The organism is Calyptranema fuscum S582 (genome assembly GCF_055793305.1).
Window position 1 is genome coordinate 57672 of sequence record NZ_JBSLYH010000003.1, and the last position, 57671, is coordinate 115342.

50 protein-coding genes and 1 pseudogene (1 of these 51 only partly in view) are annotated in these 57671 nt (G+C 48.5%); 30 read left to right on the forward strand and 21 right to left on the reverse strand.

All coding sequences use genetic code 11. The features are described 5' to 3' along the window. Positions 1-417: 417 nt before the first annotated feature. The gene (gene rlmD, locus ACR6Z4_RS03170; RefSeq protein ID WP_479715768.1) at positions 418-1950 is read left to right on the forward strand and encodes a 23S rRNA (uracil(1939)-C(5))-methyltransferase RlmD; all 1533 of its coding nucleotides are present in this window, start codon (positions 418-420) and stop codon (positions 1948-1950) included. On the opposite strand, the gene ACR6Z4_RS03175 is transcribed toward rlmD, so the two are convergent. Then, a complete protein-coding gene (locus tag ACR6Z4_RS03175; RefSeq protein WP_479715769.1) occupies positions 1947-2558 on the reverse strand; it encodes an ATP-binding protein in 612 nt (203 codons plus the stop codon). The two genes, rlmD and ACR6Z4_RS03175, sit on opposite strands and share 4 nt — an antisense overlap. Positions 2559-3860: 1302 nt before the next feature. Between ACR6Z4_RS03175 and ACR6Z4_RS03180 the strand changes: the two genes are divergently transcribed. The 9 genes from ACR6Z4_RS03180 to ACR6Z4_RS03220 all read left to right on the forward strand — a co-directional run bounded on the left by ACR6Z4_RS03180 (position 3861) and on the right by ACR6Z4_RS03220 (position 22149). Next, on the forward strand, positions 3861-4892 hold the full coding sequence (locus ACR6Z4_RS03180; RefSeq protein WP_479715770.1) for a hemerythrin domain-containing protein: 1032 nt from the start codon (positions 3861-3863) through the stop codon (positions 4890-4892). 260 nt (positions 4893-5152) lie between these two features. Next, positions 5153-6685, forward strand: coding sequence for an FAD-dependent oxidoreductase (locus ACR6Z4_RS03185; protein ID WP_479715771.1), 1533 nt, complete (start codon positions 5153-5155; stop codon positions 6683-6685). 405 nt (positions 6686-7090) lie between these two features. Next, on the forward strand, positions 7091-8578 hold the full coding sequence (locus tag ACR6Z4_RS03190; RefSeq protein WP_479715772.1) for an AAA-like domain-containing protein: 1488 nt from the start codon (positions 7091-7093) through the stop codon (positions 8576-8578). Positions 8579-8915: 337 nt separating this feature from the next. Further along, positions 8916-10778 carry a lipoxygenase family protein gene (locus ACR6Z4_RS03195; protein ID WP_479715773.1) on the forward strand — a complete coding sequence of 621 codons (1863 nt, stop codon included), beginning with the start codon at positions 8916-8918 and terminating at the stop codon, positions 10776-10778. A 76-nt stretch (positions 10779-10854) separates the two neighbouring features. Further along, on the forward strand, positions 10855-12690 hold the full coding sequence (locus ACR6Z4_RS03200) for a lipoxygenase family protein (protein ID WP_479715774.1): 1836 nt from the start codon (positions 10855-10857) through the stop codon (positions 12688-12690). 437 nt (positions 12691-13127) lie between these two features. Continuing rightward, complete coding sequence (locus tag ACR6Z4_RS03205; RefSeq protein WP_479715775.1) at positions 13128-19430, forward strand: AAA family ATPase; 6303 nt, start codon at positions 13128-13130, stop codon at positions 19428-19430. A 323-nt stretch (positions 19431-19753) separates the two neighbouring features. Continuing rightward, a complete protein-coding gene (locus ACR6Z4_RS03210) occupies positions 19754-21367 on the forward strand; it encodes an NAD(P)/FAD-dependent oxidoreductase (protein WP_479715776.1) in 1614 nt (537 codons plus the stop codon). Between the two features lie 138 nt (positions 21368-21505). Beyond that, complete coding sequence (locus ACR6Z4_RS03215) at positions 21506-21799, forward strand: nucleotidyltransferase family protein (protein ID WP_479715777.1); 294 nt, start codon at positions 21506-21508, stop codon at positions 21797-21799. Further along, positions 21796-22149, forward strand: coding sequence for a HepT-like ribonuclease domain-containing protein (locus tag ACR6Z4_RS03220; protein WP_479715778.1), 354 nt, complete (start codon positions 21796-21798; stop codon positions 22147-22149). Before ACR6Z4_RS03215 ends, ACR6Z4_RS03220 begins: the two co-directional genes overlap by 4 nt. 36 nt (positions 22150-22185) lie before the next feature. Here the strand turns inward: ACR6Z4_RS03220 and ACR6Z4_RS03225 are convergent, their stop codons facing one another. From ACR6Z4_RS03225 to ACR6Z4_RS03245, 5 genes are read right to left on the reverse strand one after another with little or no spacing between them, the layout of a single operon-like run. Further along, positions 22186-22329: a hypothetical protein gene (locus tag ACR6Z4_RS03225; protein WP_479715779.1), complete on the reverse strand. Its 144-nt coding sequence runs from the start codon at positions 22327-22329 to the stop codon at positions 22186-22188. Further along, complete coding sequence (locus tag ACR6Z4_RS03230) at positions 22295-22426, reverse strand: hypothetical protein (RefSeq protein ID WP_479715780.1); 132 nt, start codon at positions 22424-22426, stop codon at positions 22295-22297. Before ACR6Z4_RS03230 ends, ACR6Z4_RS03225 begins: the two co-directional genes overlap by 35 nt. 21 nt (positions 22427-22447) lie before the next feature. Then, positions 22448-22804: a HepT-like ribonuclease domain-containing protein gene (locus ACR6Z4_RS03235; protein ID WP_479715781.1), complete on the reverse strand. Its 357-nt coding sequence runs from the start codon at positions 22802-22804 to the stop codon at positions 22448-22450. Beyond that, positions 22785-23117, reverse strand: coding sequence for a nucleotidyltransferase family protein (locus ACR6Z4_RS03240; RefSeq protein ID WP_479715782.1), 333 nt, complete (start codon positions 23115-23117; stop codon positions 22785-22787). Before ACR6Z4_RS03240 ends, ACR6Z4_RS03235 begins: the two co-directional genes overlap by 20 nt. Beyond that, entirely contained in the window at positions 23110-23277 is a 168-nt protein-coding gene (locus ACR6Z4_RS03245) for a hypothetical protein (protein WP_479715783.1), read from the reverse strand. Before ACR6Z4_RS03245 ends, ACR6Z4_RS03240 begins: the two co-directional genes overlap by 8 nt. A 344-nt stretch (positions 23278-23621) precedes the next feature. Between ACR6Z4_RS03245 and ACR6Z4_RS03250 the strand changes: the two genes are divergently transcribed. The 5 genes and pseudogenes from ACR6Z4_RS03250 to uvrB all read left to right on the forward strand — a co-directional run bounded on the left by ACR6Z4_RS03250 (position 23622) and on the right by uvrB (position 27410). Then, positions 23622-23762, forward strand: coding sequence for a hypothetical protein (locus ACR6Z4_RS03250; protein ID WP_479715784.1), 141 nt, complete (start codon positions 23622-23624; stop codon positions 23760-23762). A gap of 267 nt (positions 23763-24029) precedes the next feature. Next, the gene (locus ACR6Z4_RS03255) at positions 24030-24707 is read left to right on the forward strand and encodes a Uma2 family endonuclease (RefSeq protein ID WP_479715785.1); all 678 of its coding nucleotides are present in this window, start codon (positions 24030-24032) and stop codon (positions 24705-24707) included. A 195-nt stretch (positions 24708-24902) separates the two neighbouring features. Further along, positions 24903-25016, forward strand: a pseudogene (locus ACR6Z4_RS03260) (type II toxin-antitoxin system HicA family toxin); the annotation flags it as partial. A gap of 2 nt (positions 25017-25018) precedes the next feature. Then, positions 25019-25231, forward strand: coding sequence for a type II toxin-antitoxin system HicB family antitoxin (locus ACR6Z4_RS03265; RefSeq protein WP_479715955.1), 213 nt, complete (start codon positions 25019-25021; stop codon positions 25229-25231). Between the two features lie 181 nt (positions 25232-25412). After that, positions 25413-27410 (forward strand): excinuclease ABC subunit UvrB, encoded by a 1998-nt coding sequence (uvrB, locus tag ACR6Z4_RS03270; RefSeq protein ID WP_479715786.1) that lies wholly within the window; start codon positions 25413-25415, stop codon positions 27408-27410. Positions 27411-27444: 34 nt separating this feature from the next. Here the strand turns inward: uvrB and ACR6Z4_RS03275 are convergent, their stop codons facing one another. Next, entirely contained in the window at positions 27445-28140 is a 696-nt protein-coding gene (locus ACR6Z4_RS03275; RefSeq protein ID WP_479715787.1) for a Uma2 family endonuclease, read from the reverse strand. A 1203-nt stretch (positions 28141-29343) separates the two neighbouring features. On the opposite strand from ACR6Z4_RS03275, the gene ACR6Z4_RS03280 reads away from it, so the two are divergent. Then, positions 29344-29877 carry a TM2 domain-containing protein gene (locus tag ACR6Z4_RS03280; RefSeq protein WP_479715788.1) on the forward strand — a complete coding sequence of 178 codons (534 nt, stop codon included), beginning with the start codon at positions 29344-29346 and terminating at the stop codon, positions 29875-29877. Positions 29878-30040: 163 nt separating this feature from the next. Here the strand turns inward: ACR6Z4_RS03280 and ACR6Z4_RS03285 are convergent, their stop codons facing one another. The 5 genes from ACR6Z4_RS03285 to ACR6Z4_RS03305 all read right to left on the reverse strand — a co-directional run bounded on the left by ACR6Z4_RS03285 (position 30041) and on the right by ACR6Z4_RS03305 (position 33373). Further along, positions 30041-30595, reverse strand: a complete 555-nt coding sequence (locus ACR6Z4_RS03285) for a hypothetical protein (protein WP_479715789.1) — start codon at positions 30593-30595, stop codon at positions 30041-30043. Beyond that, positions 30576-30893 carry a DUF6464 family protein gene (locus ACR6Z4_RS03290; protein WP_479715790.1) on the reverse strand — a complete coding sequence of 106 codons (318 nt, stop codon included), beginning with the start codon at positions 30891-30893 and terminating at the stop codon, positions 30576-30578. Before ACR6Z4_RS03290 ends, ACR6Z4_RS03285 begins: the two co-directional genes overlap by 20 nt. Positions 30894-30931: 38 nt before the next feature. Continuing rightward, positions 30932-32008, reverse strand: coding sequence for a heat-inducible transcriptional repressor HrcA (gene hrcA / locus ACR6Z4_RS03295; RefSeq protein ID WP_479715956.1), 1077 nt, complete (start codon positions 32006-32008; stop codon positions 30932-30934). A 153-nt stretch (positions 32009-32161) separates the two neighbouring features. Then, positions 32162-32527, reverse strand: a complete 366-nt coding sequence (locus ACR6Z4_RS03300) for a rhodanese-like domain-containing protein (RefSeq protein WP_479715791.1) — start codon at positions 32525-32527, stop codon at positions 32162-32164. A 327-nt stretch (positions 32528-32854) separates the two neighbouring features. Beyond that, complete coding sequence (locus tag ACR6Z4_RS03305) at positions 32855-33373, reverse strand: DUF1643 domain-containing protein (RefSeq protein WP_479715792.1); 519 nt, start codon at positions 33371-33373, stop codon at positions 32855-32857. A gap of 325 nt (positions 33374-33698) precedes the next feature. On the opposite strand from ACR6Z4_RS03305, the gene ACR6Z4_RS03310 reads away from it, so the two are divergent. Both ACR6Z4_RS03310 and ACR6Z4_RS03315 read left to right on the forward strand, forming a co-directional pair. After that, the gene (locus ACR6Z4_RS03310; protein ID WP_479715793.1) at positions 33699-34649 is read left to right on the forward strand and encodes a DUF4349 domain-containing protein; all 951 of its coding nucleotides are present in this window, start codon (positions 33699-33701) and stop codon (positions 34647-34649) included. Positions 34650-34656: 7 nt separating this feature from the next. Beyond that, positions 34657-35082, forward strand: coding sequence for a GNAT family N-acetyltransferase (locus tag ACR6Z4_RS03315; protein WP_479715794.1), 426 nt, complete (start codon positions 34657-34659; stop codon positions 35080-35082). A gap of 95 nt (positions 35083-35177) precedes the next feature. On the opposite strand, the gene ACR6Z4_RS03320 is transcribed toward ACR6Z4_RS03315, so the two are convergent. Beyond that, positions 35178-36149: a diguanylate cyclase domain-containing protein gene (locus ACR6Z4_RS03320; RefSeq protein ID WP_479715795.1), complete on the reverse strand. Its 972-nt coding sequence runs from the start codon at positions 36147-36149 to the stop codon at positions 35178-35180. Beyond that, positions 36146-37027, reverse strand: a complete 882-nt coding sequence (locus ACR6Z4_RS03325) for a response regulator (protein WP_479715796.1) — start codon at positions 37025-37027, stop codon at positions 36146-36148. The genes ACR6Z4_RS03320 and ACR6Z4_RS03325 overlap by 4 nt, the downstream gene beginning before the upstream one ends. A 584-nt stretch (positions 37028-37611) precedes the next feature. On the opposite strand from ACR6Z4_RS03325, the gene rpsO reads away from it, so the two are divergent. Both rpsO and ACR6Z4_RS03335 read left to right on the forward strand, forming a co-directional pair. Continuing rightward, positions 37612-37881: a 30S ribosomal protein S15 gene (rpsO, locus tag ACR6Z4_RS03330; RefSeq protein WP_479715797.1), complete on the forward strand. Its 270-nt coding sequence runs from the start codon at positions 37612-37614 to the stop codon at positions 37879-37881. A 10-nt stretch (positions 37882-37891) separates the two neighbouring features. Next, the gene (locus tag ACR6Z4_RS03335; RefSeq protein ID WP_479715798.1) at positions 37892-38377 is read left to right on the forward strand and encodes a photosystem II biosynthesis protein; all 486 of its coding nucleotides are present in this window, start codon (positions 37892-37894) and stop codon (positions 38375-38377) included. Between the two features lie 350 nt (positions 38378-38727). Here the strand turns inward: ACR6Z4_RS03335 and ACR6Z4_RS03340 are convergent, their stop codons facing one another. Further along, the gene (locus tag ACR6Z4_RS03340) at positions 38728-38892 is read right to left on the reverse strand and encodes a hypothetical protein (RefSeq protein ID WP_479715799.1); all 165 of its coding nucleotides are present in this window, start codon (positions 38890-38892) and stop codon (positions 38728-38730) included. Between the two features lie 137 nt (positions 38893-39029). On the opposite strand from ACR6Z4_RS03340, the gene ACR6Z4_RS03345 reads away from it, so the two are divergent. The 3 genes from ACR6Z4_RS03345 (at position 39030) to ACR6Z4_RS03355 (ending at position 43516) form a co-directional block, all read left to right on the forward strand. Continuing rightward, entirely contained in the window at positions 39030-39146 is a 117-nt protein-coding gene (locus ACR6Z4_RS03345; protein ID WP_479715800.1) for a photosystem II reaction center protein I, read from the forward strand. 106 nt (positions 39147-39252) lie between these two features. Next, positions 39253-42591 (forward strand): DUF3769 domain-containing protein, encoded by a 3339-nt coding sequence (locus ACR6Z4_RS03350; protein ID WP_479715801.1) that lies wholly within the window; start codon positions 39253-39255, stop codon positions 42589-42591. A gap of 115 nt (positions 42592-42706) precedes the next feature. Continuing rightward, on the forward strand, positions 42707-43516 hold the full coding sequence (locus tag ACR6Z4_RS03355) for a hypothetical protein (RefSeq protein WP_479715802.1): 810 nt from the start codon (positions 42707-42709) through the stop codon (positions 43514-43516). A gap of 219 nt (positions 43517-43735) precedes the next feature. On the opposite strand, the gene ACR6Z4_RS03360 is transcribed toward ACR6Z4_RS03355, so the two are convergent. Together ACR6Z4_RS03360 and ACR6Z4_RS03365 are read right to left on the reverse strand one after the other, a co-directional pair. Then, the gene (locus ACR6Z4_RS03360) at positions 43736-44272 is read right to left on the reverse strand and encodes a phycobiliprotein lyase (protein ID WP_479715803.1); all 537 of its coding nucleotides are present in this window, start codon (positions 44270-44272) and stop codon (positions 43736-43738) included. A 246-nt stretch (positions 44273-44518) separates the two neighbouring features. Next, on the reverse strand, positions 44519-45394 hold the full coding sequence (locus tag ACR6Z4_RS03365) for a branched-chain amino acid ABC transporter permease (RefSeq protein ID WP_479715804.1): 876 nt from the start codon (positions 45392-45394) through the stop codon (positions 44519-44521). Between the two features lie 877 nt (positions 45395-46271). On the opposite strand from ACR6Z4_RS03365, the gene ACR6Z4_RS03370 reads away from it, so the two are divergent. Beyond that, positions 46272-46694, forward strand: coding sequence for a hypothetical protein (locus ACR6Z4_RS03370; protein WP_479715805.1), 423 nt, complete (start codon positions 46272-46274; stop codon positions 46692-46694). A 96-nt stretch (positions 46695-46790) separates the two neighbouring features. Further along, a complete protein-coding gene (locus ACR6Z4_RS03375) occupies positions 46791-48812 on the forward strand; it encodes a tetratricopeptide repeat protein (protein ID WP_479715806.1) in 2022 nt (673 codons plus the stop codon). Positions 48813-48823: 11 nt separating this feature from the next. Here ACR6Z4_RS03375 and ACR6Z4_RS03380 read toward each other — a convergent pair whose 3' ends face one another. The 3 genes from ACR6Z4_RS03380 to ACR6Z4_RS03390 form a co-directional block, all read right to left on the reverse strand. Then, on the reverse strand, positions 48824-49225 hold the full coding sequence (locus ACR6Z4_RS03380) for a helix-turn-helix domain-containing protein (protein ID WP_479715807.1): 402 nt from the start codon (positions 49223-49225) through the stop codon (positions 48824-48826). After that, positions 49209-49508 (reverse strand): type II toxin-antitoxin system HigB family toxin, encoded by a 300-nt coding sequence (locus tag ACR6Z4_RS03385; RefSeq protein WP_479715808.1) that lies wholly within the window; start codon positions 49506-49508, stop codon positions 49209-49211. Before ACR6Z4_RS03385 ends, ACR6Z4_RS03380 begins: the two co-directional genes overlap by 17 nt. Before the next feature lie 100 nt (positions 49509-49608). Beyond that, entirely contained in the window at positions 49609-50526 is a 918-nt protein-coding gene (locus tag ACR6Z4_RS03390; protein WP_479715809.1) for a Uma2 family endonuclease, read from the reverse strand. A gap of 156 nt (positions 50527-50682) precedes the next feature. On the opposite strand from ACR6Z4_RS03390, the gene arfB reads away from it, so the two are divergent. From arfB to ACR6Z4_RS03410, 4 genes are all read left to right on the forward strand, one after another. Then, positions 50683-51108, forward strand: coding sequence for an alternative ribosome rescue aminoacyl-tRNA hydrolase ArfB (gene arfB / locus ACR6Z4_RS03395; RefSeq protein WP_479715810.1), 426 nt, complete (start codon positions 50683-50685; stop codon positions 51106-51108). A gap of 333 nt (positions 51109-51441) precedes the next feature. Continuing rightward, positions 51442-52713: an ergothioneine biosynthesis protein EgtB gene (gene egtB, locus ACR6Z4_RS03400; RefSeq protein ID WP_479715811.1), complete on the forward strand. Its 1272-nt coding sequence runs from the start codon at positions 51442-51444 to the stop codon at positions 52711-52713. A gap of 316 nt (positions 52714-53029) precedes the next feature. Beyond that, the gene (gene egtD / locus ACR6Z4_RS03405; protein ID WP_479715812.1) at positions 53030-54031 is read left to right on the forward strand and encodes an L-histidine N(alpha)-methyltransferase; all 1002 of its coding nucleotides are present in this window, start codon (positions 53030-53032) and stop codon (positions 54029-54031) included. Between the two features lie 869 nt (positions 54032-54900). Beyond that, positions 54901-55494, forward strand: a complete 594-nt coding sequence (locus ACR6Z4_RS03410) for a rhomboid family intramembrane serine protease (RefSeq protein WP_479715813.1) — start codon at positions 54901-54903, stop codon at positions 55492-55494. 189 nt (positions 55495-55683) lie between these two features. Here ACR6Z4_RS03410 and ACR6Z4_RS03415 read toward each other — a convergent pair whose 3' ends face one another. Further along, entirely contained in the window at positions 55684-56523 is an 840-nt protein-coding gene (locus ACR6Z4_RS03415) for a serine/threonine protein kinase (RefSeq protein ID WP_479715814.1), read from the reverse strand. 684 nt (positions 56524-57207) lie between these two features. On the opposite strand from ACR6Z4_RS03415, the gene ACR6Z4_RS03420 reads away from it, so the two are divergent. Next, positions 57208-57671, forward strand: the 5' portion of a protein-coding gene (locus ACR6Z4_RS03420) for a hypothetical protein (protein WP_479715815.1). The gene runs 178 nt beyond the window's last position; 464 of the gene's 642 nt are visible here — the first part of the coding sequence; its start codon is at positions 57208-57210; its stop codon lies beyond the right edge, outside the window.

Below are 57671 nucleotides of genomic sequence, written 5' to 3' on the forward strand. Positions count from 1 at the left end.
TACCCGTAACTTAAGGTTCAATACCATTATTTAAATATTAGGCAGTGAGGAGTTTCTGTCGCTTCCTCCGCTTTATTGCTACCAACGGGAACTTAAAAGATCCATCAGAGCGGTCAGAGGTAGTAGATGTCTAAAAATCCGGTTAGCTCCATCATTTAACAAAAAGGTCAAGCTGCGTTCTAAGCACCCTGGGTTTTCATGCAACCTGGGGTTTTTTGTTGACTTTTTAGTTAGAGCGCTTCGCACCTGGATACATTAAGGTTGTTGAGAGAGAGCCGCGCTCCGCGCGGCTCTCTCTCAACAACTTATACGTCACGCTATTGAGAATTGCCATGGTTCTGGATGACGACCGACTAAGTTCCAGCAGTCTCAAAAGGGATCAGGGATAATAGTTGAGCTGTATCGAGCGTGACTACCGTGTCTTCTATTTCGTCTGAATCAACCGAGCCGTCTGCCAAGTTATGGCAACAGGGCGAGTTAATCGAACTGACTATCTCTGATCTAAACCATAGTGGAGAAGGGGTTGGGCGCTATGAAGGGCGTGTTGTATTTGTTCCAGATACAGTAGTCGGCGATCGCCTGTTAGTTCGACTCGTCCGGGTCAAGCGTCAGTATGCCTATGGCAAGTTGCATGAGATTTTAGAGCGATCGCCCCATCGCATTCGCCCCAGTTGCTTTGTGGCAGACAAATGTGGTGGGTGCCAATGGCAGCATGTCAGCTATGCGTTTCAACTGGAGACCAAACGGAATCTGGTGATTCAAGACCTGGAGCGGATTGGCAAATTTGACCAGATTACGGTTGACCCGATGTTAGCCAATGCTGAACCGTTGGGCTATCGCAACAAGGCAACCTACCCGTTGAAGCGATCGAGCAATAAAGAACACAAGTCGGGGCTAAAGGGTCAGGGTGCAGGTGCAAAACTACCGATACCTAAACCGTCTAACTCGGACAACGACGCGTTTGCAGAACCAGCCACTGAAAAACTTGAGGTGTCGGTTTTGGCAGGATACTACCAGAAAGGGAGCCACCAGCTGATTAACCTGAACCAATGTCCGATTCAAGACGTGCGGTTGAATCCATTATTGGCAGAGGTAAAGCAAGATATTCAACGTCGAGGTTGGAGTATCTATGATGAAACCTTGCATCGGGGTAAGTTGCGCCATTTAGGCTTACGGATTGGGCGACACACGGGTGAAATGTTGTTGACATTAGTCTCCACCCACGAACAATTGTTAGAGCTAGAAGACCAAGCTCAGATCTGGTTAGATCGGTATCCCGGTCTGGTCGGGGTGATGGTGAATGTCAATAGCGATCGCACCAATGCGATTTTTGGTAAAGAAACGTATTGTATTGCCGGACGGGATTATCTGGTCGAAGAATTTGCCGGATTGCCATTTCGTGTGAATGCAACCACATTTTTTCAAGTCAATACAGAGCAAGCCGAAGCCCTGTTGCAGGTAATCATTGAGCAATTAAACCTAAAGGGAACCGAAGTTCTATTAGATGCGTATTGTGGCATTGGCACATTGACATTGCCGTTGGCACAACACGTCAAGTCGGCGATCGCCTTAGAAATTCAAGCGGAAGCGGTCGAACAAGCACGACTCAATGCCCATTTAAACGACATTACCAATGTCGAGTTTCACACCGGCGATGTAGAAACGTTATTGTTTACCTTAGAAATGCAACCCGATATCGTTGTCTTAGATCCACCGCGTAAGGGATGCAGCTCGATTGTGCTGGAAACGTTACTCAAACTTAAACCTCAGCAAATCGTCTATGTCAGTTGCAATCCTTCGACCCTGGCACGCGATCTAAAAATTCTCTGCGAAGCAGGAGACTACAGGTTGCGACGCGTTCAACCGGCTGACTTTTTCCCGCAAACCGCCCATGTAGAGTGTGCGGCATTTTTAGAACTTTCTGAGGATGCAACGGCGCGATCGAATTAGACGGTTTGATCAAACACCAACACTAAACAATCGCGAGAGTTTCCGGTACGGGTATAGCTGATGTGACGGGTCAAATTTTTCATCAGCCATAACCCCCGCCCGCCCTCTTCGCCATTGGGAGATTGCGATATCTCTTGCAGCTTGGCATCCAGGTCAAACGGGGCACCCTGATCCCAAATGCGAATCTCAATGCGATCGCCCAAAAGTTGCACATCTAGATCAATCGGTTCACTCGCCGATTTTCCGGCATGGGCATGGCGTATCGCATTCGTAAACCCTTCCGTCAATGCCAACCGACACCGCAACCATACTTTCAACGGCATCGCTGAATCTTTGAATTGGGTAAACCATGCCAAGACCTGTTCAACCTCGGCTACGTCAGTTTGAACCTGCAAATGCGTGGGCGAACCAGATAATGTCAGCGAATCGGAGGGACATTCCATCCGTTTGCAAGCCAGCTGTTGGGCAATCTCTAAGCTGTGAGCCTGAACTCGTTTGAGATCTTCTGGAGTGGCAGCAGATATAAGGCTTGCGTGATTGAAGCAGGTAGCGTTGATCATAGTAAACGGCATCGGTAGAAACGGTTTGAAGCAGTCGATCGTCATCATTAACCATCAACCCGTAGACCCTGAGGCACTTACGGCAAGCAGTTCAGGATTTTGCGTCCAGGTTTCAGGTTGGATGTAGTGCTTAGTCTCCATCTTAAGCAGCACTTGTGAAAAAGCCAGGAAGATTTTGCAATACTATCGCATTAAAAACCCACGAGATGTTTCTGTCGCGACGTAAAGCGTCATGTCAAAGCATGGTCGAGCTAAAGATCATAAATTAGCCCCAGCGCTTCGCATCTGAATGGATTATTACAGACGCCTATTTAGCAACACCCGTCACCCTGGTTTAGTTCTACACATGGGCGGATGAACCATTTTGAAATCTTGCTCTTCAGATAGAGTTCTGTTGGAGTTACAACATCTAAGCTTGAATGTAGTTGAGTGATGAGTCCTACCGAAACCCGATGCTGGACGGTTAAATCAATCTTGCAACCTTTCTAGCAACGGTGTTGGAACTGAAGCTTAGTGCAACAGTGTTGCGGCTGGCACAATAGTTTCAGCTCGAATCATGTGTGGTTAGCACTCTGATTGACAGACACATCTTATGACATAGGTGGTTGGGTTGAATCCGGCAAAACCTGACGTTAGCATAGCTTCTGTTGGGTTTCATTCTACTCAACCCAACCTGCGAAAAATCAAGTGTTTCAGGAGCTTTGTCGGTCAAGCAGTGCTAAGACCAGAGGGGTTGTTTTAAAAGTTATTTTTTCGGGTGCGAAGCGCACGAAAAAATAATCCTCTTAGCGAGTTTTAAAACACGCCTCAGGAGGTGGGGAGTTGGTCCTGACAGGGATTTCATCATTTCAATAGTACCGTTGGGGTGGCGTCAAATCATGCTTGACGGATGATATACCATGCATCACGCGGTATATCACCCATCCGCACCCATCAATCATTTATTGAACCCGTGACGAAGGTAATGCCATCAGCATTTTCAGTAGCATAAGCCCTATGTTTTATATTGCGAACTGCGCTCAGCGTACTTCTCAAACACAAACAGGGTTGATTGTCGAACTGGCTGATGCGTGCCATCAACGGGCTTGTGCGCCTGCAAAGATTTGACTCAGCCATCATACGGCTTGAGCGCTACCCCATGTCTGCAAAGGACTGCCTGCGCATTCATCCGGCAGGACTAAACATTGCCAGTTTTGAGCACTCGTGCGACACCGAAGGGTTCACATGGGGAATTATGTCTCGACGCAGCAATACTAACCCTGTCAACACGATTCCAATCAGCTTGGATTGTGATTTTACGGTGACTGTAATTCATATTCAGTTACTTTGTTACTTGAAAAGGAGAACATCATGGTTTCAACATTGACTGATGCCAAACGATCTGCGATCGCTGAAAAGCTGGCGGATATCCGCGCGATCCAAAACTTGATTGTGGCGAACGAGCAACAGTTCCTTCAAGAATGCAATCAAGCTGACATCCGCGATCGCCTCGAAGATATGCTGGAAGACGATCAAAAGAACTTGGGTGTGATTGAAACCACCATCACCCAGTATGGCATTCAGGCTAAGCCTAAAGATAAAGTGCGTCATTTGGTTGAGCAAATTCAATCTCAAATGAAAAGCTCTGACTTGACCCTTTATGAAAAACTGGCTCAGCACGAACTACTTAAGCATGGACAGGTAATGTCCGGTTTGGTAGTACACAAAGCTTCCCAGATCGTGGGTGCAGATGTAGAAGAAGCGCTCACCCCACTGCATACCGTCAACTTTGAAAATCGTGCCCATCAGGAGCGACTGAAAGGCATGGTGGAATATCTGGGTGCGTATGAGTTAACTGGCGAAGCACCTGATCAGGGCGTCTGGGGACGGGTACAAGATGCGATCGCAGCGATGACCGGGGTGATTGGCAGCACCGTCACCCAAAACTCCGACAAATCAGACATGGATATCATGAATCTGATCTTCATGGATCACCAGAAAGCAAAAACGCTGATCAGTGAGCTCAAGAGCGAAACCAATTCTGAGCGGATTACAGAATTGTTTGGACAGCTGTATAAAGACTTATCTGTGCATTCCAAGGCAGAAGAACAAGTAGTCTACCCGGCTGTACGGTCTTTCTATGGTGAAGACAACACTCAGGAGTTATACACCGAGCAGGCTGAACTGGAAGCTGTCTTAAAAGAAATGTTGGCGATGTCTCCGACGGCACCCGAATTTAAGACTCGGCTAAAGCAAGTCAAAGATATGGTGGGTGATCACACTCGTCAAGAAGAAAGCACCATGTTTGCTGCCATGCGCAAAAATCTGTCAGAGCAGCAACGTGAGCAAATGGCAACTCAATTCAAAGAAGCCAAAAAGCAACTGCAAACCCAGCAGTCCTAGTGCTGCAAGTACTAAATTTTGCACCATGGGGTCTGGGGGCTGTGCCCCCAGGCAGGGGTTTTACCCCTGCACCCCCGTTGTAAAACATTCAAATGGGTCTACTTGCTACACCCATCTTTAACCTTGGGCTACAGATGAGGGTTGAGAAGCTTCGTTTCCTCCTGGGGATAAAGCCCTCAACCCTCCTTTTTTCATGGCTATGTATCGCTTTATGTATCCACGATTACGTATCCACAATAATGTCACGTCAGGAAACCGTTATGCCAAATCTACCTCAAACATCGCACTCTTTCTGGATGGCTTCCACCCCACCTTCGCATTATCCCGCTCTAACGCAAGATCTATCAGTTGACGTTGCGATTGTGGGTGCAGGGCTGGTGGGCATCACTGCTGCCAGGCTACTCAAGCAAGCAGGGAAGACAGTAGCGGTGTTAGAGGCTGCCCAAATCGGCACAGGTGTATCGGGGCACACGACTGCCAAACTGACATCGCTGCATCATCTCATTTACGCTGATTTATTAAAATCACTGGGTGAAGAAAAAGCCCGTCTGTATGGTGAATCTAATCAGCGCGCCATCGAACGAGTAGCAGACTGGGTGCGAGATGCCCAGATTGATTGTGATTTTAGTCGCAAAGATGCCTATGTTTTTGCACCGTCTGATGCCGAATTAGAGGACATTACAGCAGAGGTAGAAGCGGCTCTTAAGCTCGGTTTACCCGCCAGTTTTGTTCAAGAAACAGGCTTACCGTTTGAGATTGCGGGTGCCGTTAAATTTAGCAATCAAGCCCAGTTTCATCCGCGAAAATTTATTTTAGCTCTAGCAAAAATGATTCAGGGTGAGGGCAGTTATATTTTTGAGCAGACCCGAGTTAAGACGGTGCAGGGGGAAAATCCCTGTCGGGTGATCATGACTGAAGGTGCAGTTGTGACGGCTCAGGATGTGATTGTGGCAACCCATCTGCCTATCTTAGATCAGGGGCTATTTTTTGCTAAATCTTATCCCAGACGCTCCTATTTGATCGCGGCAGATTTCGACCCTGCCCACGATCCTGACGGCATGTTTATTGGTGCCGGAGAGAAGTATCACTCGATTCGGACGACCCCAACGGACGATGGCAAACTCCAGTTGCTGATTGGGGGCGAAGGGCATAAAGTCGGTGAGGCAGATGATACTGAAGCAAGGTATGTACGGTTAGCCAACTATGCCCGTGACCAGTTTGGGGTTAATACGGTAAGCTACCGCTGGTCTTCGCAAGATATGGTGTCGTTTGACAAGCTCCCTTACATCGGTAAGCTAACGCCGCTGAGCCAGCACACCTATGTGGCAACAGGGTTTAGCCTCTGGGGAATGACCAAGTCGGTGATGTCTGCCATGCTGCTGTCTGACTTGATCTTAGGCATCGAGAACCCCTGGGCAGATCTGTATGATTCGACGCGGGTGACGTCGTTCGCTACCTTAACGTCGATTCAACAAAACCTGGATGTGGGAACTCATTGGGTCGGCGATCGCCTGAAAGGATTATTCAACCCATCCACTCCGCCACCGGCAAAAGGTGAAGGCAAATTATTGACGGTCAAGGGCGAAAAAATTGCGGCATACCGCGATGACGTTGGCGAATTGCACGAAGTTTCAGCTGTCTGCCCACATTTAGGCTGTATCGTTGCCTGGAATGCTGCCGAAAAGAGCTGGGATTGTCCCTGTCACGGGTCACGGTTTAGCTGCAATGGTGAGATTCTCCAGGGTCCTGCGGTGACTCCATTAGAGAAAAAGGTGTCCTGCGGCGTTGAGTAACTTTCCAACCCTATAGCGATGCGCACGTTCGTTAAGGTCAGAAACAGAGTTGTGGGGCGCAGAGCGCCCCACAACTCGTACTGAATTAACCATTTAGGGTCTGCTCTACTGGTTACGAACGTCAGGTGACGATCGAGGGTTTGATCAAACTGAAGATTTATGGGTCAGCACGGCGACGCTGCGTTAACAAAAATGAACGTCTGGATTTCTATTTAGCTTGTGATCTTTAGCATATAGCAATCCTATTTGATTCGTGAAAATGATCAGTTGTGAAAGCGCCGCCCGAAGGGCGGGCGCTTTCACAACTGATTTAGGATCGCTATAGATAGAGTAGTCATTATTAAATCCATAGCTGATCCGACCCAAACAGCTAGTATACTGAATCCATTTCCCTGTATTCTCCGTATGTCTGAAAAAACTTCGGATATTTCTGCGCCTTATCCTAGCGGCTCGGTGCCATTAGGATCTCCTTTCTATTTAGATCGTTCTCCGATTGAAGAGCAGATATACGAAGAAATTAACAAACCCGGTGCTTTGGTTCGCATCAAAGGTCCCAAAGAAATGGGTAAAACCTCGTTGCTCTTGCGAACATTGGACTATGGCATCAGCCAGGGATACCACACCGTTAGCCTCAGCCTGGAGCAGGTGGATGAGGATATTTTGAATGATCTGAATCGGTTTCTGCGTTGGTTGTGTGCCACGATCAGTCGCCAATTGCAGCTAGACCCTAAACTCGATAACTACTGGGATGAAGACATTGGCAGCAAGATCAGTTGCACGCTCTATTTACGCGGATATGTATTAGAGAAGCTGAATAAGCCGCTGATTCTGGCATTAGATGAAGTCAACTACATTTTTGAGCATCCCAAAGTAGCAAAGGATGTTTTACCGCTGTTTCGATCCTGGTTTGAAGAAGCAAAGCGGCATCCGATTTGGCAAAATTTACGGTTAATTGTGGTGCATTCTACAGAGGTCTACGTTCCGCTTCAGTTAAATCAGTCTCCCTTCAATGTCGGGTTACCCATCGAAATTGGCAACTTTAGCCCCGATCAGGTCAGGCAATTGGCACAACGCTATGGGATGACCTGGTTTAAGGAACCAGAAACAAAGCAGATGATGGCATTACTGGAGGGACATCCAGCCCTGGTGCATCTGGCAATTTATCATCTCAGTCGCGGCGAGATGACGCTACAACAATTGTTGGCAACTGCCCCGACGGCTACCGGAATTTATTCTCATCACCTGCAACGGCATCAGGCTGCCCTGCAAGAACAGCCGGAGTTAGCCAATGCTCTGGACACCGTCATGAAGGCGTCTGCACCTGTTCCATTAGATGCGCTGATGTCGTACAAGCTGTCGAGTATGGGGCTACTCAAGCAAGTGGGCGATCGCGTCACCTGGGGATGTGAGCTATATAAGCGATATTTTGCACCGCAAGACCCTGTACCCAAGCCTCAGTCAGCCCCCCGCCGCAAACGAGGAGTGATTTTGACGCCGACGGGATTGGATAAACTTCGTCGTGCCCGGATCGAAGCTGAATTTAGAGAGAATGCGGGCGATCGCTATACGCTAGAAGAACTCAGCGAGCGGATCAATTTATCCGTCGATACGTTAATGAAAGTCTTTGCCTGTGAAACTGGCGTCGATAAACAGACGTTAAAGATCTGCTTTGATGCCTTTCATTTAACCCTAGAGACTAGCGATTACCATCGTCCCGACCAGGCTCAATCGGCGGCGTCAGATACCCCTTCAGCGCCCTCCAACGATGACACCATTGATCTAGAAATTGACATCCGCGAGGTGCGCCGGGAAGTAGAACGGATTGTGAACAGTGAGTTTTTCCAAAATCTGCAAGCCGAACTTCAAGAGATACGGTTGGATGAAGACGGATAGCCCACGCTCAGGAAACCGCAAGTGATGGGGTGAAACGCGGCGCAGAGCGCCGCGTTTCACCCCATCACCTGTTCTCATTTCAGGGGTAAAGCTGCACAGGCGTCTTATTAGTGTTGCGAACACTAAATTCTGCAACGTTGGGGGTGGGGGCTGCGCCCCCACGCAGGGGTTCTACCCCTGCACCCCGTTGTAAAACTTTTAAGTGGGTCTACCAGGCAGTGGGTGAGCGCCGAATCATTCCTTAAATAAAAGTAAATACCCTACCATTCTCTGAAAGCAGCGTCGATAGTGAAAGGAATGCTTTTTCCGTAGACTATTACCCCTTTGAACTCAGTCTATGCTGCCTACATTGCCCCAAAATGATCCCAATCTGCCCGCCCGTCGCGCCCAGCTTGCCCGTAGCCAAATCGTTTATAAATTTGCCCACAAATACCAGGATCTTTCTCAACGGTTGCAAAACGCTCCTCAACCGTCACCGTTTCCCGATCCTCTGCCGGGTGGGGTGGGGTTAGCGGCGGCGGTGCCCCCCGATCAGGAGTTTACCCCCGACTACTTGTTAAAAGCAGCGCAGGTGAATGCCAAGTTGTTAGCCAACCACGCGGCGATCGATTTGGAATATATCACGGGCACGGCTGGTCACGGCTTTTCGATATGCGACTGGTTGGGATTAACCCGAGCGGTAGGAAATAAGCACTTTATTTTTTCAACGCCGATTAAAGCTGCCTCCAGGGTCGCCCATGCTTTCCCGACCAATCTGGCAGTATATGATTCGCTCTATGCCCTAATTCCCAAGCCTGAGATGGTTTACAAGCTGAAACAGGGGCAGGAGGTCAGCGATCGCGTTTTTGCGTGGCAACGGTTGGCTGGAGCTGACCCGATGGTGCTAAAAGGCATTGCGTCCCTGGCAGATTGGCAGCAGATGCAGGCTAAATTTCCGGTGACAGAGGCGCTCTATCAACGCGTTATGGGTGCTGATGATTCGTTGGAACGGGCGATCGCCGAAAAACGGCTCTATGTAGCCGACTATTACTTGCTGGATGGTCTGCCTCACGGAACCTGGAATTCCGGGATTTTGGGATTGCCTCGCCATAAATATATCTTTGCCCCGATCGCCCTGTTTGCCTGGAAACGAGATATGCCGCAGGATGTCGGGTATCTGGCTCCTGTTGCAATTCAATGCCAGCAATCCCCCAGCCACAACGGCATCTTTACACCGCGTGACGATGTGCGGTGGGAAATGGCAAAGGCAGTCGTACAATCTGCCGATGGCAATCTGCAAGAGATGGTTCATCACCTGGGTTATACCCATCTGGTAATGGAAGCGGCGATCGTGGCAACAGAACGGTGTCTGGCAGCGGTTCACCCGATTAACGTGTTGCTGCAACCCCACTTTCAGTTCACCCTGGCATTGAATGATTATGCCTATCACAACTTGATTGCTCCGGGTGGAGCCGTTGATATTGTCCTGGGTTCGACGTTAGAAGGGAGTTTAACCCTCTTGCTACGAGGTATGCAGGAATTTAAATTTAGCCAGGCTATGCCCCCAACTGATTTTCAAAATCGCCAGGTCGATGATCGACATGGGTTGCCAGAGTATCCCTATCGAGATGATGCAGTCTTACTATGGGATGCGATTCATCGATTTGTCGGCAAGTATCTCCAGCTTTACTACGCCAATGATGCGGATGTGTTGCAAGATAGTGAGCTGCAAGCCTGGGTTAAGAGTATTGGTAGTGCTGAAGGGGGCAATATTCAGGGTGTAGAGCCGATCCAAACGCTAACGCAATTGATTGACGTAGTTGCCTTTCTGGTTTTTACGGCTTCAGCCCAGCATGGGGCATTGAATTATGCGCAGTTTCCGATGATGTCGTATATTCCTAATGTCTCAGGGGGGATGTACGCTCAAGCCCCTACCGCTGAAACGCCACAAAATGAAGATAACTATTTAGAATTATTGGCACCCATGCAGCAAGCATTGATGCAGTTCAATACGCTCTATCAGTTGTCCAGTATTCGCTATGGCAAGTTGGGATATTATCCATGTTTGTATTTCCAGGATGCGCGAGTGTCATTCCTGGTGAAAGATTTTCAAAAAGATCTGGCGATCGCTGAAGCAGAAATTCGCGATCGCGATCAATCACGCTTCATGTCCTATCCCTTTTTGCTGCCCTCTGAAATTGGCAACAGCATTTTTATTTAATTCGATTGGCTATGATGCAGGCACAGTGCCCATCACAGCCAGCTATCATGCGCCCACCTTCAATTGAGAATCAACTATGGCTATGAATGGATGTCAAGCTGCCATCAGTCCGTGTTTGCCTCAGGATGATCCCAATCCCGATCGCCGTGCCGCAGCGATCGCCCGTGATCGAGACACATACCAGCTCACCGATGACTATCACGGCATTCCCTTGCCCAAAACGGTGCCAGCAACCGAAAACTTTTCGACCGCTTATCAGGTGATGAAAGCGACTCTGGAAGCCCAATTAGTCAAAAATAATCTCCTCAGCGATCTACAGGCTCAACGGACGTCGCCGGATGGTGGGGTGTTGAATTATCTGCGCGATCGCCAACTGGCGTGGAAGCAAAAAATCCAGAAGAAGCTCTGGGCAGCCCCCCGCGACGTGCAGATTTTGCCCTATAACTGCCGCACGCCCTTGAGCATCCCCGATTACGAAAATATTTTGCAATCGATTGCGCCCCCGATCTCGATCCAGTATTGGCAGGAGGATTGGTATTTTGCCTGGCAACGATTGACGGGGGTCAATCCTGATTTGCTAACGCGAGTCAAAGCGGATGATACGACGTTTTTTCAACGCTTTCCTATTACCAACGAACAGTTTCAACAGGCGATCGGTGATGCGTCCGACAGTTTGGCAGCGGCACACGCAGACGGACGCTTGTTTTTTAATGATTTCAAATTGCTCGACAAAATCCCCACAGGGGTTACGAGTGATGACTGGCGTAAGTACTTGTCTGCGCCAATTGGACTGTTTTATCTCAATCGCCAGCGCACGAACGGATTGATGCCCGTCGCCATTCAATGTCATCAAAATCCGGGAGCCGACAATCCAATTTTTACCCCCGCCAGCGATCGCTATGCCTGGTTGATGGCAAAAACGGTATTTCAAGTGGCAGATAGTAACTATCAAGGGATGGTGCCCCACGGGGCGTATTGCCACATCATCATGGGCACCGTCGCGATCTGTACCTATCGCACCCTGGCACCTACCCACCCGATTCGGGTGCTATTGCATCCCCATTTTGAATTCACGATCCCGATTGATGCTGCCACCAATCAGATTGTCATTGCACCCGGTGGCAACACCCCCACCTTACAAAGCGTGAGTTTGCAAGGAGCGATCGAAGTCACCCAGCGGGCACTGGCACAGTTTGATTGGACAGAGCAAGCGCCGATGACGGCACTAAAACAACGGGGCACCCGCAGCGCTCAATTTTTGCCAGACTATCCCTATCGAGATGATATTGTGCCGACCTGGCAAGCAATTCATCGCTTTGTGACGCGTTATATTCGCCTGTACTATACCTCTAATGCAGATGTGGTGGGCGATCGCGAAGTCCAACACTGGTTGCGTGAATTGGGTGCGCCGGATGGGGGCAATATTCGGGGCATGGGCAATCAAGGCAAAGTCAGCACCGTGCGAGAACTGATCACCCTGGTGGCTCAAATCATCCTGCGAGCTACCTCTTACCATGCGTCTGTCAACTACTCGGTCTTTCCGGCGATGGGCTATGCCGTGAATATGCCGGGAGCAGCCTTTTCACCCTTTCCGCTGTACGAAAGAGATCACACAGGGCGCAACGTTGTCAAAACTCACTATTCCCACGCTGATTTTCTAGAATTATTGCCGACTCGAGCGCTGGCCGTGGGGCAACTTGAAGATGTCTATGTGGTTTCTAATGTGATTGCCAATCATATGGGTCAATATGGGTGTGATTACTTTTCTGATCGGCGGGTGCGACCCCTGGTCGAGGAATTTCAAAGTGCGCTCAACCACATTGAGTTTGAGATTCAAACACGCAATCAGGATCGGCGTCTACCTTATGAAATTCTGCTTCCCAGCCGAGTTCCAGCTAGTATTCATATTTAGGATCATGAATTTACAGCCATTTTCAATGGCTGAAGCCACAGATGTTTGGTTGTGTGCCTCGCGGAGCGCGGCACACAACCAAACATCCAAATATATCCAAGCGCGAAGCGCTGTAATAAACCCCAATTCCCTTTGAGGGAGCGACGGCAAAGCCGTCGCTCCCTCAAAACAAATGACAGGGTACGGAATTTGTGATCCTTAGGATCGTGGATTCAATGCGATCGACTATTACAGCGATTTTCAATCGCTTAAAACCAGGTTATTTTTGTGAGAGCCGTGCCCCGCGCGGCTCTCACAAAAATAACTATGGCTTACTCAAGCGCAAAGCGCTGTAAATCGTTTGTATGGGCGAACGGCCGTTCGCCCGTACAACAAATCATCGGAGTTATTGAATTCCCATTCCTTAGAGTTGTGTTGAAAGATGAGGTCAGCTGGGCATGACTATTGCAGATTTTTCCTTACTGGAAAAGCTCCATGAGGGCAGTCAGTCCATCGTCTATCGTGCCTGTTACAAGCAGGATCAAACCCCTGTGATTGTAAAACTCTTGCGGACGACAGATTCAACACCAGAGGCGATCGCCCGGTTTCGCCACGAATACGATCTCACCCAACAGGTGCAAGGGGAGGGCATTGTGGCGTGTTTGGATCTGCACTGCCGGGGCAATGATGTGTTTATGGTGTTAGAAGACTTTGGGGGTCGTTCTCTAGACCGCATTCTGGCGCAAACTCCCCTGTCGCTGTTGGACGTCATCGAACTCACCATACACGTGGCGACCGCCTTGGGGCAGGTACATCGTCAGCGAATGATTCATAAAGATATTAACCCCAGCAACCTGGTATACAATCCCCAAACCAGGCAGGTAAAAATTATCGACTTTGGCATCGCCAGCCAGTTGACAACAACCCCTGCTGCCGGAACGGCTGTGATTGAGCTGGAAGGAACCCTCCCCTACCTTGCCCCAGAGCAAACGGGACGAATGAATCGGTCTATTGACTACCGCTCTGATTTCTATGCATTAGGCGCAACGCTGTATGAATTAGTGGTGGGTCGAACTGCCTTTGTTGCCGATGATCCGCTAGAAATGATTCATGCACATATGGCTCAAATGCCGTTGCCTCCCCATCAAGTCCGACCGGAGATACCCGAAGTTGTATCCAATATTGTTCTGAAACTTTTAGCCAAAATTCCAGAGCAACGGTATCAGAGTGCCTATGGCTTGACCCACGATTTACAACGCTGCTTAGAGTCATTGTCTGCAACCGGAACCGTGGAACTGTTTGAATTAGGTCAAGCAGACTTTGCCGAAAGCCTGCGGATACCTGCCAAACTCTATGGTCGAGAAACAGAACTCAAAACCTTGCTCGATAGTTTTGCACGGGTCTGCCAGGGGCAACATGAATCAATTTTAGTCGCGGGTTATTCGGGCATTGGTAAAACAGCATTGATCAACGAACTGCGACAACAGGTTGGGCGCAGTGGTGGTTCCCTGATTGCCGGAAAGTTTGATCAGTTCCGTCGGGGAATTCCTTACTCGGCATGGATTGAAGCCATTGGACAACGCTTGCGTCAGATACTCAATCAATCAGATGAAGTATTGGCACAATGGCAAACCCGATTGAGAGATGCAGTGGGCGACTATGGGCAGTTGTTGACGGATGTAGTTCCAGAGTTAGCGTTGATTTTGGGAACTCAACCGGCATTAGCCACCCTCCCGGCAAATGAATTTGAAGCCCGCTTTAGCTCTCTGGTGCGGCGAGTGGTGCGAACCTTAGCGTCTGCCGATTGCCCCTTAGTCATTTTTCTGGATGACTTGCAATGGGCAGATTTGCCATCGATCGCCCTATTGAAGCGATTGCAAACGGATCCAGATTCCGCCTACATCCTGCTATTGGGTACCTATCGTAGCAATGAAGTCGATCGCACCCATCCGTTACAGTTGATGTTAGATGAAATGGCGAAATTGGGCGAGGCACCCCCCATTCTAGAATTAGATGCTTTGCAATTACAGGATATCTGCCATTTATTGAGTGATTGTTTGCGGTCTGATCTGGAATCGGTCACCTTATTAGCCATGCTATGCCAGGAAAAAACCCAGGGCAATCCCTTCTTTCTGCGGCAGTTTATTGAATCGCTGTATGAAGCTCATCTACTTCAGCTTGAGCCATCAACCGGCAAGTGGTTTTGGCAACTTGATGAGATCCGCGATCGCAATCTGACCGATGATGTTGCCACGTTCATGGTGCAACGCTTAGCCAGCCTCACTCCAAGCACTCAATCTTTATTATCATTGGCTGCTTTTTTGGGCAGTCGATTTGACTTACAATCCCTATCAAAACTCAGTCATTTAAATACATCTGACGTCAAGCGCTATTTGCATGAAGCGATCGCCAGTGGCTTTATTGTAGCCATAGAGGAAGCAGATCGGGCAACGGTAACCTCTACAAATTCTGCGATCGCCACCGAGATCTTTAGCTTTGTCCATGACCGGATACAGCAAGCCGCTTATTCATTGCAAACGACCGAAGCGGCACAACAGGTTCACCTGCAAATTGCCCGCATGTTGGTCGCTCCCGATCGCAGTCCAGAACAATTCGATGAATCGATTTTTGATATTGTCAATCATTATCGGCAAGCGTTTGATCGGGTTGACGATCCCATAGAACGACAGGCGATCGCCCAATATGCGTTAACGGCGGGCATTCGTGCCAAACAATCAGCCGCGTTTCAACCGGCATTAAACTTCCTGCAAATTGGCATTGCTGCCTTATCAACCGATGCCTGGGAGATGCAGTATGACTTCACTCTGAGTCTCTATCGTGAAGCCGCAGAAGCGGCATACCTGGCAACTGATTTCGATCGCATGGATGAATTGATTGCTATCGTCTTGTCGAAAGCACGGAATCTGCTCGACAAAGTGCTGGTGCATGAGATGAAAATCAATGCGCTGATTGGCTTCAAACACATGACCGAAGCGATCGCCTATGCCATTGACATTCTGGTATTGCTAGATATCCGCCTGCCCAAGCAGATCAATCAGTTTCATGCCCTCTGGGGGGTACTGGCAACGAAAGCCAGTCTGCGCGGCAAAACGGCTGAGTATCTGGTCAATCTCCCCACCGCAACCGATGCCAAAGGCTTGGCAACCCTACGCATTCTCATCAGCATTCTCTCGGCTGCCTATTATGCAGAGCCATTGTTGATGCCGTTGCTGATGTATCATCTGATTCGTACCACCCTGAAACACGGCATTGGACCCGAGGCATCCTATATTTTTGCAGTCTGGGGGTTGGTTTTGTGTTCGTTAGACGACATTGATAGTGGCTACTTGTTTGGGGGGATGGCAGAACAGGTCAACCAACGCATCCATGTCCGTCGCCTGAAAGATCGCTCACTCCATGTATTTAACTATCACATTCGCTTTTGGAGAGAGCATTATCGCGTCTGCCAAACCGAATTGCAGCAACTCTATATTCGTGAAATGGAAGGGGGCGATCTGGAATTTGCCAGTTACAGCGCCCACGCCTATTGCTGTATTTCCTATTATTTAGGAGATGAATTGCAAAATCTGGCACAAACCATGACCACCTTTAGCCAGTTGCTTCGCCGCTTGGGACATGAACCCTCGCTCCATACCCATGAGATTCATCGGCAACTGGTCTTTAACCTGGCAGGATTAGCAGACAAACCGGATGATATGTGTGGCGAAGCATTTGATGAATCAGTCATGATTCCACGCTTGCAGCAACAAGAGGATGTTTCTAATCTATTTGTGTTTTATTCCAAAAAAGCGATTCTGAAAACGATTTTGGGAGATTATGCCGGAGCGATTCAAGCCGCCGCAGAAAACCAGAAGTATCTGGAAGGAGCCAAAACAACCATCTATATTCCCTATCACTATTGGGTGGATGGTCTAGCCCATGCGGCTCTCTATGATGCTCAGCCAAAGGCGGCACAAAAGCAGATCTATCAACGCCTCAAGCGATATCGCAAGAAAATCAAAACCTGGGCAGATTTAGGACCTATGAATCATTTGCATCATCTTCATTTGCTGGATGCAGAAATTGCCCGGATTGAAGGACGCGATCGTACAGCAATGCACCTCTACGATCAATCGATTCAAGAGGCGCGGCAGCAAGGCTATCTCAACGATGAAGCATTAGCACATGAGTTTGCGGCACGGTACTATATCGCCCGTGGCAATCGTCGCATTGCCAGCACATACTTGCTGGATGCCCGGAATGCCTATGTTCGCTGGGGGGCAACAGTCAAGGTTGAACGGTTGGATGCCCAATATGCTGATTTACTGGGCGCTGTTGACGTCAGTGCGATCGCTCGATTTGAATCCAGTGCAACTAACAAAAGTGAAGCAAGTAGTCGCTCGACAGGGAAGACCAAATTTTCTCGGATTACCTTCAGGGCTGGAGCAGGTCAGTTGGATGCCGCTACCCTGATCAAAGCCTTGCAAGCAATTTCTGAAGAAATCTTGCTGCCCCAACTGATCCAAAAATTGATGCAAATTACGATTGAGGCCAGTGGTGCAGGGCGATCGCTGATTATCTTATGGGAAGGCGATAAGCTGGTGATTCAAGATGAATGTCTGGTGGATCAAGCAACCCCCAATCCAGCGATGCCAGTGGCAGTAGATGACTATGAAGCCTGTCCTAAAACCATCTTGCAATACGTCATCCGGACACAACAGGAAGTATTGCTGGAAGATGCAACTCAAATCGGAGCCTTCATTCAAGATCCGTACATGACGGCATATCAACCCAAATCCATCCTCTGCATTCCCCTATTGCATCAGGGTAAGTCAAGCGGCATGATTTATCTGGAGAACAATCTGACAACCGGAGTCTTTACCACCGATCGCCTGGAAGTCTTGAAGTTACTCTCGTCTCAAGCGGCTATTTCAATCGAAAATGCCAAGCTGTACACCGAAATGACGGTACTCAATACCCAATTGACTCAAGAAGTCAGCGATCGCAAACGTGCCGAAGAAGCAGTTCGACAAAGCGAACAAACCCTGGCGCAGTTTCTCGAAGCGGTTCCGGTCGGGGTGGGAGTGCTCGATCGCTGGGGCAAACCCTATTACGTCAATCAGAAAGCGCAAGAAATTTTAGGGAAAGGCGTTGCCCCAGATGCGACATCAGAACAAATTGCCGAAACCTACCAACTGTACCTGGCTGGTACCCAGCAGATGTACGATTCCGAGAACCTGCCAATTGTTCAAGCCTTGCGCGGCAATAGCATCACAGCCGATGATGTAGAAGTCCATCAGCCCGATCGCATCGTTCCTTTAGAAGCATGGGGCACACCAATTTTTGATGAGCAGGGCAATGTTGCCTATGCCATGGCAGCCTTTCAAGACATTACCCAACGCAAACAGGCTGAAGCAGAACGGCTTCAGTTTATGCAAACGCTATCGAAAAATAATATCGATTTGCAACAGGCACAATCAGAGCTAGCAGAAATCAACCGCACGTTGGAACAAAAGGTCGAACAGCGCACCCAGGAATTACGGCAAACCTTAGAAATTCTGAAAGCTACCCAAGCCGAACTACGCTTTGAAAATGAATTACTGAGAAGTGCAGACGAACCGTCAACCTTTGACTATCAAGTGGGTGGCAGTTTGCCAATGGATGCCCCTACCTATGTGGTGCGAGCGGCAGATCGTCATCTGTACAGGGGGTTGCGTCAGGGACAGTTTTGCTACGTGCTGAATGCCCGACAAATGGGTAAATCTAGCTTGATGGTGCGAATGTTGCAACAGCTTCAGCAAGAAGGCTATAGTTGCGCCGCTGTGGATATGTCGCGGGTGGGTAGTGAATTGGTCACCCCTGACCAGTGGTATAAGGGTTTGGCGGTCGAACTGTGGCAAGCCTTTGATTTGTTGGGCAAGGTGAATTTAAAAGCCTGGTGGAGCGATCGCCTCGACCTTTCACCTGTACAACGACTCAGCCAATTTATTGAAGAAATTCTATTAGTCGAAGTAGGCGATGAATCACGCCCCCTTTCTAAAAAACTCGTGATTTTTCTAGATGAAATTGATAGTTTGTTAGGTTTAAATTTCCCGGTGAATGACTTCTTTGCCTTGATTCGTTCCTGTTATAACCAACGCAGTCTGAACCCAGCCTACCAACGACTCACCTTTGCCTTTTTTGGCGTAGCGGCTCCCTCTGATTTGATCACAGATCTTCAGCGAACACCCTTTAATATTGGTCAAGCGATTCACCTGGAAGGCTTTAGAGAGCATGAAGCCCAACCGTTACTTTATGGCTTAACCGAAAAAGTGGGCAGCCCGCAAACCGTTTTACGAGAAGTCTTAGCCTGGACGAATGGTCAACCATTCTTAACCCAAAAATTGTGCCGCTTGATTCGGAATACTTCGGTCACGATTCCTGGTCAGCCCGAAGCCGTCTGGATCGAACACCTTGTACGCACCCATATTCTAGACAATTGGGAAGCTCAGGACGAACCCGAACATCTCAAGACGATTCGCGATCGCATTCTTAAAACCGAGCGCGATGCCGAGAAATTATTAACGCTCTACGACCAGATCCTCAATCAATCTACCCCCAGCCCAGCCAACCATCCCGATGCCGAAGAGCTATTGTTATCGGGGTTGGTAATTCAGCAAGACGGAATGTTGCGGGTGCGAAATCGCATTTATGCCTGGGTATTTGATCACCAGTGGATCGAGCGATCGCGACACTTGCCTGACCCCGAGAACCACTTGTAACGCCAAACGTTCAACAAAACACCATAATATAAATCTGAATGTACAACTGACGGTTTCCTATGCGAAGTCAGGCGCTGTTAATTTGGGCTATGAAATTTGGTGTGAGTGCCGCGCGGCACTCATACCGATTTAATGTGAAGCTGCGTCTTATTCAACCCCCGGCTGTCGCCGTCCCCCTTGCCAAGGGGGACTACAGGGGGTTCTAGTCTGGCGCAACTTCATAAAAGATTGGTATCACACCAAATCTCATAGCTGGATCAAGCTATGCCCAAATTCATACCCAAACCCAGCACCACCGTCTCCATCGATAGTAGTTTTCCCATATGTTGCGATTAACCGAAATCAAGCTGTCGCTTGACCATCCGCCAGACGCGATCGAGGCGGCTATCCTGAAAAAGCTCCAAATTGCGCCAGACGCCTTGATTCGCTACACCATCTTCAAGCGTAGTCATGATGCCCGTAAAAAAGGGGCGATCGCGCTCGTCTATATCGTCGATGTGGAGACCACCCAGGACAAAGCGCTGCTGCACCGCTTCAAAAAAGATCCCCATGTCATGCTCACACCCGATATGAGCTATCACATGGTGGCACAGGCTCCTGACCATCTCGACCATCGTCCCATTATCATCGGCACCGGCCCCTGCGGTATGTTTGCTGGCTTACTGCTGGCACAAATGGGGTTTCGCCCATTGATCTTAGAACGGGGTAAAACTGTACGCGATCGCACTGTCGATACCTTTGCTTTTTGGAAAAAGAAAGACACGCTTAACCCCGAATCCAACGCCCAGTTTGGCGAAGGAGGTGCAGGCACCTTTTCCGATGGCAAACTCTACAGTCAAGTAAAAGACTCCAACCATTACGGGCGGAAAGTGCTGAACGAGTTGGTCAACTCCGGAGCCAATCCAGAAATTCTCTACATCAACAAACCCCACATCGGTACGTTCAAATTAGTCGGCATCGTCCAAAATCTGCGTGCCCGGATTGAAGCCCTCGGCGGCGAAATTCGCTTTCAAAGTCGCGTCACCGACATCCAGATTGAACAAGGTCAGGTGCAGGGCGTCACCTTAGCCAGCGGTGAAACCATTGCCAGTCACCATGTCGTGCTGGCAGTCGGTCATAGTGCCCGTGATACGTTTCAAATGTTATTCGATCGCGGCGTTTATATCGAACCCAAGCCATTTTCCATCGGCTTTCGCATCGAGCATCCGCAAACGTTGATCGATCGCTGTCGATTTGGCGATCAAGCAGGTCACAAACTCCTGGGTGCTGCTGATTATAAACTGGTGCATCATTGTCAAAATGGGCGTTCGGTCTATAGCTTTTGCATGTGTCCCGGTGGGCTGGTAGTTGCCGCTGCCTCAGAATTGGGGCGGGTTGTTACCAATGGCATGAGCCAATATTCTCGCAACGAGCGCAATGCCAACAGTGCTATCGTGGTCGGCATCACGCCTGACGACTATCCCGGTCATCCCCTGGCAGGAATCGCCTTGCAGCGTCGCTTAGAAGCCCAAGCATTTGAACTCGGCGGCAGCACCTATGATGCGCCGGGACAACTGGTCGGTGACTTCCTAGCCAATTGTCCCTCTGATGCCTTTGGTACAGTGCTACCCTCCTATACGCCAGGCGTGCGTTTGACCGACCTGAGTACAAGCTTGCCAGACTATGCGATCGCCGCGATTCGTGAAGCCCTTCCTGCCTTCGACAAACAGATCCACGGCTTTGCCATGCCCGATGCCGTCTTGACAGGTGTAGAAACGCGCACCTCATCCCCCATTCGCATCAAGCGTAACGACGAGTATCAAAGCATCAATACCAAAGGGCTTTATCCTGCGGGTGAAGGTGCAGGGTATGCCGGTGGCATCCTCTCAGCAGGCATTGATGGCATCAAGGTTGCAGAAGCCGTAGCATTAAATATCGTGCGATCGCCCATCTTGTAAGGCGCGTTGCTGATTCTTAGGAATATTTTTGTAGGTAAACCCAATGGTTTCACTTGCAAAAATATTCCCGGATGAAACCAGAGCATAGCAGAGTAAGCTAGATTTACGTATTGTGTTTGCCTTGAGGGAGCTAGCTTCATGAAAACACTGGAGGAAATCAAGCAGTGGCTTGTGCAAAACAAATCATTGTTACAGGAACGGTATAAGGTTCAGGAATTAGGTGTTTTTGGCTCCTATGTCAGGCACGAGCAAACAGAAGCTAGCGATGTAGATGTACTGGTAGAGTTTTCAGAGACACCAAGCTTATTGAAATTTGTCAATTTAGAAAACTATCTCAGCGACAGTTTAGGTGTCAAAGTTGATTTGGTACATAAGTCTGGTCTGAAGCCACGCATTGGAGAACAGATTTTGGCAGAGGTCGTTTACCTGTGACCACGCGACAGATTCAGGACTATTTGCAGGATATTTTAGATGCTATTGCAGCGATCGAGCAGTTTACGGCAGACATTGAGTTTGAAGCGTTCTCACAGAATTTAGAAAAAGTGTTTGCAGTTTCAAGAGCGATCGAAATTATGGGTGAAGCCGTGAAACGTATCCCAGATTCAGTGAGAAGCCAATACCCTGATATTCCCTGGAGAGATATCGCTGGAATGCGAGATAAACTGATTCATGATTATTTCAATACAGATGTAGAAATCATCTGGAAAGCAGTTCGGGAGGACATTCCTCAATTGAAAATAATGATCTCTAGAGTTTTAGGGGATTTGAGAGGTCAGTCTTAGCACCGTTGAAGTGCGATCGCCTCAGCCTCACCGGGATCAAGTTCGGCTCTTAATGATATTGACCAATGCTTGATCGGTCGCAGGTTGCGTTTTAATCCAGCTTAAAGTGGGCACAACCCTAGCACTGGCATCAGTGTTGCCGACATTAGTGATTTCGTTGAAAACCTTTGTTGGAATCACGATTTCGTCGTAGAGTTGGCATGGCAATTTCTAGCTTGAGATCGGTTTCGGTAATATGTGCCGTTTGCAGAAATTCATCGGGAATGACTAAACTCATGGTTCAAGTTCTCCTCTAAGTTTATGGTTCATCAGGCAAGGGAGGAAGTATTGACTCTAGCTGAGCCAGGAGAGGGGCTAGTTCTGAGTGAATAATTGTCCACAAAATATCTTGTCTGACTTCATCGTAGCGATGGGCAACAATGTTGCGTAACCCTACAATGCGCTGCCAGTTGATGGTTGGATGGGCTTGCCGAAATTCATCGGAGATTCTACGAGCCGCTTCGCCCAGAACTTCAAATTGTCGTTCAACAGCACTAATCGTGCGAATATCGTTGAGATACGCGTCAAAGGTCAAACCATGCGTAAATGTTTGAATATATTGAATGGCTTGTGTCATATCCCAAACAGAAGCAACATCACGATTGTTCGACTGCATAAATAACCTGACGAGTATTCAAAATTTCGTGTCGTCTGTAGGGATTTTTTAAATATTGCTTACTCACCAGATCAACTTTTTGCTTAAATAAGGTTTCGATTTCTGTTTGCATGGCTTGCCAGTCATCCCAGGTTAACCACTGCTCTGGCGAAAAGGTTAGGAGCACGTCAATATCGCTATCGGGACGAAAGTCATCGCGTAGGACGGAACCAAAGAGGGCAAATTCGGTGATATGCCAGCGTTGACAGAACTCAGCAATCTGAGTCGGAGAAGCTTTGATTCTATCACCCACCAAACTGGTTAACTCAACCATCGCCAACCTCCTCACCCAAAATCATCCGTTCTACTCGCGCTTTTGCGGCTGTAACGACGCCTTCGGCTCTAACATATAGGTCTTCTATACTCAAGAAAGTTTCTTGAACTATTTGAGCTATTTCATCATGATTTGAAATTTGAAGATTACGAATTTGCATCTTTAATATTTCACTCTCTAGCATTGCTGCAACGTATAGAGGATTATGCAGCTCTTTAACTTGAAAACGAAATACAGTTCCATTAACAATAGTTTTCTCTGGAAATTCATCAATGAACGCTACAGACTTAACTGATGCGATGATGCCCCTTTAACAGCTAAAAGAACATCATTTTTTTAAGCCGTGCCCGCTTATGCCAATAATATTTCTCTGGCACTTTCAAAGCACTCTCGAAGTCAACTTTCATCCGCCCACGCATGTCAGTTACGCGAACATAAGTAACTGGATGTTCAGCATTATAGCTGCTTGACTGACAAAACTTGAAAAGGAGGGAGGTTTAGCCCTTGGAAGCAGGGCATTCACGGTTTAGTGTGAGGGCAAATGCTGAAAGCGAAACTGCGGCTCAAGAACTTCTGACAATTCTTGGATTACTAGAGCGAGTTAAGCAAAATCAAACAACTCCTAAAGCCCAGTACACCAGTTAGAAAACCCTTCGTTCTGATGTATGAAGTTCTTCTCCATCCTGATCCCCAAAATTTTACCTGAGAAAGGTTATTTTTAAGACTTCAGCCATTCGAGGGTAAATGAGATTCCCAAATAAATCGACAGTTTCAAAAAAGAGTTTAATTGGTTAATCTAAAAGCATAGATTTTCGGTGCATCAGGCATCTATTGCTAAAACAACGTAGATTATGCGATCGCAAATCCATCTGACGAAAATTAGCGAATGGTAACGAGTCAGGATGACACGCTATGGTTCATACCTTTCCGATCGACAAGGCGCAGTTGCAACAATGGCTACCCGAAAAGCGGGTATCTCTGCACGTCGATTGGCAGGGCTATCAAGCGATTCTGGCGATTCTGGGTGATCATCGTTCTACCCATTTGACCTATTACAACCATAATCTTGAAATCATGACGCCCCTGGAAGCGCACGAAAATTCAAGTGACTTGATCGGTGATTTCATCAAAATTTTGGTGGAAGAGATGAACTTGACGATCAAAAGCATGGGGTCAACAACATTAAGTCGTTCGTCTCTGCAAGTCGGTGCTGAACCAGACAAAGGCTATTACATTGCTAATGAATTTCTGGTGCGGGGGAGAACAGTTGACTTAGATACTGACCCACCACCCGATCTGGTGGTAGAGGTCGATATTACCTATACCGATATCAACAAAAATGCATTGTATGCCCAACTGGGTGTCCCGGAGTTTTGGCGCTACAACGGTAAAACATTGACCATCTATCAATTGCGGCATGGGCAGTATCAAACTGTGGAAACCAGCCCAACGTTCCCACTCGTTCCCAAACAACGGTTTTACCAATTTCTCGACGAATGTGCCCAGCAGGGTGAAACTGCCGCCAAGCGCAATTTTCGCCAGTGGTTTCGAGATAGTTTGGATCAATACTGTGAAAAGAGCGATCGCTGATATGGGCTGAAATGGCGATCGCAACGGAGCAACTGAAACGCTCAAAAATTTGGCAGAACTGCGTCAAGTTACTGGCGAGGTCGAGACAGTGCGGCATTCTTACCAACAGACATGAACCCTAGCTGCAAAACTCGATATTCCCCTCAAAGCCAAGTGCAAGGTATTGCTGTCAGAATTAGAAGAGGGTAACGATGAATGAGTCAACGAGACAAACTCCTGATCAAAATTTTGCTGGGAACTGCTGATGCCAATATTCCCTTTGAGCCATTATGCCAATTGCTCTGTACTCTCGGTTTTGATGAACGAATATGATGAAGATTAAATATGAACTAATTATTTATTGGAGTGAGGTTGATCAAGCCTTTATTGTCGAAGTACCTGAATTGCCCGGTTGTACCGCTGATGGCGAAACCTACCAGGAAGCTGTGCAAAATGTCGAAGTCGTGATTCAAGAATGGATTGCAACGGCACAGGAATTAGGGCGATCCATCCCAGAACCTAAAGGTCGGTTGTTATTTGCATAAATCTTCTCAGAAGGCACTGCGTTCGATTGCCTGTTCGTTCGTCGCAGTAGATTACATCTCTCTAGCCAGGGTACGCCACAACTTGAGTAAATCCGGCATCATAGAAAGAGTGGATCTCGATCGCGTTTATGCCCTTCGGCATAACTGATATTGCTCACTCCTTCAACCCCCAACCGCAGCTATGGAGTTTCAGATCAAGGCACCGTTTGAACCGACGGGTGATCAGCCCAAGGCGATCGCCCAACTGACCAACTACATTAATGCTCAGCACCGTTACCAGACCCTTAAGGGGGCAACGGGAACCGGAAAAACTCACACGATGGCACGGGTGATTGAAACCATTGGCAAACCCACCCTCGTCCTGGCACATAACAAAACGTTGGCAGCGCAGTTGTGCAACGAGTTACGCGATTTTTTCCCTGATAATGCGGTCGAATATTTCATTAGTTATTACGACTACTATCAGCCAGAGGCATACATTCCCGTTACCGATACTTACATTGCCAAAACGGCTTCGATCAATGAAGAGATCGATATGTTGCGGCACTCTGCCACGCGATCGCTATTTGAGCGACGGGATGTGATTGTGGTGGCGTCGATTAGTTGTATTTACGGCTTAGGAATTCCATCGGAATATTTGAAATCATCGGTGCCCTTTCGAGTGGGCATGGAAGTCAATCAGCGACAGATTTTGCGTGATCTGGCATCGATTCAATACGAACGCAATGATTTAGACGTCGGACGAGGACGATTTCGGGTCAAAGGCGATGTTCTGGAGATTGGACCAGCATACGAAGATCGGTTGATTCGCATCGAGTTTTTTGGTGATGAAATTGACGCGATTCGGTACATCGATCCGATTACCGGGGAAACGCTGCAAAGTATGGAAGCGTTAAACATTTACCCGGCAAAGCACTTCGTCACCCCAGAAGATCGCTTGGAAGAAGCGTGCGAAGAGATTCAACACGAACTCAAGGTTCAACTAGAAGCGTTAGAAAAAGAGAACAAACTTCTGGAAGCCCAACGTCTCGAACAACGCACTCGTTACGATCTAGAAATGTTGCGCGAAGTGGGATATTGCAACGGAGTTGAAAACTACGCACGGCATCTCGCAGGACGGTCTCCCGGATCACCACCAGAATGTCTGATCGACTACTTTCCGAAAGATTGGTTATTGGTGATCGATGAGTCTCACGTCACGATCCCTCAAATTCGAGGGATGTATAATGGCGATCGCTCGCGCAAGCTAACCCTGATCGAACATGGGTTTCGTCTCCCTAGTGCCGCCGATAACCGACCGCTGAAGGCTGAGGAATTTTGGCAAAAGGTTGATCAGTGCGTGTTTGTCTCTGCCACGCCGGGCGACTGGGAAATGGAGATCTCAGAAGACCGCATCGTCGAGCAAATTATTCGACCTACTGGGGTACTCGATCCAGAGTTGTTTGTCCGCCCAACAGAAGGACAAATTGATGATTTGCTGGGTGAAATTCAAGCACGGGTAAAGCTAAATGAGCGCACCCTGGTCACAACGTTGACCAAGCGCATGGCGGAAGACCTGACCGAATATTTGCAAGAACGAGCGATTCGGGTGCGCTATTTGCACTCTGAAATTAACTCGATTGAGCGAATTGAAATCCTGCAAGATTTACGTCAGGGCGAATTTGATGTGTTAATTGGGGTAAACCTGCTGCGGGAAGGCTTGGATTTACCCGAAGTTTCCTTAGTAGCCATTTTAGATGCCGATAAGGAAGGTTTTCTGCGGGCAGAGCGATCGCTAATCCAGACGATTGGGCGGGCAGCGCGTCATATCCGGGGGCAAGCCATTCTCTATGCCGATAACCTCACCGATAGCATGGCACGAGCCATCGAAGAAACCGAACGTCGCCGCGCCATCCAGGCTGCCTACAACGAGGAGCATGGCATCACACCCAAGTCGATTATCAAAAAGCAAAGCAACTCGATTTTGTCCTTTTTAGAAGTGTCACGGCGGCTGAGTGCGCAAGAGCTAGAACAAGTCTATGAACATTCTCACGATCTGCCGTTAGAGAATATCCCTGACCTGATCGTGCAACTCGAAGCCCAAATGAAAGAGGCTGCCAAAAAGTTAGAGTTTGAAGAAGCTGCCAAGTTGCGCGATCGCATTAAACATCTGCGCGATCGCCTGTTGGGCAAACGCTAAGGAGCAGAAATTGCAGGTGGATTCATAGATGATCCTAAACCTCATCTGGATTTACCCCTAATTCCCGCAACCGAGCTGCCAATGCTTCATTACGCTGGCGTTCGGCTTGCAGTTGGGCGATCGCGTCATCAGCTCGCTGGCGATCGGAGTCGCGGAATTGTCCCAATTCGACATAGCTCAGGAACCGTTCGCCGTCAGGACGGTAAATTTCTAGCGTGTCCGGGGTAAGTTCAAAGCGAATCTGGAGCCGGGGACTGATCCATCCCTCCATAGTCTCAATGACATCCAAGACACCCTGCGATCGCTGCCAACCCACCAACTCGATATCATCGGGATCATAGAGGTAGTATTCCTCTACCCCATAGTGTTCATAGAAGCGGAATTTTTTCGCCATTTCGCCCAAGCGATTGCCAGGAGACAAAATCTCAAATACTACCTGCGGCGCAATATTATCTTCCTGCCATTGCTGATACGAGCCACGATCGCCCTTGGGTCTGCCCAATGCCACCATAATGTCAGGAGCCTGACGAATCGTGTTATTCCCTGCCACCGGATACCAGAGCAAATCACCCGCGACAAAAACGGTTGGATCGTCGGCAAATAACCTCTCCAAATTTTCTTTGATTATTACAATCCAACGGAATTGCTTCGTGTTGTCTGCCATGGGTTGTCCATCACTCTCAGGATAGATGACCTCCGAGGCAGTCTCACTTGCTGGGGATTGCACCATTTGCGCTACCTCCGGGCGATCGCCCAACACCGTTCACCTTTCTAAATTCTGGCACATATAGCAATCGCAAATGGGTTGTGAGAGGCGCACTCCGGAGGGGTGCGCCTCTCACAACTTCCTGATTTAACCGTCTCGGCGGTTGCTATATATCCTTGATTAACATAGAGAACTGGAGCGTTCCTTACAGAAATGCTCCAGCCCTCATTTAGTATTTGAAATAGCACCCAGATTGCGTCGGCTATTGCGATCGCCAATGATAGATTCTTCTCACGATCAGAAAAAATCTACCCAAAGATCTGCCCTATGCACGAGACCGTTCAACCAACATTAATAGCAAATACACAACTACCAGATAACCCGCAGCCAGAACCGGAATAATTAGTGGAATACCGTTATAAGTCATAGCCCAACCCAGAATAATTAGCTAAATTTCGCCATAAAGCCAGGAAATATTCAGGGCTATAAAAACAGCCCCAAGTGAGCCGTCGCTGAAAACAGCTCGACCCAAAATCTTAGCCACAGAAACGGCAACAAATCTGAATTGGAATTCTGGTGTACTAACACTTAACCTGCACGGCATTCGCTTTAACAAACAGATCTATCAAGCGAGATAACCCCCCAGATAGACTATTCTGCAAGGTTAAGCTATCGGAATGTGAAGCTAAAATCTGAACCCAGACTTTTCGCTAATCCCTCTACCTTTGCATCAGTACATCTATGCAATGCCAAGTCGTATTGCTACTCGTTGTGCCTATGAAAATCGTTAAATTCCTACTCTTAGACTAACATAGGATTTCAGCTTTCGTAGCAGTCTTTTTTAAGATACTTAACAATTCTTTAAACGCCTCAATCGCTTATCAATCAAGAACCAGACCCGTTTGTGAAGAGAAAATAGGGAATCGAACCATTCTGTGAATCTACGGAAATCAGCGAGATAAAAATCGGTTTAAACCCTTAAAAAGTATCCAGCTTGACAGACAAATAAGATTAGTTTTGCAGCGGTGATTTTTGCCCCATTGCGATCGCTGATTCTCAGATAGCGATCGCCTATCCAAACTTTTATTTCAGCTTGTCCTCCTGATGTCCAAACGGCGAGAACAAAATTTGAATTGTTTCTATCATGGATCTGTGGGTGAGCGTTTCTCTATTGCTCTTTCCTCAATCCATCCGAAATCGTGCTGATCTGACCTGAAATCAATATCCATGAATACGAAAAGTACCAGCTATCTGCTCTGGGCACTGTGGCTATTTGGGCTTGCAGGCATCCATCGGTTTTATAACAAGAAATATGGTTCAGGTGTTTTTTGGTTGCTCACCTGGGGTTGTTTTGGTATTGGGCAACTGATTGACTTGATGCTGATTCCAGAAATGGTCGATGAGCATAATTACCGTGAAAGATTGCGCCTGGGTGCAACGCCGTACGGCATGATTCCTCAAGCCAGTATCCAGTGGGTTGTGCCGTCCGATGCGATCGCCACCGCTGCTACTACTGCCAGCACCAATGGCAACACTGTTCCTCAAAATCTGCCCCCCACCAAAGAAGAACGCATGATGAAACTGCTGAAAGCCGCTCAGGTAAGAGGCGGCAAGCTCTCGGTTACCCAAGGCGTTTTGGATACAGGGTTTAGCTTTGAGGACGTGGAAGCAACCCTAAAAGAAATGGTGAAATCGGGTTATGTCGCCGCCACCAATGATGTTCACACAGGGGTTGTAACTTACGATTTCATTGAGTTGTGATATTTGGCGCTGTGCGAGTTGATTCAGTACGGTGTTGCGGGGCGCAGAGCGCCCCGCAACACCGTTTCTGTACTTAAGATCTTGCGCATCCCTATGTGTAGCGATCCTATTTGATTTGTGAAACTAATCGGGCGCTTTCACACCCGATTTAAATAGCTGAGTCTCAACCCTCTTCCAAGTGTTGTTTGAGAACGGTTTTAAGATGCGATACTTCAATTCGAAAAGCCAGCCATTTCGCAAATTGTAAAATCACAAAAATCTGGAGAAAAGCGGTTACAAAAATTCGATTGAAGTTCTCCAGACTATGAAAAATCACGACAACACCACTACTAAAAATTAGCATTCCCAGATAGGCTTGAATCAACATTCGTCGGGCTAATTGCATTTTTAGAGTCAGCGTCGTGCTGCTGTGATCCGCATTCGGTTGCAGCGTCAGATGTGTCACCAATGTCCAGCGACGATTGCCAAAGGGACCAATGATGCGAACCGAGTTGTTTTCCATTCGGACTTTATAGACATACCCAGCCAAGGAACGCGGTTCTCCATGAACAATGCCCGTTAATGCGATCGCCTGAAACCGTTTTAAGACGACCTCTGGTGGCGCTTGAATAACAACCGACGATTGTTCATACGGGAGTAACCAATATAACCACTGGGGTAGTTGCAGCATAGTGCGATAATTTGGGGTCGTCAGCGCTTTAAGGAATGCGATCGCCATTCAATTCTTTTTCTTGATAGTGCAAGCAACCCTCACAAGGACCGGATGGATTGACCGCACAGCGAATCTGACTAGAGCGCGCATTGTATCGGCACGTCAAGTCGCCGATGATATAGCCCAACCCCTCAACATAGTGATGGTCAGGTCCCAGGTGGATACCCGGTAAGCCTCTGGCAGCGACCGTCTCTATCGCAATACGGAGTCGTTCTTGTGCCCTGGCATCTACCTGTCGCATCAGCCACAGCCACAATAGCGAGGGTGTCAGTCCTACAAAAATGATAAATATCGCAGTTAACATGAGATGGCTTTCATGCTGGGTGAGTCGGAGCAAGGCTCCTAGCTCATAGCGTCAGAAAGATAGTCGGCAGCGGTTTCCACAAGGGCGATCGCATCTTCATAAACCATCCGAGTTGGTCCCAAAATCCCCACACTCCCGACAGGCGTATAACCGCGTTGATAGGTTGCCGAGACAAGCGCACAGGTGCGAATCGGTTCCAGCGGATTTTCTGCCCCAATCCGCACCGTAACTTTGCGCCCAGGGGTATCTGGCTCAGACGATTCAAAAATTAGCGACCAGAGTTGATCTTGCTCCGATTCTAAAAGATGAATCAAGGTTTGCACCTGTTGAATTTCAGAGAACTCAGGCTGACGACGCAGCACCTCAGCCACCCCGCTGATAAACAGTTGGGTGGCAACCGACCCCCGGTTACGGCTATTCAGCTCGGTCATCGAGACCCGTAGCAAATCGGCATATTGTTCAAACTCTCGCCCCAGTTCACTCCAGTCGAGTGACGTAATTTCTTGTAGCGATCGCCCTCGCAGATGGGTGTTGAGAAAGTTGGATAGAATTTGCAATTCTCCAGCAATAGCATCTGCATCGAAATCATCCTGATCGCTGGGGTCGGGCAAATTTATCACAATCGATTCGGTTTCATAAGACTCCAAAACCACAATCAACATAATCCGTTGTGGATCGATCTGCACCAGTTGAATATGTCGCAACTGTGCCACATGCGACTGAGGCATGGTGATTAAAACGATATAGCCACTCAAACTCGCCAAAATTTGGGCAGCACCCCGCAGCAAAACTTCCAGGCTAGAAGTCTTTAAGTCGAGGTGTTGAGAAAGAATGTAGTCAGCCTGACGAGCTACCTGATCGGAAGGGGTGATGATCTGATCGACGTAGATTCGATATCCCGAATCGGATGGCACGCGTCCAGCAGAGGTGTGGGGTTGATAAAGCAACCCTGCTTTTTCTAAATACCCCATCGCATTGCGAATAGTGGCAGAGCTAACGCGGGGGTTAAACTCTTCGACTAATGCTTCAGAGCCTACAGGCTTTGCAGTGGCAATGTAGTGGCGGACTGTAGCGCCAAGGACTTGCTGATGACGGTTGCTGAGCTTCACTTGCATGGCACGTTGAGGCGGTCGGACTGTAGATTGTAATGTAGCTGACCTTTCATGATTTAAGTCGTAGCAATCAATACGGCAGAGCTGAATAGGCGGATCTGGTTGCCGATCAACCAGGCGTTTCACGGCAAAACGGTTTTAGCCTCGGCAATGCCATTAATACCGGGGCACCGTTGGATCGATGCTATCGGCATAGGCTTCAATGCCACCCGCTAGATTTTTGACGTTGGTAAATCCCTGATTAACCAGCCATTGGCACATTTGCGCAGAACGCATCCCGTGATGGCACATGACAATGGTTTCGCTGTGGGGGTCAAGCTTGGCTTGAATTTGCCCAGACCATTCAGCAAATTGACTGAGGGGTAGATTGAGAAACCCGTCGAGGCTAGCGATCGCCAATTCTTCGGGTTCTCGGACATCGATCAGTTGTAAGGTCGGTGCGATGGTTGGATCTGCCAATCGATCGGCAAATTCCTGCACATTGATTTGAATGAGGGGTTGATTAAATAGATGCGAAGACATTAACGGAAAAATTAAATGACGTGTATTAAATCAGGTTGGGTTTGGCAACTGGGGCTTTCCCTGCGGGAAAACCCCAGTTGCTCATCAAAATTAGATTGATCAGCCGGGGCGATCGCTACTACCAACCTAGCCTGAAATCTCCCGGAATGGAAATCTAGCTAAATCAGGATTTGCAAAGCCTTTATATTGCCTTGTTCTGACTCTTAGGATCGTAGATTTCATAAAACCCGATTCTTTTTGAGAGAGCGACGGCTCTGCCGTCGCTCTCTCAAAAAGAATTACAGGTTAATTAATTCGTGATCCTTAAGAGTAGAGCCATAGAGACGATTATACGGAATTAGCGGCTGCATCCTGTCGGGGTTGAAAGGGTATTGGGATAGTACCACTATTGACGTACAACGGATGTCGAGGTTGCCCAGTTTGGTTTATCCCCAAACAATAGAGCGATCGCTCAGGAGCCAGCCACTCCAAAACAGCTTGATCGCGACCATACAAACCACCCCAATTACCCCACGCCACCACCAGAGTATCTGCCCAATCCGCTGCCTCTTGTAAATGGCGATCGTTGTCTTGCCCAATAGGATCAGCGGCTTGCTTTAAGCCCGTGGGCTGAGTTGTGCGATAGGCAAAGAGATTGACGACCGTCAGGGCACCATACCCCCAGGCTGTTGCCAAACCGATGCAGCGACGAATCGTAGGGTCGTTATGCTGGGCATCTGCGGTACTGGGATTGAGCATGATCACGGCAAGCTTGGGGGCAGACCCATGCCAGATTCGCCACAGACTATACCGATAGGTCTGGGTAGGGTCGAATAAGGCACCGGAGGGAGGGGAGGCGATCGCCATTAGGAGGGTGGGAGGATGGGGGAGATGGGCGTTGCCGTGAGCGCAGCCGAACGGGAGATGGGGGGGATAGGGGAGATGGGCGTTGCCGTGAGCGCAGCCGAACGGGAGATGGAGAGGTAAAGGGGTGGAGAGGTAAAGGGATGGAGGGGTGGAGGGATGAAGAGGGTGGAGAGGGTGGAGAGTCAGGATGAGGGATGTTGTGTGGGTCTAATCGGTAACAAGCTGACTGTCAGTGTTACTTAAACTGCAACAAACCTGAAAACACAAAAGGGAGCTTTGATAATGGCTATTAAGAGGCTATTTCAATCCGCTTTGGAGTTATTTTATGAATAATTTTAATCGTTGTTATCTGAAGCCCAATTTGCTTCTCAGTTTATTTTTGGGAAGTGTGGTGCTGGCAAGCTGTGCGTCTCAAGATCTGCCCAGCATGGAGTCTGCGGCAGCGCCAAACCAGGTAGTATCGGCTGAAGCGCCAGCCAATATGGCAGATCAGGCAGTGAATCCGGCAGATCCGGCAACTCAGACTGCGGCAGGAACGGCGGCAACCGACGCGCCCAAACTCCAACCGCAACTGGTCAAAGCCGCAGAATTGCGACTTACGGTTGACTCTGTGGAAGACAGTATTAAAAAGATTACGGCGATCGCCCAGCAACAACAGGGAGATGTGCTGACCTTACAAGACCAGACACCACCTGATGAATACAGCCATCACAGCGCATTTATGCAAGTGCGAGTGTCTCAGTCCAAGCTAAATGCTACCCTGGATGCCTTGTCTGCTTTGGGAACTGTGCAACAGCAAACCATTACCGCAGAGGATGTATCCAATCAATTAGTAGATTTCGAGGCACGTCTGCGTAATTTACGCAAAACAGAAGAGACACTGTTGAGTATTATGGATCGGTCAGGGGATGTTGCCGATGTATTACAAGTTGCCCAAGAATTGAGTAATGTCCGCAATACAATTGAACAAGTTGATGCTCAATTGAAAGACTTACAAAATCGAGTGGCATATTCTAGTATCAGTTTGAATTTGGAGGAGGCGATCGCCAGTAATCCGCCTCAACGGTCTACGGCAATCCAAATTCATCAAACCTGGGACAGTGCAACCCACTCTTTCGGTAAATTTACAGTGGATCTACTCCAGCTAGGGATCTGGCTTTTAGTTTATAGTCCTTACTGGTTATTAATGACAGTTGCGATTGGACTAGGCTATCTTCGCTTTAGGCAACAACGCCCTGCTCCAATTGAGCGTTCTGATTCACCCCCTTCAACTTAATATATAGATGCCCATTAAAATCGCCAGTTCAGAAGACGAAATCCTGCAATGTTTTCCGGTCATGATGCAGTTGCGATCGCATCTGACCCAGCCCGAATTTGTCAATCGGGTTAAGCGTCAACAACAGTCAGGCTACCAGATCGTTTATTTAGAAGAAAAAGGGCGCGTCAAAGCCGTCGCCGGATTTCGCCTGGTTGATACATTGGCACATGGTAGATTATTGGCGGTCGAAGATCTGGTGACAGATGATGCCCTGCGGTCTAAGGGCTATGGCAGTATGATGTTCGATTGGTTAGTCGGCTATGGCGAATCTCAAGGCTGTGGCTCTGTGCAGCTCGATAGTGGCACCCAACGAGCCGGGTCACATCGATTTTATTTCAATCAAGGAATGGAAATCGGTGCCTTCCGCTTCATTCTCCGGCTCAGCAGTTAAGAATCGTCCGCTGACGAAAACCCAAGCTTTTTGAGCGCGCAACGGCTCCGCCGTTGCGCGCTCAAAAAGAATGACAGGTTAAGGGATCTATGCCCCTAAGGCACCGATGCCGATTGCCCCAACGATAAGGCGATCGCACTCACCCGATAGGCAATAGCGCGATCGCGCCCTGCGGCTTTTGCTTGGTACAGTGCCCGATCTGCCATAGCAATCAAGTCATAGGGTGAAGCTTGCAACACAGGCATAATGCTGCCAATGCCAATACTGAGCGTGACAAACGAATTAACGGTTGACCCAGAATGAGCGATCGCCGCCCGATCAAGCTGAGTGCGAATATTTTCTGCAACCTGTGTTCCACCCCTGGTATCGGTATTCGGTAACAAAATACAAAACTCTTCGCCTCCATAGCGAGCCACCAGATCGGTTGATCGCTTCACGGTATGGGTAATGATATGGGCAACCTGCCGCAGGCAATCATCCCCAGCCTGGTGCCCGTAGGTATCATTAAATGCCTTAAAACAATCGACGTCGCACATTAATAACGATAAGGGCAACTGTTCCCGAGCCAAACGCCCCCATTCTTGTTGCAACACCTCATCAAATCGACGACGATTGGCAATTTGCGTCAACCCATCCAGGCTCACCAATCGCTGTAATTCTGTCATTGCCCAGTACGACTGAATTAGCCGTCGCACCCGCTGCCGCAACACCGCCCAGTAAATAGGTTTAGTAATATAGTCCGTTGCCCCTGCCTCAAACGCCCGATCAATCGATTCCTGATCATTTAAGCTAGTCACCATCAACACAGGCGGACATTGGCTACCAAACAGTTTCTGTAGTTCTTCGCAACATTGAAACCCATCCATCCCCAACATCACCGCATCCAGCAAAATCAGGTCGGGCAATTGATGTTGGCAAAAACTCAAGCACTCTTCACTACTGGCAACTTCATCAACTTGAAAACCGTCCTTCTCTAAAGTTCGACACAACACCATACGAGACAGTCTCTCGTCATCGACTACCAAAACCCGAGATGTTTTGTCGGTGAAAGAACGATTGCTCATCATTGTGAGGAAACTCCAATCTCACCCAATAAAGCAATGGCGGCTTGCTCACATTGGTCAACCTGCACATACAACTGTGTCAGCACGCTCGCAATAGCAGAAATTTGATGCTCTCGACCATAAGCTTCTAAAGTTTCGCACAGTTTTACTAAGCGAACTGCACCAATCGCAGCCGTTAGCGATTTCATCGTATGGGCAGCATGTCTCAGTGCCACCATATCTTCTTGCTCAACCGCATCTTGAATTTGAGCCAGGCGTTGGGGTGCATCTTCTAAATAGGCATGAAATAAATCGCACAGCAGTGTGTTGGCATTCTGTCCCCAAATTTTCTGCAATTCATAGATCATGCGGACATCGATGACCGGCAGGAATGCTTCTGGTGTTAAAGGTGCCGTTAAGGGTTCGGGAACAAGACCGGGGGTTAAGCGATCGCTTTTTAGATCAGACCTGCTCGAATTGACGGCTCCCGTGACTCCCCCCTGTCTGGATAATTTGAATCTCTCCAGTGCTTGGTTCAACGTATCTAGTCGAATGGGCTTACTGATGTAATCATCCATGCCTGCTTTCAGACACAACTCGCGATCGCCCTGCATAGAGTGCGCCGTCATCGCAATCAGCCACGGTTGCGCGAGGTGGTCATGCCGAATTTTACGCGTTGCCTCCAATCCATCCATTTCGGGCATTTGCACATCGATCAAAATCACATCATAGGATTGACGATTGAGCGCAGCCAACACTTCTACCCCATTGCTGACCACATCTGCACCATAGCCCAGCTTCTGAAGCATATTTAGAGCAACTTTTTGGTTGATAGGCATATCGTCTGCCAGAAGAATGCGGAGAGGACGACAAGGTTCCTGTAGCGAGTTGGGGTGCTCCATTAGATTGCAACAAGACGTGAAGACAAATAGGCAGTAATAAAAAAGTTGCTCCAGCAATCAAGTTATTGTAAAGCTGAAATCCTTCGCTTTGCTTAGTTAGAAAAGCCGAAAAATAAAGCCAGAGAGTCGAATAACTGCGAAAAATTACTGACGAAACAAACGCTGGCTCACAAAAAACTTTGACAATTCTTTAATGTGGAGATTGACAACTCATGCAAATCACCAACGTTGCAGATAGGCGGTTATGCAAATCCACAATCTCTCAACCCCCAACGTTGGCAAGCGGCGCGGCGATTTTCAAGCCATCATCGTTTTCATATTGAGCGCATAGCATTGCTCGGCGGAACGAATGCCACACGACACCCCTACGTCCTGTAAATTATAGTTCGGGATAGAGATTAAGAATATAGGAATAAATATAAATAGTTTAGTGATAAACACCACTCTCAAGAGAAATACTTACGCTTTTGGTAATCTCTCGTCGTCAACTCTTCAAAATAGCAATTTTAAGAAATCTTGTCTCCGAGATGGCTGTGGTACAATCATAGACTGTACTTACAAGGAACTTACGGCGATTACCTCCCATGACACTGCTCCAAGAGCGCAAACAGCAAATCATCTCTGAATATCAAATTCACGAAACCGATACTGGATCTGCCCATATCCAGGTCGCCATGCTAACTGAGCGAATCAACCGTTTGAGTGCTCATCTCAAAGAGAACAAGAAAGATCATGCCTCTCGCCGTGGCTTGCTGAAAATGATCGGTCAGCGTAAGCGCCTCTTGGCATATATCCTCAAGCAAAACCAAGAAAGCTATCGAGCTTTGATTACCCGCTTAGGCATTCGGGGTTAAGGTATTAGCCATGTCTTCTGAGTCCTCCTCTGATTCTCAGAAAAGTTCATCGGCGCGCGATCGCTTGCCCTTTGAACCTGCTAAAAATCGTAAGCCTTCTCAGAAAAAACAACCCTCACCATCGACCTCGACCGCTGTAAAAAGCGATCGCTCTGATCCGCCTGCTGACAATCGCAATGGAATGGCAATTCCTGAAGTAGTCAGTCGGCGGATGATCAGCAGGATGGTCGTTTTAAGTGGCATTCCCACCTTTTTGGGGATGTCTACATTTGTGGTGAGCTATTTTTTGGTGACTCAAGCCCATCTTGAGTTTCCCCATTATTTTGTGGTCTTAGTCAGCCTCGGCTTTTTGGGCTTAGGCGTCTTAGGGTTGAGCTACGGTGTGCTTTCTGCGTCTTGGGATGAAGAGGTTCCGGGCAGCAAATTGGGATGGACAGAATTCACAATTAACTTCGATCGCATGACATCTGCGTGGCGAACGGAGAAAAAATCATAATCATCGGTTAATTTTCAGGCTACAGCCTGTATAAGCTCAGCCTACGCAGGCTGTAGCCTGAAAATTAAGTAAATTGGCGTGGTATTAATGTAATGATTTTTTGTGGCGCGGGCGTTGCCCGCGCCACAAAAAATCATTATTTTTTTAGGACTATTGTTGCGCACACTCAATTTTGCAGCATAGGGTGCGGGGGCTGCGCCCCCACGTAGAGGTGAAACCCCTGCACCTCGTTTTAACCGCCAATTTTTAATTGACAGATCACCAGTAAATCGCCAGGGATCGTATATTAAATTCGTGTTGAGGGCGCGACGGCTCCGCCGTCGCGCCCTCAACACGAGTGACAGGTTGATTCATTGGTGATCCCAGCGATCGCACCGACATCGCATTTGCAATTTATAGATGCGATCGCCCATGCAGGCACCCCATAGTTTTACCCGGATCGACGGTAGACCGGCGGTAGCTGTTAATAGAGAGGGGCGATCGCCACCGTCAGCACCGTCGAAAGCTGTCGTCATCCCAATGGAACGTCTTCAAGCTCAACAGCGTCGAGATGGACTGATGCATAAGCCCGGACGGCAGATGTAAGGTTAGCGCTCGCCAAAAAGGTACATCATTCCGATATTATAAGAATGCTTGTTTCGGAGGTATTCCTATGGTGACGCTGAAGATTGCTGTTTATATCGTGGTTGCTTTCTTCATTTCGCTCTTTGTTTTCGGGTTGCTGTCGAATGACCCCTCTCGTAACCCCAAGCGTCGTGACTTGGAGTAAACGTGCGTTATTTGATAGTCTGAGTGACGATTCAAATAATCGACTTGTGTTGAGGACGGCTGTAGCTCTGTGTCCGGGCTGTCCGCTTAGGTTGATCAGTTAAAATATGCCCTACCCGGTTCCGCCGCCAGCTCCTCCTCCGGTCGTTGATATTCATGTACCTGAGGATTCGACCTATTCCAGTTCTATACCAGCATCCAGTCCGGCTACAGACTCTATTTCCTCTGTAGCCTCTTCTGCTGTTGGCGATCGCCCCCCTGTCGAAAAATTTCCCCCCGAGGTTTCACCTGACCCACAGCTGCAACCTGTAGGAACTGTGAATGGCTCAGACTCCAGGCGAGAAAAAGCCGAGAGTGACGTTGAGGATCGCCCGCCCACCATTCCGGAGCGTGAAGCTATAGATCATCCGCCCTCCGCTGCAAATACAGAAGAGCCGGATGCGCCATTGGTTGCCGATCCGGCAGCAGGAACCGCTGCCAGTCGAGCTGAGCTGCTAGGTACTTCTATAGAAGTAGGGTTAACAACTCCGTCAGCATCACCCGTATCGAGTGCCTATGGTGTTAGTGCACCGCCGATTCGCTTTGGTGTGGCTACGCTGACCGCTGATTTGCAGCCACCTGTTTCGCCGCCATCGATCGCGATCGCACCTCACCAAGGGCAATCTGTCGTAATACCGCCAGCATTTGCGGTTCCGACTCCAGTTCTCGACTCATTAGTTGACCAAACGCAAGATTATTCCACGGCGACCCCTGCGTCAGCATCCATCCCACCCGATCTCAGTAATCTGGTGGAGCTAGACCATCTGATTGCCGCAGAACGCCGTTATTCCATGGCAACCGCCGAGACTGACCTTGAGGAAAGGGGCGATCGCCCCTTAACGGCGTCATCGTCTGCCAACCCCTTGACGCAAACCATCGCTGCACCGCCCATAACCTTTGGCATTGCTGCACTAACCCCTGATTTTCAGCGGGCAGCCATTCCGCCGCTATCGCTTCAGACGGTGGCACTGCCGCGTGCCCTTGCACTTCAACTTCCCCTGTTAGATCGGCTGATCGATCAAGCGAGAGTGCCATCATCCACGGCTCCGTCTCGTATTGCCCAGAGTTCTACAGAGTCATCTAACGATGGTTCTGTAACCCCTCCACGCATTCTGGTTGAACCGCTTAATTCGATCCCATCCGATCTGTCCGACCCCTTACCCGATACCGGATCATATCCGCTTCCCGCAGACCAACTGGATCTGTCCGACCCCTTACCGGGTGATGAATCATATCCAGTTCCTACAGACCAACTGGATCTGTCCGACCCCTTACCGGATGATGGATCGTATCCGATTCCCACAGACCCATCGGATCTCTCCGAACCCCTACCGGAGGGAGAATCCTATCCGATTCCGGTAGAGTTACCGGGTCAAATTTTTGAGCCATCCACTCCTATTCCGACGGAACAGCTCCCAAGCAGTCCGGGGCAAATTTTAGTGATCCCAGAACCGGGAAGTCTTCCCCCGACCCCGACCCCCTCGGACACACCGACTCCTGACACGCCGACCTCACCCTCCACGACCACTAACGTTCCCGTTACACCCGATGATGTGGTGGAGTTACGAGCCGATCATCAAGAATATGACACGTTGCGGCGCATCATTACGGCAGAAGGCAATGCAGTCATGCAATTTCGTCAGGGGGTACTTGCAGGCGATCGCCTACAAGTGAATTTACCGAACCGCACAGCGGTTGCCGAAGGCAATGCCGTATTGACTCGCGGGGATCAGGTCTTGCGTGGCGAACGGTTTACCTACAACTTCACCCAAGAACAAGGCACAATTTTTAATGCCAGAGGAGAAGTTTTCTTACCGTCTTCTCAAAATGATTTTTCTCCGACCTTGCCAACCGATGTCAGTGCCGGAACCTATTCAACGGTGCCTCTGACCGACCAAATTATTGCCGAACAACCTGTAACGGCCATTACCAGTGAAGGGGGCTTGACCTTTAACGTTGGTGAAGGCACAAGTTCTCCCACCACAGGGGCGGGCGGTCCCGGAACCACTGGCTCGGTCAGACGCATCCGCTTTGAAGCAGAGCAAATTGAATTCACAGGTGAAAATTGGGTGGCGACGAACGTCCGCCTGACCAATGACCCCTTTTCACCGCCCGAATTAGAATTGCGGTCTCGGCGGGTAACATTTACCCGGTTGTCGCCGACTGCCAGTGAAATTCGTGCCCGCAACCCTCATGTTGTGATTGACCAAGGGTTTCGTTTTCCGTTTCCACGCGATCGCATTGTCATTGATCAGCGAGATCAAAATCCTGGGTTAATCCAATTTGGCTACGATGAAGGCGATCGGGGTGGTCTATTTATTGAATCGACCTTTAATTTAATTGCTACTCCGTTAGTGCGATTTACGGTCATCCCCCAATTATTGGTGCAGCGAGCGATCGAAGACAACAACGGTGATTTTCTCGATCTGACCAGCTATGGCTTGATTACAAACCTCGATATTACGCCCGATCCCTATACCACAATTGAAGGGCGTGCCGTCTTTACCAGCCTTAGCCCCGATGATTGGGATACAGACCTGCGTACCAGTTTACGAGTACGACGGTTGATCTTCGGTAACTATCGCTTGACCGCAGAATATAGCTATCGCGATCGCTTATTTAATGGATCGTTGGGTTTCCAGAATGTACAACGGAGTGTTGGGTTGTTGCTCACCTCACCCATCATTCCCATCGGGGATACCGGGATCAGCTTGAGCTATCAAGTTGGCGCACAATATATCAATGCCAACACCGATCGCCTCGACCTATTACCTGCAATTCGACAGAATAATCGGGTTGATTTGGGGCGTTTCCAGGTCAGTGTAGCCGTCAACCGAGGATTTTTCTTGTGGACAGGACAACAATTGCCCCGCACCCGTGATCAAGGAATGCGCTATACGCCTAACCCAGTGTTGCCCTATATCCAACTATTTACAGGGGCGCGAGGAGTTCTAAGCTATTACACTAGCGATGATACGCAACTGGCGTTGACCGGCACCATCGGACTACGAGGGCAGTTTGGGCATTTCTCCCGCGACTTCCTCGACTATACTGGCTTCAATATTTCTTACTCACAGACGGCTCAGGACGGAGATTCTCCCTTCCTGTTTGACCGCTCTGTGGATCGACAAGTGCTTTCGGGCGGTATTATTCAACAATTGGTGGGTCCAATTCGAATTGGCTTCCAGTCTTCTCTTAACCTTGATACGGGCAAAGAAATCGATACAGACTTTATTATTGAGTACAGTCGTCGAACCTTTGCCATTACGCTGCGGTACAATCCGGTTCGTGAAATTGGTTTGTTAAGTTTTCGCCTAAATGATTTCAATTGGAGCGGAACTCCAGAACCCTTTTCGGGTCTAGATGACGGTACGGTAGAAGGAGGTGTAAGGCGCGGAAATAATTAGGGTTTTGAGTATAGCCCTCTTCCCTTTCGAGATTTAAGAATGCCAAGATCAGTAATGCAGTCGAGCAATATGTTCGACAACTTGACTGAATTGTTAGACCTCAACGAATCCGGCTATGACAGAACTGGCAAAGGAATCTACGACGTTAGAGGTTGAAACTCTACTTCACAACTATGGTTTCGATCTGGGTGGATACACAGCAAAGGCGTTGATTGACCATTGGTCACACCACCACCCGTCACCGTGGTTGAAGTTTGCTGTGATTGAAGCCCTCTATCAAGGACGCTACAAAGCTGTTTCTGTCGATCAAATTCTCACCCTGTGGCATCGTCGAGGTCAGCCCTGCCAACACTTTAACCATGAGTTTGAGCGCATTGTTTGTAGTCGCTTGCCACGGGATCTAACGGCACAACTTGAGCCGACCCCGGCACAATTGCTCTGGTCAGAGAGGACAGTAAACCCTCCAGCCCGACCCAGCCCGGAACGGGTGTTCCGCAGTTCCTCTGCGGCAACTATTCCAGCGAAAGAAAATCCTAGAGCAGAGGCGATCGCCCCTGCTAACCCTCCAGAATTGATGCCCAAATCACCTGGCTTTGAGGCAGAGTCAACTGTGCCACAAGACCTGGAGTCCAGTGAGACACAACTCTCTAACCCACTAGCAGCGGATGATAGCGGAGACGATGCTGACCTGACACTTAAAATTCAAACCTTTAAGCCTGCCTCACTGGCTGACTTACATGGGGCTCAAGACGGCAACTGGTCGAAAGGCGAGGCGGTCAAACATCCGATCCACCAATTTATCCCGACGGCTGAAGTGTCAGAGTTTTATATCAAACTCAAAGCGGTTTCGCAGATTGACGAGAGCGCGGCGACCGAGAATCTACGCATGACGGCAGTTGCCGAAGCCAAAGAGCGCACGTCCTGAACAATAACCCACAGCTAGTGCTTTGTTAAGTATTTTCTGACGGGTGATGTGCCGCGCTTCGCGCGGCACATCACCCGTTTTAACCGTCAACTTTTAATTGACAGACCACTAGATGTTGCAAACACAAAATTTTGCAACATGGGGGTTCGGGGCTGCGCCCCCAAAAGGGGGTTTTACCCCCTCCACCTCCTCTAAAACTTTTAAGTTGGTGTACTAGGACTATGAGCCAGCCAATTTCGTCACACCCATACGAATTTCGGAGTGGAATAGAGAGCGACTAAAGCCCCCGGCTTGTTTTGCAACACTGGTTCTCAGGCGCAAATTGGGACTGGCAAACCAAATACGTTCTTCAACATAAAGTGTGTCGTCTTCTGTCGTCAGGGTCAAAACATCATCGTTGCCCATGATATAGCGACCGATCGCCCCTGTTCCGTTGCCGGGACTGGTCTGACGCAACACTTTTCCTTCGCTTGCGTTATCCGGGTCTGGAATAAGAACCAGAATCACAGAACCTGACCGCTTGCTGGTCTCTTGATCCATGGCACCATTCCAGCTTGACTGAACGGCACATAAGGTGATCGCCGGATCAACCGAATATTGTTCGCAAAGTTTGATCACCTCTGGCGCATCGTTGGCAAGCATCTCAATATAAACATCAGACTTGCCACTTGCGGCGGGTTTTGATGCTGGATGATGAGTGGTTTTCTGAGAAAACCATTTGCCGGCACTTTGCTGGAAAAACTCGGTAACGTTCATGAACTTGCGGATGCTGAATCAGAGTTGCAACACCCTCTATCTTAAACCGAGGTGAGTTCGAAATCTTTTTCTGGGATTTCTTCCCCACCGACATTGTAGACATTACTGAATCCATGTAAGCGTTTGGCTCGGAAACCGCAGGTTTCCGAGCCAAACGCTTACCCAAAACCAATGACACTGAAGTGAGCGTGGGTCGAGGTAGACGGGTCGCCCCCATTTACTCCCATCCTCTTATCAAGGTAACGTTTAGAGAGTGCCTCTAAATAAACCCTGGGGACGAATGAGTAAGACCAAAATCATGAGCAATAGGGCAACACCCAGTTTGTATTCAGAGATCCAGTACGCACTGACTTCTTGAGCGATACCGATGACAAAAGCTCCCGCGATCGCCCCATAGGGATTGCCAATGCCACCCAAAATCACCGAGGCAAACATCGGCAGGATCAAAAACCAGCCCATATTAGGACGAACAGCCGTAATCAAGCCATACATACCACCGCCGACGGCAGTCAAGCCAGCGGCAATCACCCATGTCCAGATGACAACCTGTTCGACATTGATCCCCGATACCCTCGCTAGATCGACATTATCGGCAACGGCTCGCATTGCCTTACCAATTTTGGTATTTTGCAAAAGATAGTGCAGTGCCAAAATTACCAGGATGGCTAACCCCACGACAATCAAACGATTTTGCGCAATTTTTAACCCAAACACTGTGAGGGCGCTGGCAACGGGTAAATCGTAGCGTTGGTTATCTGCACCCCAGATCAAGATAATGCCGTTGCGAATGAACAGGGCTAACCCAATCGAGACAATAATTAAACTCGTGGAAGAGGCACGGCGATCGCGCATTGGTTGCCACAACAGCTTTTCACTCAACAGCGCAGCACCGATGGTAAAGCCTGCACCGATCAAAATCGATAGCCAAATATTGACCCCCATACCATTGGCAACCAGAGTCAGATAGGCACCCAGGGTCATGAAGTCGCCGTGGGCAAAGTTAGCAAGGCGCAAGATACCGTAGGTGAGGGTCAACCCCACCGCAGATAAAGCAATGATGCTACCGACTGCCACACCATTAACAAACTGTTGAAAAAGTTGTTGAATGACTGCTGAATCCATGAGTACCGATGATAAATGGGCAGAGGATTAAGGATCACCAATTAAATAAAACCCGGATGTTTCCGGTTGGCAGAGCGGCGACGCCGCGCCGCCAACCGGAAATCTGCGGGTTCGTTAATCCACAATCCTAAGGCAAACCGTAGAATTTTTTCGACAAGAAAATTCCACCATTCGAATAGTTTAAGACGTTAACCAGAACCTTACTCGTTGATTAGCGCTGCCAGTGATATTGATGGCTACAGAAAATGGGTAGATTCTGACAAACAGCGATCGCCATTAGCTTCACATCAGGATTTAGCATTTCGGTTGGATTGTTGGGTCAGTTCCTGTATCTCTGAGCGAACTGCTAAACCCCTACGGTGAAATGCTAAACCTCTACTGTTTGGATGGCAGGCGATCGCTCTTTGCATCCCCTATCGCACCGATCGCCACCGATCAGAGTCATCCAATGGCGCGTAAAGTTTTCAGCCAGATTCAGGTTTTTTCTGATAGAAAAGGAACAGTTTGACCTGGAGTGATTACCCCATGACTAACTCTGTATCTTTAACGGCTGGCGCGATCGCCCTTTATCGGGTTTTCCATATGCTGGCATCGTAGAAATGTTAATTGGGCTTAAGACAAGGTTGATGCGGCTAGGTTCAAGCTTGGGGGATATCCCCCAAACCCCCTTTTTGGGGGACGCCCGCTTCCCCCAAACCCCCTCCGAAGGGTTTGAGGGTGGGTAGCAGGTCGCGCTTCGCATTGCCTTCGCAAGGGAGATAGTCGAAGGGTGGGGTGACATTCTATTGGCTATTCTCTTAAGCTCACGAATACAATAGGCTGCGAGCGCATAATTTTGTATCGTTGCCCCCTGATTTTGAGTTCACAGGAGTTTTTGATGGAACCCATTAGCTCAGCCGCGATCGCCATTGCAACGCTCATTCTCAATAAAGCCTCTGAAAAGACGGGTGAAAAGCTAGGTGAAGCCATCAGTCACCAGGTCGGTAAGCTGGCACAGCTTGTCAAGGGCAAAGCGCCAAAAATTGCGGCAATTGAACAGACTGATCAGATGGTAGATTACGGGCAAGCCGTTTTGGAACTGGAAAGCGCGACAGAAACCGATCCAACACTCTCACAAACCGTCCAGGAATTAGCAGCGGCAGTTCAGGCAGACCCAACATTAGCTCAACTCGTCCCTGCCTATGCTGAAGCGCTTCGGCGATCGCAACCGACAACGGTGCAAAACTGCGGCAAGCTAGCAGACGAGATCAAAAACCAGTTTCAAGGGAACACCTTTAACGCACCCGTTACGTTTAATTGACTGGAGTCGCCCGAACGGGAACGGGCAAAGTCAAGCACCCCACGATTTCAGGTTCGCTATCCTCGCAATCCCCATTTCACGGGTCGAGAGCAACTATTGCAAGACCTACACGATACCCTCATGGGCACAGGAGTGGCAGCGTTGGGTCAGGCAGCAGCGATCGCCGGACTGGGTGGCATTGGCAAAACCCAAACGGCCGTGGAATATGCCTACCGTTATTATCCGGAATTTTATGACTGGGTGTTTTGGGTCAAAGCAGACACCGAATTGAATCTGGTGACGGATCTGGCGGAGATAGGGCGATCGCTCAATTTCCCAGACGGCAAGCTAGATGAATTGGCACGGCAAACCCGCCGATGGCTGGAAACCCACGATCGCTGGTTGCTGGTTTTTGATAATGCCGATCAACCCGAACTGCTCAAACCCTGGATGCCGAGCCATCCCCAAGGACGAATCTTACTGACCTCACGGGCACAACGATTTGCCAGCGTGGGGATTCGGGCACCCATTACACTGAAGAAACTGTCGATAGAGGAATCCATTGCCTTTTTGCAAGACCGCACCCAGCGCCCCCACTTGGACGCTGAGGAAAAGACAGCAATGACAGCACTGGCGCAAGAGCTGGATGGATTGCCGCTGGCATTGGAGCAAGCCACCGCCTATCTCGATCGGATGGTGGTATCCTTTGCCGTGTACTGGCAGAATTATCAACAAAAGCAGTTGGAATTGTTGGAACGGCAAAAACCAGAAATCGGGGATTATCCTGCATCAGTAGCGACGACCTGGTTGTTAAATTTTGAGGAAGTGGAAAGACGCTCACCCACCTCAGTGCCGATTTTGCAGTTAAGTGCAGTTTTGGCAGCAGATGATATCCCAGAATCGGTATTGCTGGCAGGAGCAGAGAAATTTGGGTTGGTGGACTGCACTGATGAATTAGCGTTGGCAGAACAACTGGCAGCCCTGACCGATTTTTCGTTGATCCAGCGGGAACGCGACACCTACTGCTATAGCATTCACCGCATGGTGCAGGCTGTGATATGGCAACGCCTGACTACCACGGAGCAGCAAGCCTGGATCAACCGTGCCATTGCCGGACTGAATGCGGTATTTCCCGATGTCGAGCAGTTTGCCAACTGGGCAGCATGTGGGCAACTCGTACCCCATGTCCAGGCACTCGCCACCCGCCCCGAAGCCACAGCTATAGAAACAACCGATTGGGCACTGCTCCTGGATCGAGCAGGCTATTCCTTGCACCAGCAGGGACGTTATGGGGAAGCCGAACCAATGCATGTGCGATCGCTCCAAATTAGTGAGCAACAGTTGGAAGCCGACCATCCCGATGTCGCCACCAGCCTCAGCAATCTGGCAAGCCTCTACTATTCGCAAGGACGTTATAGCAAGGCGGAACCCCTCTGGGTACGGGCGCTCAATATCCGACAATGGCAGTTGGAAGCCGACCATCCCGATGTTGCTACTAGTCTCAACAATTTGGCACTCCTCTATGGAGAACAAGGGCGATACAGCGAGGTAGAATCCCTGTATCAGCGATCGCTTAATATCCGAGAACGGCAGTTAGGTAGCGACCATCCCGATGTCGCCAATAGTCTGAATAATCTGGCAGGGTTTTATTATTCACGGAAACGCTACAGTGATGCAGAATCTTTGTTTCGGCGATCGCTCAATATCCGAGAACGGCAGCTAGGTAGTGACCATCCCGATGTTGCCAACAGTCTAAATAACTTGGCAGGACTCTACAAAGTGCAAGGAAGATACAGCGATGCAGAATCCCTATATGCACGATCGCTCCAAATTAGAGAACAACAGTTAGGTAGCGACCATCCCGATGTCGCCAGTAGTCTGAATAACCTGGCAGGACTCTGCGATTTGCAAGGACGCTATGGCGAGGCAGAACCCCTCTTTGTGCGATCGCTCCAGATTAGAGATGTGCGGGCATTAGACATCTTGGTTAAGAGTCTAGGAGACAATCATCCAAATACTCAAACCATCTATCAAAATTTTCAACTGTTTCTTCAGCAGGTCTTGCAAGAGCGGCGCACCAGGGAACTATCAGACCATCCACTGACCCAGCATTTATTAGAAGAGTTAGCCTGGAATTAACTCGATCATGCTCAGGTCAAAAATAGCTCCCAATCGACTTGAAAAAATTGGGCTAGCTTTTTGGCTTCATCGATCTGAATGACTTCCTCGTCCAGCAAAATTTTTGTAACTTGTTCCTGCGTTCCTAAAACTGGAATCAAGTCAGATTCCTTTAAATCTCTAGCATCCATCAAATGCTGCACCATCGAACCGGAGGTTCCTGAAGGAATGGGATAGTGTTCCGCTTCAAACTTCTCGATTAAGGTAATTAAAAGCTCTAGAAATGTTTCTTCTTCCAGCGATCGGATGGGGAGATGCTCCAGTTCCTGCGCTAAGGCGATCGCACTCTCACTTTCTGCTGCCGTTGTGATCGGTTTTGGCTGATAGCGAACTAATAGTTCCGTATAAGACTTTGCATCAAAAGTACGAGTCATTTTTCCACTCATCCTTGTCATACTCTGCGTGAGTCAGAACATATTTGATATAAATTCTTTGGGATGCATAAATGAGATCAACAATCAGCCTGTATCGATTTCCCTTAATATTAAATACCGTGAAATTTCCGACTGCCTCCGCTTTAGGATAAGTTTGTTGAACATCTAGCAAGTTTTGCCATTGGGCTCTACTTGCTACTCGGTACCAATCGTAAAGCGCATCACAGACATCTGTATGCTTTTCGCAAAACTCACGCAATTTCTTTCGGCTAATGACACGCATTGCAAAATCGATTGATGATCCGCCATTGCCATTTTATTTAAAGCTGGCTGGTGATGTCTACCTTTAGGGCGATCGCCCTTTTCACTAATTAATACCCTTTCTAAAGAGCCTGGATTTGTTCATCCGATAATCCCAAAATTTGCACCACTTGAGCCAGTTCCATTCCTGTTGCTAATAGATTACGAGCCGCTTGCAGCACTTGCACCTGGGCTTGTTCCTTTGCCGATCGCTCTTGTTCTGCCTGTTGCTCAACTCGTTCCGTATCGGTCAATAACCAGTTGCCAGCGCGATCGCACCAGCGCAACCAGGCTCCTGGGATGCCTTCAAATATCCCATGCCAGATGCCTAGACCAATGTCTAAATCGGCTAACCAGGCGATCGGGTTTTCTGGGCGCAGAGCTTGTTCTTGATACTGTCCACCATCCAGTTTGAAATAGCGCAACTGTTGACTGTAGCGGCTATAAACCAGATAGTGCGGGATGCGCAAATACCGCTCGTAGACCTCTAATTTAGCGGGTGGTTGGGTGGCGATCGCGGGCTCTACGGGATGAGTGGGCGACGTTGAAGCGAATGGTAGGCGTTCTGGATCGACAGCGTTAGAGGGTTCACTATAAAACCGTCCCAGATCTTCGACTTCCGTACCGGGCGATAAAAACTCGATCGCCACATAGGGATTTTTGCCTTCTTGCCAGACGACGTAACTGCGGCGCAGATCGTGACCTTCATACAAACGTGGCACATCGACTGCCAAAAACCAATCGGGACGCTTAAACCACAACGGATGATTGACATCGTAGTAAAGATTTAGATCAGATGCCATAAAGCAATGGTCGCGGCTGTAGCCAGTTAATTGCAGGGTGCGACTGAGCAATTGCGGCTGAAGGTCATGAAATTCGTCCGGCAAACCTGGTTCCTCAGGATTCTCGCTGGGTAAATCGTACATGGTGGGCAACGTTTCTCGGGGCGATCGCGGTGGATCGACCTGTTCGAGGATGGGTTTGCGAGTCAGGGGAACCATAGCTTAAAACCCAGTCGAGATGGCTAACTCAGATCTTGCAAATGAGGCGGATTTGGGCGGCGCGCCGCCCAAATCCGCCTGTTGAGAAAGGTGCCAGATTTAAGCGAACGTTGGAGTTCATGTTAGGGTGAATAGAAGCCGTCCCATGAAGCAATTATGCTGCAAATCTCTAACAGCGTCAGCATCCCAGAGCATGAAATCGAGATGAGTGCAGTGCGATCGCAAGGGGCGGGTGGGCAAAACGTTAATAAAGTATCCACTGCCATCCATCTACGCTTTAACATTGGGGCATCGTCGCTGCCCGATCGCTATAAAGAACGGTTATTGCAACTGAGCGATCAGCGCATCACGAAAGAAGGGGTGATCGTGATCAAAGCGCAAGAGCATCGCAGCCAGGAGCAAAATCGAGAAGAAGCGTTGCAACGCTTACAAGACTTTATTAAAGGGGCGATCGTTGTGCCCAAGCCGCGTAAACCCAGTAAACCCACGCGGGGGTCGCAGCGGCGACGGTTAGACAGCAAAAGCAAACGCAGCCAGATCAAGGCAATGCGGAGCAGAATTACAGATGACTCTGCGGGTTGAAATCTGATAGAAATCTGATAAATCTCTAAGTTTTCTTTAATCCAGGCATCAGTTGCGCTCAGTAAACTCCTTAGGTCATTATCACTTTCGCTGCACGTGAGCGAGAAATAATCAGTTCTATCAACATCTCTCTATCCTTGAGTAGGAGCCTGATTCTACCTTCTTTGTTTACAATCGATGGGTCATCGCTAGGGGTCAGCGATGGGATGCTCAATCTCGTCTTAACCCTCATCGCTGAAGCTTAAAGCAGGTCACTGTTGCATGGGATGATTTGCCAGGCTTTGTTTTGGCATACCTATTCCCATTTCCCTCAACGTAACGAAAGATTTTTTTATGTTATCTAAACTTTCTTGCTCACCGACGGGCACGGCGCTATCTTTAAGCGATCGCTACCAGTCTGTTCGGTCTCTCAGTCAGCAGATTTGTCAACCATTGGCAATCGAAGACTACGTGATTCAAACCATGCCCGATGTCAGCCCGCCCAAGTGGCACCTGGCTCACACCACCTGGTTTTTTGAAACGTTTTTGCTAGAACCGCATCTTCAGCATTACACTGTCTTTCATCCTAAGTTTGGCTATTTGTTCAATTCGTACTATGAAGCGATCGGGGAACGACATCCTCGCCCCCAGCGTGGACTACTTTCTCGCCCAACGGTAGAAGACGTCTATCGCTATCGAGCCTACGTCGATCAAGCAATGCAAACGCTGATTCAAGAACAACTTGGAAACGTTGAAATCGAAGATTTGATTACGTTAGGTTTGCATCATGAGCAACAACATCAAGAACTATTGCTAACTGACCTAAAACACATCCTGGCGTATAATCCACTTCGTCCTGCCTATCGTACAGATTTACTAACTCCTGAAGTCAATGCGATCGCGGCTAAAGAACAATGGCTCGACTATCCGGGAGGCGTTAATCAGATTGGCTATGAGGGTAATGACTTTGCCTTTGATAACGAAACACCACGACATTCTGTTTACCTAAACGATTACTGGCTGGCAGCGCGGCTAGTGACGAATGGGGAGTACTTAGAATTTATCAATGCGGGTGGATACGAAAAGCCAGAATATTGGCTGTCAGAAGGCTGGGCAACCATTTGCCGTGAACGCTGGCAAAGTCCGTTGTATTGGGAAAAGATAGCAGATCAATGGTGGGTCATGACTCTGGCAGGGTTACGCCCCCTGAGTGAGCATGAACCTGTTTGCCATGTCAGCTTTTATGAAGCCGATGCCTATGCTCGTTGGGCAGGGAAGCGTCTGCCATCTGAGGCAGAATGGGAAGTGGCTGCCAGCCAGGTCGAACAACGGGGTAATTTCTTAGAAACAGGCTTTTTGCATCCGATTCCGGCAAGCGGGGTCACTCGTCCTGATCAACTCTTTGGGGATGTTTGGGAATGGACTCAAAGTGCTTATCTGCCCTATCCCGGATTTAAGACTGTAGCCGGTGCGATCGGTGAATACAATGGCAAGTTTATGTGCAATCAAATGGTGTTGCGCGGTGGCTCTTGTGTGACCCCACCCGATCATATTCGTTCCACCTATCGCAACTTTTTCCCACCCTCAGCCCGCTGGCAGTTTTCTGGAATTCGATTGGCAATGTAACAAGGCTTATCATTCAGCTCATCGTTAGGTTCGTCCCATTAAGTGGCTCACCCTAATTAACAACACTAAGCCTTGATGCCAGGTCAACACCAACGGAGTTAGAACCCAGGTCAGTTCGGCGCGTGCAGCAATGTTGCACGCGCCAAACCAAATGTTCGAATGAGATTAAATCTGTGATGCGTAATACAGCAGTACGGATTAGCGCTAGGACGGGGTACAGGGAGTGAAACCCCTGCATGAGTGCGGTGTCCCCACCCCCGAATGTCCTACTGGATTGCGTAGAGCCATACTTTCAAGTTTATTGAGGAGCAAGTACATGGTTTTTACACTGAACGTTGATACAAACGCTCAACATGACGATCAATCAAACGTAAAATTTTATGATCTTCATCCGGCAATCGATGATTTTCATGCTGAAGTGTTGAACGGATTACATCAGTCCGAAAAAGCGATCGCCCCTAAATTTCTCTACGATAAGCAAGGTGCAGAATTATTTGATGCCATTTGCACATTGGAAGAGTATTATCTAACGCGCACTGAAATGCAAATTTTGCGCAGCAATGCGGCTGAAATTGCAGGTTTAATTGAAGATGGAGTGTTGATTGAGTTTGGTAGTGGCAGCAGTCAAAAAATTCGTATCTTATTAGACGCAGCTCCTCACCTGAGAACCTATATTGCACTCGATATTTCCAAGCAACATTTGTATGAATCTTGTGTGGAACTGGTGCGTCTTTATCCTGATCTGGAAGCGATCGCCATTTGTGCAGACTACACCCGTCCTCTAGAATTACCCCAGATTCCATCGCTTTCCGGTAAATCTAAAATCGGCTTTTTCCCCGGCTCTACCATCGGCAATCTGGAACCGGAAGATGCCATTCAATTCCTCAAAAATGCTGCCCATGTCGTGCAACCCGACGGAGGCTTACTCATTGGTGTGGATTTGAAAAAGAGTGCCGACATTTTAGAACCTGCCTATAACGATTCACAGGGTATCTCGGCAGCGTTTGCGCTTAACTTACTCCATCGCATGAATCGTGAATTGGGGGCTGACTTTGATCTCAACCAGTTTCAATATCGTGCTTTTTATAACCCCATCGGGCGGATTGAAATGTATCTGGAAAGCCTAAACGATCAGGTGGTTCATTTCGATCAGACTGCGATCGCGTTTCAAGCAGGCGAACGAGTGCGGACTGAATATTCCTATAAATACAGCATTGCCGACTTTCAGGAATTAGCCGTCGCCGCAGGCTTCCAACCCAAACACGTGTGGACAGATCCACACCAATTATTCAGTGTGCATTATCTCAAAGTGATGTAATTCTCAACATTACTTAAAGATAAAAGTATTTCATGGGCAACCTGCGGTTGCCCACGAAATACTTTCTTCCTATCCCTATGCCGTGCGCTATTTCTGATTAGGGGAACTCAATTCAGGTCAACTGAACCGCGCCAAAAATGACATCATGATCAATTTCTACAACGGTCGGATCTGTCGTTGGCGAGAATACATTAACAACCAAGTATGAGACAGTAAATGAACTTTATACAGATTATTAAATGTCACTATTGGAGGGTCTATGAATACGACGCCAGATTGCCCCTTCTGCTCTCATACTGTCTTACGTCATATTAGTCGCGGTCATGTCTATTGGTTTTGCAAGCATTGTCACCAAGTTGTTCCTGTTTTTAAAAGTGTTCAGCCCCTTTCTGTAGAAGTTACAAAAGTTCGAAATTAACTCGTTTGTCATTCCGATTAACCCTTGCTTTAATACTTTCTTCTATAACTTTTTGCAGAGATTCATATTACATTCAGAGTTTTCCAGCTTAGAATATTTTCCAGTCTAGATTGTCTATATCTCTAAGGATCACGCATTAATTAAAATCCAAAGTTGATGTTTGCAGGCGCGGCGTTGCCTCGCTTCAACCATAAATCTTCGGTTTTATAAAATCCACGATCCTAAGGGACGAGTGTTGCAAACACCAAATTTTGCAACATAGCGGGTGGGGGTTGTCAAACTTCTAATGGCGTCTACTAGACATATAAATCTCAATCTTGTGGTGGCGCAGCTTCGCCGCACCACCATAAAACTGGAACTTGATTAAACCTGAAGATCTTCAGCCCTTTCTCTGAAGGGTTCACTCCCTCCAAGCTGACGAAAAAGTTTTAGTGAAATCATTAAAGCCGTGATGACCCCGATTGAGCATTCCGTGGACTTGACCAGTCATGCCCGAATTTTGTTTGGTTTTATTGGTGGAATGTGGATCGTCTGGGTGTTAGACCAGGCGTTAGGAGGCTCACTCAAAAACGAATTTGGTATTCATCCGCAAACTGACAAAGGGTTAAAGGGCATCTTATTTGCGCCCCTACTGCATGATGACTTTGCTCATATTGTTGCCAACAGTTCAGCCCTGGCTGTCTTGGGAGGGTTGTTAATCATTTGGCAGGTGGAATATTTTTTTATCGTCACCTTTGTTAGCTGGTTAATTAGTGGTTTGGGAATCTGGTTACTGGCTTCGCCCAAGGGCAATCATATTGGTGCCAGTGGCATTGCTTTTGGCTATTTGGGCTTTTTTTTGTTGCGGGGATATTTTGAACGTAGTGTCGGGGCGATCGCATTTGCGGTCTTAGTCTCGTTGCTCTATGGCAGTATGCTTTTAGGGCTGTTACCCATTCGAGAAAAGGTATCCTGGCAGGGTCATGTTTTTGGCTTCCTGGGTGGCGTATTAGCTGCCAAATTTTTGCCAGAATTACAAATCTGGTTCAAAGGCTTGTTTTATTAAGAATCCCACATTAAATAACCTGTAATTCCTTTTGAGAGAGTGACGGCGGAGCCGTCACTCTCTCAAAAAGAATTGAGTTTTATTAAAGCCACGATCCCAAGTTTATAGCACTGTGCAGATTGATTCCGTACGGTGTTGTGGGGCGCGGAGTGCCCCACAACACCATTTCTGCACTAAACGAGTACAAGTTCACGATGCCACGACAGACTGTTGAATACTTCTCAACGCATCCAATGCTTCTTGCGCCGACATAAACCGCTTATCTAACTCCGGTTCGGTCATTTGCTGCAACCAGGCAACAAACGCCGGATTACAAGCTCTGAGTTGCTCAATTTCATTGACTTCTACCCGAAATCCCCGCTTGGGCATCTCTTCCGGCTCTAGTTCAGCGATCGCTCGAATCAACGTCATCCCCAGCCCATACAGGTCAGAAGCCCGAACCGCACGCCGACCCATTTGTTCGGGCGGCATATAGCCATCGGTGCCCACCATGGTAAAACTGGTGTGATCGCTCACCCCAAACGATTTCACCGAGCCAAAATCAACCAGGCTGACCTTCGCTGCCGAGTCTTCGGTGCGGCTCGATAGCAACACATTACTGGGTTTAATATCGCGATGCACAATCGGCGGATCGTGATCGTGCAGGTAGATCAATATTTTGAGAACCGCTTTTGCCAGCAACAGTGCTTCTTTTTCGCTGAGTGTCCGTCCTTTGCTGAGATATTGCTCTAACGAAACCCCGTCAATGTAACTTTGGATCAAGGCAAGTGCCTTGCCATCATTGGCTAAATCAATTTCAAAGTATCCTAAATATTTTGGTGTTGCTGGATGATCGAGAGTTTGTAGCGTTTGCACTTCTCGGGTAAAGAGTTTGAGATCATCCTGGTGCATCTCATCGTCAATAAATAGAACTTTAAGAATCACAGGGGAATCTGTAACCAGATCGCGAGCGAGCAATGTCCATCGCCCAGCCTTTTTCCCGAGCTGCTTTTCTACTTCGTAGCGATCGCCTAAGATTTGACCTGGCATATGCTTCCCGATATCACCAAAACGTTACAGATTTTTGCAAGGGTGAAACTCTGATTTTACGGCAGAGTTGCAAGAAACATCGAAGATTCAATATTGTATTTCCTTTGCATACATTAAAACAAATTGTTGCATAGGGTAATAATAAACATTGCACTCTCAGAGTTGAAGACTGCGCCCCTGAAGCGTGGCGTCGCCGCGCTTCCAAACCATTAACACCGACTCTAGAACATCACCATCCCATTTTAATAACCTTTATAGCAATCCTATTTGATCTGTGAAAATGATCCGGTGTGAAAGCGCCCGCCCGAAGGGCGGGCGCTTTCACACCGGATTGAGGATCGCTATATCTCTAATCTTCGGTGATGTTCTATCGCAATCCCAATTTTCCAGCGTCATACCGATTGAAACAGACTGCACGGCACATCAATCTTCTGTAAGGGCGCATCGCCATGCACCATTAGGGGATCTGGTGCAATCGTTAATGAAACTGGTATAGCTTTACGTAGTCACGTTAGGACGTTGGGGTGTGGGGCGGTGCCCCACGCAGGGGTTTTACCCCTGCACCCCGTCCTAACCTAAGTGCGTAGCGCTATATTCAGATCGGGGCGATCGCCATTCACCCCAAAAATAACCGGATTCTCTGTCGATTGAGCTGAAGATTAGAAAAAATTCTGTCAGCTCATTATGCAGAAAACGGTTTACTCAGTTGCCGCTTTAACCCCTGCCTTCCTGATTTTGGGCGGATTGCAGCAAGCAGCACAGGCTTACAATCCCACCGCTCAAGATGTGGGCGTCGATCAACTTTATGCGCAGTTGCAGCAGTCTGTTTGTCAGAATGACTGGAATGGCGCTTTAAACCTGGTTGAACCGATGATTGGTTCGCCCAGCATTACACCTGCTTACCGCCAGCAACTAGTTAATTTTCGGCACCAATTAGAAAGCTGGCGGGCGGCGGGCGCTTATTACAGCGGCTATGCCGAGTGTGGTCGAGAGGTGATCTTCTCGCAATCGGCGCAAGGTACTTCTGCGGCTTATACCCAAACGGTTACCGATCAAGGTCAAGATATTGCCGTTCAGCAACTCTACCTGACTCTGCGCGAAGCCGTCTGCCAAAACGACTGGGATGGTGCAATGGGAGCGATCGCCCC

Bases quoted from the DNA above. Each gene is read 5' to 3' on its own strand.
- ACR6Z4_RS03175 (WP_479715769.1), bottom strand. From the start codon at position 2,558: ATGATGACGATCGACTGCTTCAAACCGTTTCTACCGATGCCGTTTACT.
- ACR6Z4_RS03180 (WP_479715770.1), top strand. From the start codon at position 3,861: ATGGTTTCAACATTGACTGATGCCAAACGATCTGCGATCGCTGAAAAG.
- ACR6Z4_RS03185 (WP_479715771.1), top strand. From the start codon at position 5,153: ATGCCAAATCTACCTCAAACATCGCACTCTTTCTGGATGGCTTCCACC.
- ACR6Z4_RS03190 (WP_479715772.1), top strand. From the start codon at position 7,091: ATGTCTGAAAAAACTTCGGATATTTCTGCGCCTTATCCTAGCGGCTCG.
- ACR6Z4_RS03195 (WP_479715773.1), top strand. From the start codon at position 8,916: ATGCTGCCTACATTGCCCCAAAATGATCCCAATCTGCCCGCCCGTCGC.
- ACR6Z4_RS03200 (WP_479715774.1), top strand. From the start codon at position 10,855: ATGGCTATGAATGGATGTCAAGCTGCCATCAGTCCGTGTTTGCCTCAG.
- ACR6Z4_RS03205 (WP_479715775.1), top strand. From the start codon at position 13,128: ATGACTATTGCAGATTTTTCCTTACTGGAAAAGCTCCATGAGGGCAGT.
- ACR6Z4_RS03210 (WP_479715776.1), top strand. From the start codon at position 19,754: ATGTTGCGATTAACCGAAATCAAGCTGTCGCTTGACCATCCGCCAGAC.
- ACR6Z4_RS03215 (WP_479715777.1), top strand. From the start codon at position 21,506: ATGAAAACACTGGAGGAAATCAAGCAGTGGCTTGTGCAAAACAAATCA.
- ACR6Z4_RS03230 (WP_479715780.1), bottom strand. From the start codon at position 22,426: ATGAGTTTAGTCATTCCCGATGAATTTCTGCAAACGGCACATATTACC.
- ACR6Z4_RS03235 (WP_479715781.1), bottom strand. From the start codon at position 22,804: ATGCAGTCGAACAATCGTGATGTTGCTTCTGTTTGGGATATGACACAA.
- ACR6Z4_RS03240 (WP_479715782.1), bottom strand. From the start codon at position 23,117: ATGGTTGAGTTAACCAGTTTGGTGGGTGATAGAATCAAAGCTTCTCCG.
- ACR6Z4_RS03245 (WP_479715783.1), bottom strand. From the start codon at position 23,277: ATGCAAATTCGTAATCTTCAAATTTCAAATCATGATGAAATAGCTCAA.
- ACR6Z4_RS03255 (WP_479715785.1), top strand. From the start codon at position 24,030: ATGGTTCATACCTTTCCGATCGACAAGGCGCAGTTGCAACAATGGCTA.
- ACR6Z4_RS03265 (WP_479715955.1), top strand. From the start codon at position 25,019: ATGAAGATTAAATATGAACTAATTATTTATTGGAGTGAGGTTGATCAA.
- uvrB (WP_479715786.1), top strand. From the start codon at position 25,413: ATGGAGTTTCAGATCAAGGCACCGTTTGAACCGACGGGTGATCAGCCC.
- ACR6Z4_RS03275 (WP_479715787.1), bottom strand. From the start codon at position 28,140: ATGGTGCAATCCCCAGCAAGTGAGACTGCCTCGGAGGTCATCTATCCT.
- ACR6Z4_RS03280 (WP_479715788.1), top strand. From the start codon at position 29,344: ATGAATACGAAAAGTACCAGCTATCTGCTCTGGGCACTGTGGCTATTT.
- ACR6Z4_RS03285 (WP_479715789.1), bottom strand. From the start codon at position 30,595: ATGGCGATCGCATTCCTTAAAGCGCTGACGACCCCAAATTATCGCACT.
- ACR6Z4_RS03290 (WP_479715790.1), bottom strand. From the start codon at position 30,893: ATGTTAACTGCGATATTTATCATTTTTGTAGGACTGACACCCTCGCTA.
- hrcA (WP_479715956.1), bottom strand. From the start codon at position 32,008: ATGCAAGTGAAGCTCAGCAACCGTCATCAGCAAGTCCTTGGCGCTACA.
- ACR6Z4_RS03300 (WP_479715791.1), bottom strand. From the start codon at position 32,527: ATGTCTTCGCATCTATTTAATCAACCCCTCATTCAAATCAATGTGCAG.
- ACR6Z4_RS03305 (WP_479715792.1), bottom strand. From the start codon at position 33,373: ATGGCGATCGCCTCCCCTCCCTCCGGTGCCTTATTCGACCCTACCCAG.
- ACR6Z4_RS03310 (WP_479715793.1), top strand. From the start codon at position 33,699: ATGAATAATTTTAATCGTTGTTATCTGAAGCCCAATTTGCTTCTCAGT.
- ACR6Z4_RS03315 (WP_479715794.1), top strand. From the start codon at position 34,657: ATGCCCATTAAAATCGCCAGTTCAGAAGACGAAATCCTGCAATGTTTT.
- ACR6Z4_RS03320 (WP_479715795.1), bottom strand. From the start codon at position 36,149: ATGATGAGCAATCGTTCTTTCACCGACAAAACATCTCGGGTTTTGGTA.
- ACR6Z4_RS03325 (WP_479715796.1), bottom strand. From the start codon at position 37,027: ATGGAGCACCCCAACTCGCTACAGGAACCTTGTCGTCCTCTCCGCATT.
- rpsO (WP_479715797.1), top strand. From the start codon at position 37,612: ATGACACTGCTCCAAGAGCGCAAACAGCAAATCATCTCTGAATATCAA.
- ACR6Z4_RS03335 (WP_479715798.1), top strand. From the start codon at position 37,892: ATGTCTTCTGAGTCCTCCTCTGATTCTCAGAAAAGTTCATCGGCGCGC.
- ACR6Z4_RS03340 (WP_479715799.1), bottom strand. From the start codon at position 38,892: ATGACGACAGCTTTCGACGGTGCTGACGGTGGCGATCGCCCCTCTCTA.
- ACR6Z4_RS03345 (WP_479715800.1), top strand. From the start codon at position 39,030: ATGGTGACGCTGAAGATTGCTGTTTATATCGTGGTTGCTTTCTTCATT.
- ACR6Z4_RS03350 (WP_479715801.1), top strand. From the start codon at position 39,253: ATGCCCTACCCGGTTCCGCCGCCAGCTCCTCCTCCGGTCGTTGATATT.
- ACR6Z4_RS03355 (WP_479715802.1), top strand. From the start codon at position 42,707: ATGACAGAACTGGCAAAGGAATCTACGACGTTAGAGGTTGAAACTCTA.
- ACR6Z4_RS03360 (WP_479715803.1), bottom strand. From the start codon at position 44,272: ATGAACGTTACCGAGTTTTTCCAGCAAAGTGCCGGCAAATGGTTTTCT.
- ACR6Z4_RS03365 (WP_479715804.1), bottom strand. From the start codon at position 45,394: ATGGATTCAGCAGTCATTCAACAACTTTTTCAACAGTTTGTTAATGGT.
- ACR6Z4_RS03370 (WP_479715805.1), top strand. From the start codon at position 46,272: ATGGAACCCATTAGCTCAGCCGCGATCGCCATTGCAACGCTCATTCTC.
- ACR6Z4_RS03380 (WP_479715807.1), bottom strand. From the start codon at position 49,225: ATGACTCGTACTTTTGATGCAAAGTCTTATACGGAACTATTAGTTCGC.
- ACR6Z4_RS03385 (WP_479715808.1), bottom strand. From the start codon at position 49,508: ATGCGTGTCATTAGCCGAAAGAAATTGCGTGAGTTTTGCGAAAAGCAT.
- ACR6Z4_RS03390 (WP_479715809.1), bottom strand. From the start codon at position 50,526: ATGGTTCCCCTGACTCGCAAACCCATCCTCGAACAGGTCGATCCACCG.
- arfB (WP_479715810.1), top strand. From the start codon at position 50,683: ATGCTGCAAATCTCTAACAGCGTCAGCATCCCAGAGCATGAAATCGAG.
- egtB (WP_479715811.1), top strand. From the start codon at position 51,442: ATGTTATCTAAACTTTCTTGCTCACCGACGGGCACGGCGCTATCTTTA.
- egtD (WP_479715812.1), top strand. From the start codon at position 53,030: ATGGTTTTTACACTGAACGTTGATACAAACGCTCAACATGACGATCAA.
- ACR6Z4_RS03410 (WP_479715813.1), top strand. From the start codon at position 54,901: ATGACCCCGATTGAGCATTCCGTGGACTTGACCAGTCATGCCCGAATT.
- ACR6Z4_RS03415 (WP_479715814.1), bottom strand. From the start codon at position 56,523: ATGCCAGGTCAAATCTTAGGCGATCGCTACGAAGTAGAAAAGCAGCTC.